Origin of the sequence: Streptomyces sp. NPDC057623 (assembly GCF_042800355.1) — a bacterium.
Taxonomy (GTDB): Bacteria; Actinomycetota; Actinomycetes; order Streptomycetales; family Streptomycetaceae; genus Streptomyces.
Window position 1 is genome coordinate 114877 of the sequence record NZ_JBHVGZ010000012.1, and the last position, 53892, is coordinate 168768.

Here is a 53892-nt window from a genome sequence, read left to right on the forward strand (position 1 = left end):
GCCGGAAAGGCGTGCACGCGGCCGAGGCCCACGATGGCGAAGGCGCCCGCGATCAAGGGGAGCGCGGTCCACGGCAGGGCGCCCGCACCCAGGCGGTCCAGGGCCAGACCACCGGTGAGGGAACCCGCCGCGATCCCCGCGTTGTGGACCGTGGTCTGCAAGGAGGTGGCCACATCGGCGTGCGCGGGGCCCGAGGCGTCCACCAGGGCGGTCTGGATCAGCGTGGGCGCCCCGCCGAAGGCGACGCCCCACAGCGCGACGGAGACGAGAAGCACCGCCGGCGTTCCGGCGCCCAGACCGAGGGCGAGCATGACCGCCGTGCACAGGGCGAGCGCGCCCAGCAGGGTCGCCCGAAGACGCCGGTCCACCAGGACCCCGGTCACCCAGATCCCGGCAACCGTGGCCGCCCCGAACACCAGCAGCACCAGCCCCGTGCGACCGAACCCGGCATGCGCCGTGAACGGGGCTACATACGTGTACATCACCTGGTGGCCCAGCAACAGGAACAGCGTGACGGACAGCACGGTCGAGACGCCCGGCAGCGCGGCCACCCGGTGGAGCGGCAGCCCCGCGCCCGGCGGCTCGCCCGGGAACCCCGGCACCCGCCACCACACCCAGCCCACCAGCGACACCGCCGGCCCGGCCAGCGCGCCGAACGCCGAGCGCCTGAGCGAGCGCGGTCCCGGCGGGCACGCCCGGCGACAGGGCGAGCGTGATCCCGGCGAGCACGATCGCGATCGCCCGGCCACGCCGCGCGGCCGGCACCATCCGGGCCGCGTAGCCGACGAGCATCGCCCACAGCGTGCCGCCCATCAGCCCGGCCACGACCCGCGCGGCGAAGGTCAGGCTGTACGACCCCTGCCTCGGAAGGTGTGCGCGGAGATCGCCCTTGCCTTCACACTGATGTGAGGGTTCGAGCATGGTCGCATGTCCCAGGCCGTCCAGCAGATCCGGGGACTGCTCGACTCGGGCCTGACCACGGAGATGATCCGCGCGATCCTGCCGTACCTGTCCGGCCCCGACCAGATCCTGCTGCCTGCCGAGCACCTCACCCCGGACACGACAGCCCTGCTCCAGGACCACATCGACCGCATCCAGGCCCGCATCGAGTGTCTGACCCGCAACCGCGACCGGCTGCGCGGGTACCTGGCGGCCGTGCGACCGGAGGCCGGGGAGGGCGCGGTGCGGTCGTAAACGACTTGTCGTGCGGGTGGGCCGGTGATGGGGTGCTCCCATGGATCATGCCGCGGTGCTCGCCCTCTTCGACCGGGAGATGCGTGAAGGCGCGCGGCCGGACAGCCCCGGCGCCCTGGTCGAGCGGGTCGGCCCGGTCGTGCGCCAGGTGTCGTCCGCACACGGCTGGAACGGCGTCGTCTGGTCCGGCCTGGACGAGACGGGCGCCGACGAGGCGATCGCCGGACAGATCGCCCACTTCTCCCGGCTGGAGCGCGCGTTCGAGTGGAAGCTCTACGGCCATGACCTCCCGGTGGACCTCGGACGGCGGCTCAGGGACGCCGGTTTCACGGCCGAGCCCGAGGAGACGCTGATGGTCGGCGAGGTCGCCGGCCTGACCCTGGACGCCGGGCCGCCGGACGGCATCCGCGTCCTTCCCGTGACCGACCGGGCGGGAGTCGATCTCGTCGCGGAGGTGCACGAGAAGGCCTTCGGCGCGGACGGCACGCGGTGGCGGCACCAGTTGCTCGCCCAGCTCGCGGCTGCCCCGGACACGGTCGTCGCGGTCGTCGCGCTGGCCGGGGACACCCCGGTGAGCTCCGCCCGGATGGAACTCGTGCCGGGGACGCGGTTCGCCGGGCTGTGGGGCGGCGGGACCGTCGAGGGCTGGCGGGGCCGCGGCATCTACCGTGCCCTGGTCGCATACCGCGCCCGTGCCGCAGCGGACCGCGGCTACCGGTACCTCCAGGTCGACGCCATGCACACGAGCCGGCCGATCCTGGAGCGGCTGGGCTTCGAGCCCCTGACCACGACGACGCCCTACGGGTACACGCCGTAGAAGGCCCACCCCGTCGGTATGTCACATCCGCGCCCTCCCGACTCGTCGCAGTGGTATGACGACGAACGAGAGCCATGGAAGCGGCCCCAGCCGCAGCATCCTCCTCGCGGGGGCCGGCGGTGTCCTCGGCCGGCACATCACCCGTGCCCTGACCGAGGCGGGCCACCGGGTCACCGGCCTCGGCCGTGGGCCGCGCAACGACGTCCAGGCCGACCTGATGAACAGGGACGCCCTGCTGCGTGCTGTCGACGGCCACCACTTCGACACGGTGATCCACGCCGCGACCGCGCTGCGCAAGCCGCCCATGCGGCACCGCGACATGCACGCCACCAACGCGCTGCGCACCGACGGCACCCCGCATCTGATCGAGGCCGCGCAGGCCACCGGCGCCCGGCGCTTCGTGGCCGAGTCGATGGTCTTCGGCTACGGCTACGGCGACCACGGCGGCCAGATGATCACCGAGGACGCCCCCTTCGGCCCGCGCGGCCGCACCCCGGAGCTGGAGCGGCACCTCGCGGGGATGCGGGTCAAGGAGCAACTCACCTTCGATTCCGAAGGGCTGGAAGGCATCGCCCTGCGTTTCGGCCTGTTCTACGGCCCCGGTGGCACGGACGCGTTGCTGCCGATGCTGCGCAAGCGGCAACTGCCCGTCACCCCCGACCACGGCCGGGTCCTGCCCTGGATCGAGCTCACCGACGCCGCCCGCGCGGTCGTCGCCGCCGTCGAGCGCGGGCGTCCAGGGCAGGCGTACAACATCGCCGACCGCACCCCGATGGGCTTCGGAAGCCATGTCCGCTGTGTGGCCGAGGAGTTCGGGCTGCCGAAGCCGATGACCGTACCGCTGTGGCTGATGCGGCCCATGTCGTACGCGCACGCCGCGATGGCGTCGACGCTGCGGGTCTCCACGGTGAAGGCGGAGCGGGAACTCGGCTGGACGCCCGTCCACCCGGCGGCCCGCGACGGCCTCGCCGCGATGCGGGCCGCCGCGGGACTCATCTGAACGTCACGCCGTCCTCTCGGTTCTCTCGTGTCCTCGGTTCGTGTCAGCGGTCAAGGCGTCAGCGGCGTGCCTTCGCCCGGTCCAGTGCGACGACGCCCAAGGCGGCGAGGCCGATCTGGATGAGCCACTCGACCCAGTCGACGCCGTCGGTGTCGGCCACGTCGAGCCCGGCGGCGATCGCCGAACCGATGAGCGCGGCCACGATGCCGACGAGAATGGTCCACAGGACCCCGATGCGCTGACGTCCCGGCACCACGAGACGTCCGAGCACACCGATGACGACGCCGATCACAATGGCACTGATGATGCCGGAGATCTCCATTTCGCCCCTCTTCCTCCTGTCCCCGCACGGGTTCGAGTTCCCCCTGGAGGGAGGGACAGTCCGTTCCGCCTCAACCGGTGGTTTCACACCGGCCGGTGGCCCACCCGGTGGCGGCCACCACCTCGGTGGCGATGTCGATCACCGCGCGGCCGTCGGTGACCACGCGCACCACGTCCGCGGGCGCCCGCTCCTCCAGGAGCCGGGCCTTGCGCGCGCTGCCGCGCACCTCGTGCGCCAACTCGGAACCCAGCTCGCGCCCGGTCAGGCGCTGCTCGGCCGTCTCGTCGGTGGCGGTGAGCAGCACGCGTACGAGACGTACGCCGTCTCCCATGGCCCGGCGGAACATGGGCGCGGCGTCGTCGAGCACCGCCACGGTGTTCGTGTAGACGAGGCGCCGGTATCCGAGCTCGGCGTAGTTCCCCCACGCGGCAGCCAGGTTCCGGGCCGTGATGTCCGCTCGGTGCGGGTCGCCGGGAGGTGGCGGATGGACGGCTCCCATGAAGTCGCCGTCGATCACCGCGTGCGCGACGCGCGCGGCCCGCAGCCGGGCCGAGACCTCCCAGCCGACGGTGGTTTTGCCGACCCCGGCTCTTCCCCCGATGAGCAGTACCTCCGCATGATCCATGCGGGAAGCGTGCTCGGGCGAGGGCATGCTTGGCGAGTGGTTTCGGACCGGTGCGAGCGCGGAGGTGCGGATGGCGGAGCGGCTGCTCGGGGGCGGAGCGGTGAACAAGGTCGTGCGGGTCGGGTCGACCGTACGGCGTCCGCCGCATGAACGGTCGGGCTATGTGCGGGAGTTGCTCACGCACTTCGAGCGCCGGGGGTGGGAAGGCGCCCCGCGGTACATCGGGACCGACGAGCGGGGCCGGGAGGTGTTCGGCTACCTGGAGGGGCGTACGGCCGTCACTCCTCGGGAGCGGGCCGCGGCGGGTACGGACGCGGGGCTCGTGCGGGTCGCTCAACTCGTCCGCGCTTTCCACGACATGACACACGGAACGCCGCTGGCCGGTGACCAGGACGTCGTGTGCCACAACGATCTCGCCCCGAGGAACACCGTCTACGCGATGGACGGCGCCGACTGGTGGGCGAGCGCCCTCATCGACTGGGACCTGGCCGCGCCGGGTGAGCGTGTCCATGACCTCGCCCATGTCTGCTGGCAGTACCTCGACCTGGGACCGGGCGTCACCGACGTCTTCGAGACGGCCCGGCGGATCGCGCTCGTCTGCGACGCGTACGGGCCGGGAAGCGGCAGCGAGGGGCTCGTCGACGTGATCCTGTGGTGGCAGGACCGCTGCTGGAGGGGCATCGTGGCCGGCGCCGTGCGGGGAGAGCCGGCCATGGTGGGGTTGCGGGAACGCGGTGTGGTGGACGAGGTGCGCAACGCCTACGCCTGGGTGGCTGAACACCGGCGCGAGCTGGGGTTCTTTCTGCCCTGAGGCCCGCCTGCGGCGCCCCTGATGCCTGACGTCCCCGAGGCCGCGCACGCGCGTGCGCGGGGCCGGTCAGGCTGTCGGGGCCGCGTCGAACCAGGAGGTCAGCCGGCCGTCCGGCCGCAGGACGACGTGCAGTCCGTTGTTCTCGCCGCGGGCGGCGCGGTGGCCGTCGGTGACGAGTGTGTCGAGGTGTACGCCGTCCGCGAGGATGTCGGCCTCGTAGCGGTCGGGGGCCACACGGTAGAGCTTCGCCTTCGTCGCCCCGTCCGCCAGCGTCACCGTGTCGACCAGGACACGCTTGACGACCGACTCGGGGCGGGGCTTGGCCCGCTCGATCCAGGACGTGACCTCGCCGTCCGGGTGCAGGGTGATGTGCAGCGCGTTGTGCTGGGCGTACGCGGCCCTGCCCTGGGTGTAAAGGGCTCCGTACCTCTGGCCCTCGGCCCAGATCTCCGCCTCGTAGCGGTCCTTGCCGGTCTTGTAGACCTTCAACCGGCTGACGTGGTCCGCGAGCTGCACCGTCTTCACGTGGACGCGCTTGGCCTCGGTGTGGCCGGCCGGGGTCGCGCCGGACGTGGTGGCGGGCGCGACGACGGCGAAGGCGCCGGCTGCCGAGATGCCCAGCGCGGTGGTGACACCGGCGGCGACGAGGGCGGTGCGCAGGGGGCGGGGAGCACGCATCAGTGAGTCGTTCCTTCGATGGGGTTCGTTCCGACGCGTTCGACGCTACGGACCGTCCGTCAAGGGTTCCCATACGTCATGTAACAGTCGTTCGGCATATATGGGTCAAAAGGGAAAAACTGCACGGATTGACATGCAGGCAATTGCCTGCATAACGTTGAGTGTGCGATCAGACAGTGGCTCCGGGATGGACAAGGTCTTCAAGGCGCTGGCCGACGAGACGCGCCGACGTCTCCTGGACCGGCTGCACGAGGACAACGGCCAGACGCTGGGTGAGCTGTGCGCCGGTAGCGGCATGGCCCGCCAGTCGGTGACCCAGCATCTGGCCGTCCTGGAGGCCGCCAACCTGGTCGGCACGGTGCGGCGGGGGCGGGAGAAGCTGCACTACCTCAATCCGGTCCCGCTGCACGAGATCCAGGAGCGGTGGATCGACAAGTTCGAGAGCCCGCGCCTGCGTGTGCTCGGGGCCGTGAAACGACGAGCTGAGGAAGCCATGACCGACAAGCCCACCTTCGTGTACGTCACCTACATCGAGAGCACGCCCGAGAAGGTCTGGGACGCGCTCACCGACGCCGACCTGACGGCCGCCTACTGGGGCCACAGCAACGTCTCGGACTGGCGGGCCGGTTCCCGCTGGGAGCACGTCCGCACCGACGGTTCGGGCATCGCCGACGTGGTCGGCACCGTCGTGGAGAGCGAGCGGCCGGGCCGTCTGGTCACCACCTGGGTGGCGCCGGACGAGGAGGGGCAGGAGGACAAGTACTCCAGGGTCACCTTCGACATCCAGCGGCACGCCGAGATCGTCCGGCTCACGGTCACCCACGAGGACCTGCCGGACGAGAGCGCCCGCGCCGACGTGTCGTCCGGCTGGCCGGCCGTGCTGTCCAACCTCAAGTCGCTGCTGGAGACCGGCCATGTCCTGCCGCAGGAGCCGTGGCTGATGCCGACCCGCTGAACCCGGGTGCCGAAGGGGAGACGGAGGGGGAGGGACAGAGGGAAGGCCGGCCCGCGGGTGCGGACCGGCCGGCGAGTCTCCTCTCCCGGGTGGCGCTACGGCCTCGGGGTGCTCTTCGCCGCCGTACCGGCGCACAGCAGGCCCAGGCACACGGCCAGCGCGCCGATGATGATGTTGTTCACGACGACGCCGGCGTCCGGGCTGTCCCCGACGATCCACGGCGCGATGATCATCCAGACTCCCATCGCGCAGAAGGCCCAGCTCAGGCCGTACATGCGTTCCGGAGCCCGGGTGAATCCGAGGGCCAGCAGGCCGATCGCGATGCCCATGATCAGGTTGTGGGTCACGAGTGCGGGCTGGCTCGTCGTGTAGTGGAGTATCCAGGGGGATACGGCGCAGTACAGACCGAGCAGGAACACCGGTCCGTCCACGAGCGCCACATCACGACCGCCGAGCATGCGGGCGTAGCGATCCCGCATTTCGGATACATCAGGGTGAGCTGTGATGTCACCTCTGGTGGGCGAGACGTTGGCCATGACTCGTCTCCTTTGACTCGCAGGCCTGACCGCGTCTGGTGCGGTGTGCGGTTGGCGCCGCCTAGGCCCATTCTGCGCTTATTTCTTCTTTATGTGTAGAGCTCATCGGGTTCATGACGATGTGAGCGGACTCCCTCTCCCGGGCCCGTGCGGCGGCCGCGGACCGTCCGTACCTGACGCCCAGCTTGCGGGCATAGTGGCGAAACCGCCTCGAAGCCCAGGGAAAGAGCAGGTCAGCGGTCAGGTGAAGGGGACTCAGGTGGCGCAATGATTCAGCAACACCATTGAGTGGGAACCGTCGGTATGGTCACCGCATGCCAGCCGAACGAACCCGCGAGCACACCGCGCCGCTCGCCGCAGCCCGCCGTCGGCGACTGCGTGCCGACCGGGCGCGCCAGCTCGCGGACCTGCTGCGGCACCTCGTCCTGACCGGGGGGTTTCCCGGTGGCGCCCTGCCTCACGAGGACGTCCTCGCGGCCGAGTACCAGGTGTCCCGCAACACCGTCCGGCACGCACTGGACCTGCTGCGGGCCGAGCAGCTCGTCGAACGGCTGCCCGGCGTCGGCACCGTCGTCGTCGCCGAGAAGTACGCGCACGGTCTCGACCGGCTGATGGGACTCGCGGAGACCCTGCGGGAACACGGCCGGGTCAGCAACGAGGTACGGACCATGGGGCCCGTCGCCGCGCCCGCACCCGTGGCCGAGCGACTGCGGCTGCCCACCGGCACCGACGTCCTCTACATCGAGCGGCTCCGCAAGCTGAACGGGCTGCCGCTCTCCCTCGATCTCACCTATCTGCCGCTGGACATCGGCAGCGAACTCGTCGGCGCCGACCTGGAGAACACCGACGTCTTCCGGTTGCTGGAGCAGATCACCGGACAACCGCTCGGGCACGCCGAGATCACCCTGGAAGCCGTCAACGCCGACGCGCACTCCGCCACCGTGCTCCAGGCACCGCGCGGCACCGCCGTGCTGATGCTGGAGCGCCTCACCCATCTGTGCGACGGCCGGCCCGTGGACCTGGAGTTCATCCGGTTCCGCGGGGACCGGATCACGATGAACGGGCTCCTGCGCCGTTCCGTTTGAGCGCGATGCCGCGCCGTTCCCCCTGACACGCCCGCGATCCGCGCAGCGTTTTCCCTCACCCCAGCAGTACCTCACTGGAGACAGCCATGCCCTTGGTGCCCCAGCGGGCCGACGTGCCCGTGACCGTCGACGAGTCGAAGTGCATCGACGGCTGCACGCTCTGTGTCGACATGTGTCCGCTGGACTCCCTGGCGATCAACCCCGACAGCGGCAAGGCGTACATGCACGTCGACGAGTGCTGGTACTGCGGCCCCTGTGCCGCCCGCTGCCCCACCGGGGCCGTCACGGTCAACATGCCCTACCTGCTGCGGTGAAAGGCACACTCGCGATGGAAGCGATGAAACACACGAGCACGATGAAGCGCGCCGTCCGGATGAAACGCACGACTCCCGCCGCCCTCCTCGCGGCCACCCTGATCGGCACCCTCGTCACCGGCTGCGGCGGCGACGCGTCCGCCGGCGACGCCACCCACGTCACCGTCACCGTCGGCTACCAGTCCAAGACCATCAACACCGTCACCGCCGGCACCCTGCTGCGCTCCCTCGGCTACTTCGAGCGCGAACTCGCCGCCCAGGGCAAGCGGGACGGCATCTCGTACAAGGTCGAGTGGCAGGACTACGCCACGGGCGCGCCCATCACCGCGCAGATGACCGCGGGGAAGATCGACATCGGGTCGATGGGCGACTTCCCGCTGCTCATCAACGCCGCCCGCGGCAAGCAGCTGAACCGCCCCACCCGGCTCGTGTCGGTCACCGGCTACAACCTGCGAGGCGCCCTCAACACCGTGGTGACGGCCCCGCAGTCCAAGCTGGGCTCACTGAAGGACCTGAAGGGCAAGAACGTGTCCACCAGCGTCGGTTCGGCCGCCGACGGGACCCTCGTACGGGCGTTGCAGCGCGCCGGGCTCGACCCGGAGAAGGACATCCGCAAGCTCAACCAGCAGCCGGCCGTGGGCGCTTCGGCCCTCCAGGCGGGCAGCGTCGACGCCCTCTCGCAGTTCGTGGCCTGGCCCGGGCTGCTCGCCTTCCAGGGCAAGGCGAAGGCCCTGTACGACGGTGCGGAACTCAACCTGCCCACCTTCCACGGAGTGACGGTCCGCGAGGACTTCGCCAAGCAGCGCCCGAAGGTGCTGGACGCCTTCCTCGCCGCGCAGATCGAGGCGACGCGGTACCTGAACGAACACCCCGTGCAGGCTGCCCAGAAGGTCGGCGAGGCCACCGGACTGCCCCCCGAGGTCGTCTACCTCTACAACGGCAGCGGCGGCATCGCCACCTTCGACCCGGCCGTCAAGCCGCAGCTTGTCGCCGCGCTGAAGAAGGACGTACCGGTGCTGCGCTCGGCGAAGCTCGTCGGCGACGTGGACGTCGACTCCTTCGTCGACGACGGCCCGATCAAGAGGGTCTACGGCAAGGAGTACGCCCAGCGGCTCGCCGCCGCCCCGGAGCCCTCACGCAGCGAGGTGTGGGTCAAGGGCGAGGAGAGCACCCGTCCGTTCGGCTCACCCACCGCACTGCTGAAGTTCGTCGCCGGGCACAAGGACGAGGTGCGCGCAGCGTACGTGCCGGACGCCACCAACGGCACCCGCTGGTACGCGGACAGGGCCGTCTGGGTCCAGGACGGCAAGGAGCTCCGGCCCTTCGTCACCGCCTCCGCCGCCCGCGCCTACACCCAGGCGCACCCCGGCACCCGCGCCGTCTCCTACACCACCGCACTGGAGCAGGCGTCATGACCGCGGTCACCGCCCCGCCGAAGAAGGCGTCCGCGGGGCCGCCACCCACCGCCGGCCGGCGCACGGCCCGGTTCCGGCCCGTCGTACGCGCCCTGTCGCTGATCGCGGCGCTCGCCCTGTGGCAGCTGCTCACCACGCTCGACGTGCAACTGTGGCTGCGCTTCGACCAGTTCCCGTCCGTCACCGACGTGGCCCGGGAGTTCGGGCAGCGGCTCGGCGACGGCGCGTACTGGCAGGACGTGATCGACAGTCTGCGCAGGATCGTGACCGGCTTCCTGCTCGCGGCGGTGCTCGGCGTCGCCGCGGGCGTGGCCGTCGGCCGCTCCCGCTGGGCGGCTGACCTGGTCGGGCCGGTACTGGAGGTGCTGCGGCCCGTCCCCGCCATCGCACTGGTACCCGTGGCGATCCTGCTCTTCCCCAGCAACGAGCAGGGGATCGTCTTCATCACCTTCACCGCCGCCTTCTTCCCGGTGCTCGTCGCCACCCGGCACGCGGTGCGCGCACTGGCCCCCGTGTGGGAGGAGGCGGTGCTCACCATGGGCGGCGGACGGTGGCGGGTGCTCGCCTCCGTGGTGCTGCCCGGCGCACTGCCGGGGATCTTCGGCGGACTGTCGGTCGGTATCGGCGTCTCGTGGATCTGTGTGATCTCGGCGGAGATGATCTCCGGCGAATACGGCATCGGCTACCGCACCTGGCAGGACTACACCGTCATCGACTACCCGGGCGTGTTCACCGGCATCGTCAGCATCGGCCTGCTCGGCTGGCTGACCTCCACCGTGGTGGAGCTCCTGGGACGCAGGCTGACGCACTGGCTGCCACGGCGCGAGGGGAGTGCCACGTCATGACCACCGAAACGGACATCGCCACCGCCGTCGCGCGGACCGACCTGCCCGCCCCGGGGGCGCGTATCGGCGTCACCGGCGCGGAACTCGGAAGGCCGGGCGCCGTCGTGCTGCACGGGGTGGATCTCGAAGCCGCCCCGGGCGAGATCCTGACCGTCGTCGGCCCGTCCGGGTGCGGAAAGTCCACCCTGCTGCGGACCCTGGCGGGGCTGCTGCCCGCGCTCGCCGGACAGGTCACCCAGGACGGGCAGCCCGTCACGGGCCCCGGAGCCGACCGGGCCCTGGTCTTCCAGGAGGACGCGCTGCTGCCGTGGCGCACGGCACGCGCGAACGTCGAACTGCCGCTGGCCATCAGAGGGCTGGGCCGCGCCGAACGCAGGGCCCGGGCGCAGGAGTGGCTGGACCGGGTCCAACTGACCGGCCTGGAGCGCCAGTTGCCGCACCGCCTCTCCGGAGGCCAGCGGCAGCGGGTCCAGCTCGCCCGTGCCCTCGCCGGGCAGCCACGCGCCGTCCTCATGGACGAGCCGTTCGGCGCCCTGGACGCCCAGACCCGGGCCGGCATGCAGCAGTTGCTGGTGGAGGTCCTCCAGGGGACGGGCGCCACCGTGGTCTTCGTCACCCACGACGTGGACGAGGCTCTGTTCCTCGGCGACCGGGTCGCGCTGCTCGGCGCGGGCGGCGTCACCGGGGTCCGGACGGTGCCGCGGCCCCGCGACCGCGGCGCCCGCGACGACCCCGCGACCGTGGCGCTGCGCCACGACATCCTCGAATCGCTCGGCCCCCGCACCTTCTGAGAGCCCCGGCCGTCCGCCCGGCGGGGTTCCTCGGCCACCTCGGCCGGAGGGCGCCGCGGGTCCGGACGGCCGGAGATCGCCTCAAGCCCGGACGGCCGAGGGGCGCTGATCGCCCCCGTATGCCCGGAGCCCTCCGGCTCCCGTCGCCCTGAGAGCCGCTCGGCCCCGGCACAGCCCGAGTTCCTCCGGCCGGTTCCCTACGCCCGAACCGATGGCCCGCCGGCCCGCCCGCACGTCCCAGCCTCCCCGGCCGCCCCCGTACGTCCTGAAAGGCATTCCTGCCATGACTCCCGCGCTCCTGACGGAGATCCCCGCCCTCGACGCTGCCGAGGAGCTGACCTGCGACGTCCTGGTGATCGGCGGCGGGACCGCCGGCACCATGGCCGCGCTGACCGCAGCAGGGCGCGGTGCGTCCGTGCTGCTGCTGGAGAAGGCCCACGTACGGCACTCCGGAGCGCTCGCCATGGGCATGGACGGCGTCAACAACGCCGTCATCCCCGGCCGCGCCGAGCCGGACGACTACGTCGCCGAGATCACCCGCGCCAACGACGGCATCGTCGACCAGTCGACGGTCCGTCAGACAGCGACGCGGGGCTTCGAGATGGTGCAGCGCCTGGAGTCGTACGGGGTGAAGTTCGAGAAGGACGAACACGGCGAGTACGCCGTCCGCCAGGTGCACCGCTCGGGCTCGTACGTGCTGCCCATGCCCGAGGGCAAGGACGTCAAGAAGGTCCTCTACCGGCAGCTGCGCCGGCGGGAGAACCGCGAGCGGATCCGCATCGAGAACCGGCTGATGCCGGTGCGGGTCCTGACCGCCGACGGCCAGGCGGTCGGCGCCGCCGCCTTCAACACACGCACCGGTGCCTTCGTGACCGTGCGGGCCGGTGCCGTCATCCTCGCCACCGGTGCCTGCGGTCGCCTGGGCCTGCCCGCGAGCGGCTATCTGTACGGCACCTACGAGAACCCGACCAACGCGGGCGACGGTTACGCGATGGCCTACCACGCGGGCGCCGAGCTCACCGGCATCGAGTGCTTCCAGATCAACCCGCTCATCAAGGACTACAACGGCCCGGCCTGCGCCTACGTAGCCAACCCGTTCGGCGGCTACCAGGTCAACCGGCACGGGCAGCGCTTCGTCGACTCCGACTACTGGTCCGGGCAGATGATGGCGGAGTTCGCCGCCGAGGTCGCCTCCGACCGCGGTCCCGTCTACCTCAAGCTCAGCCATCTGCCCGAGGAGTCCATCTCGGCCCTGGAGTCCATCCTGCACTCCACCGAGCGCCCCACCCGCGGCACCTTCCACTCCGGACGCGGCCACGACTACCGCACCCACGACATCGAGATGCACATCTCCGAGATCGGCCTGTGCGGCGGTCACTCCGCCTCGGGCGTGCGGGTCGACGACCACGCCCGCACCACCGTCCCCCGCCTGTACGCGGCGGGTGACCTGGCCTGCGTCCCGCACAACTACATGATCGGGGCGTTCGTCTACGGCGACCTGGCGGGCGAGGACGCCGCCCAGTACACGGCGTACCAGGGCGAGCTGCCGCGCGACCAGCTCGCCGAGGCCCACGAGCTGGTCTACCGGCCGCTGCGCAACCCCGACGGCCCGGCTCAGCCCCAGGTCGAGTACAAGCTGCGCCGCTTCGTCAACGACTACGTCTCCCCGCCCAAGAGCGGCGCCCGGCTCTCCCTGGCGCTGGAGCACTTCGAGCGGATGCGCGACGAGATCGCCGAGATGGGGGCACGGACGCCGCACGAGCTGATGCGCTGCGCGGAGGTCTCGTTCATCCGCGACTGCGCGGAGATGGCGGCCCGGTCCTCCCTCGCCCGCACCGAGTCCCGCTGGGGCCTCTACCACGAGCGCCTCGACCACCCGCAGCGGGACGACACGGACTGGCTGCACCACCTCGACCTGCGCAAGGGCCCGGCCGGGGCGATGGAGTTCACGGCGCGTCCCGTCGCCCCCTACCTCGTTCCCGTCACGGAGTTCACCCCCGTCGGCGGCGACTCGCGGCACCTGGGCGAGGTGCATCCGCTGCCGACGGCCATCGCGGGCCATCGAGAGGCACCGCCGGCCGCGGCCGACGCGGAGCAGGGCGGCGCCGCGCCTGCGACCGGTACGACGCACGGCGCCTCTGAATCCAGCCGGGAACGGCTCCTCGAACTCGTCGCCCTCACCGAGGAGGAGCCCGAACTCCAGGCACTGGAGCCCTACTTGAAGGACCCGGACGCCGCCGTACGCCTGGAGGCCGTGCGGGTGCTGACCGAGACGGCTCCGCCAGGAGCGGGGCCCGCCCTGGCCTCCGCCCTGGCGGACAGCGACGGACACGTACGGGCCGCGGCCGCGTCGTCGCTGCGCGAGCTGGCCGAAGTCCTGCTGGCGGAACCGGAGCTGCGTGCCACGCTGGTCGCCGCCCTGACGGTGGCGGATCCGACGGCCCGCAGCGCGGCCCTGGACGTACTGCGCGCCCTGCGGCTCGGCGATGCCGCCCTGTTCGCCGGGCTCCTGACCGCCCCGGAGGCCGAGGTGCGCCTGGCCGCCGTACGCGCCCTGGTCTCGGTCGACGCGGTCGACGCCCTGGCCGGGGCGGCCGGCGACGCCGCGCGTGAGGTTCGGGTCGGTGTGGCGCGCGGTCTCGCCGCCCTCGCCCAGCACATCGACCTGGACCGGACCGTGGAAGCGGGCGAAGGCGCGTCGGCCGCCCTGAGCCGTCTGATCCACGACCCGGACGTCCTGGTACGAGCCGCGGCCCTGGAGGCCCTGGGAGTCCTCGGCGTCCCCGGCGGACTCCTCGCCGGCGTCACGGCCGCGCTCACCGACCCGGCCTGGCAGGTCCGCGCGGGTGCCGCGACCGCCCTCGGCGGCGCCGCGCCGGACCACGGGATGTCCGCGCTCGCCGAACTGCTGGGCGACGCCAACGCCGACGTGCGCAAGGCCGCCGTACTCGGTCTGCTGCGCCACGCCGCGCACGACGACGCCCGGACGGCGCTGGCAGCCGCGGTCGACGACGCCGACGCCGACGTCCGTGCGTACGCGGGTCGAGCGGCGCGGTGAGAACACCCTCGCCCGGGCGAGTTCGGGTCGGAGGCGGCCTGAGCGCGGACGGGCCCTCGGACGAGCGCCCGTCCGGCCGTGCTGGGCCGGCCGCGACGGGCGACAGTGCCATCGGGGCCGGCTAGACGGCCATGCCGTAGACGATGGTGAACACGGTGCCGAGTGAGCCGATGATGAAGACGCCGGTCAGCCCGGCGATGATCAGGCCCTTGCCCTGCTCGGCGCTGAACGTGTCGCGCAGGGCGGTGGCGCCGATCCGCTGCTTCGCCGCGCCCCAGATGGCGATCGCGAGACAGATCAGGATGGCGAGCGCCATGACCACCTGGATCATCGTCTTGGCCTCGGTACCGAGAGCCCCGAAGGGACCCCAGTCGGGGGCGATGCCCCCGATGATCGTATTGATGTCGCCCTCGTCAGCGGCCAACCGCATGGCGCGCCCCTCCTGTTGGTGTCCCGGTCCTCGTCAGCCCAGTTCGGGCATGGTCCACCGTAGCGACCAGTCGAGGTCACCTCGACCCGGCCGACGAGCAACGGCGGGGGCGGCCCGGACGCGCCTCACCCGGCAGGTTCGATACGGAGGACAGCGGCGCTCTCGCGGATCTCGACGACCTTCAGGCTCATGGCGTCGTTGATGGTCGCGGCGGGCCCCTCGCCGCAGCTCAGCCCGACGCCGCCGCTGCCCTCGGACGACACGCCACCGCCACCCGAACAGCCCGAAACGCTGTAGCCCGACCCCGTCAGCGGCGCGACCATCTCGACCTCCTCGCCGGTGATCGCCGTCACCTTGATCGGGCCGAGGCCGTACCTCTGCGGCACTGTCACGATGTCCCCCACGGCGACCTCGATCTCGCACGTCCCGTCGGCGCACGGCCCGGTCGGCGAGGGCGTCTCAGGGGGGTCGGAGGCCGGTGCGCCGGAGGCGCTGGGCCGGTCCTCGGCGGGGGGCCCGCCCGAGGAATCCGAGGAACACGCCGTGAGGGCGGCGAACACGACGGCGACGACAACGGCGACGGCGGCGGATGACGTTCTGGGCATCATGGTCGTCATGAAACACCGGCCCGACCGGGACCCCTCCCCGGACTCGCTCGGCCCGGTGATCCGCGGTCGCCGGCGCCAACTTCCGCAGCCGATATCGAGGTTGGTTGGTCTGCACCATTGACTGGTACAGACCAAAGCGGTTGAGTGTGTCTCCACACCCCCCACCACGGCCGCCCCCACGCCGTGGCCGACCTCGTCGGCACGTGCGCTCAAGGCTCTGCTTCGCCCTGCCCTTGTCCGGGTGCGGCCGTGCTCCGCAAAGGAGTTGATCCTGTGTCGAGGCGCCGCACAGCCGCTCTGCTGTCCTCACTCGCCCTGGCAAGCGCCGCGCTGCTCTTCCAGCCGGCCCCGAGCGCGTCCGCCGCCGGCTTCGTCGTCAGCGAGTCGCAGTTCAACCAGATGTTCCCGAACCGGAACCCCTTCTACACGTACAGCGGCCTCACCGCCGCACTCGGCGCCTACCCCGGCTTCGCCAACACCGGCAGCGACACGGTGAAGAAGCAGGAGGCGGCAGCGTTCCTCGCCAACGTCAACCACGAGACCGGCGGCCTGGTCCACATCGTCGAGCAGAACACCGCCAACTACCCCCACTACTGCGACCGCGGACAGCCGTACGGCTGTCCCGCGGGCCAGGACGCCTACTACGGGCGCGGACCCATCCAGCTCAGCTGGAACTTCAACTACAAGGCCGCGGGCGACGCCCTCGGCATCGACCTGCTGGGCAACCCCTGGCGGGTGCAGAACGAGGCGGCCGTCGCCTGGAAGACCGGCCTCTGGTACTGGAACACCCAGAACGGCCCCGGCACCATGACCCCCCACAACGCCATGGTCAACCAAGCCGGCTTCGGCCAGACCATCCGCAGCATCAACGGCTCCCTGGAGTGCGACGGCAAGAACCCGGCCCAGGTACAGAGCCGGGTGAACGCCTACCAGCGCTTCACGCAGATCCTCGGCGTCTCCCCGGGCGGCAACCTGTACTGCTGAGACCTGCCGCCGCCCCCGTGCCCGAGGCGTGTGCGAGACTCCGCCGATGACCTCCGAAACGATCACCGCGAAGGCCTCGGGCACCTGCGCACTCGGCGACCTGTCCGTGAGCCGCGTCGGCTTCGGCGCGATGCGGCTGACGGGCAGCGCCGCCTTCCACCACGGGACGCCGAGCGACCGGGACCGTTCGATCGCCGTCCTGCGCGAGGCGGTCGAGCTGGGCGTCGACCACATCGACACGGCCGCCTTCTACTTCTCCGCGCTCCGTTCCGCCAACGAACTCATCAACACCGCGCTGGCGCCATACCCCGACGACCTGGTCATCGCCACCAAGGTCGGCCCCCACCGCGACTACGACGGTGACTGGGCCACATCGGCCCGGCCCGACCAACTGCGCGGCCACGTCGAGGAGAACCTGCGCCAGCTCGGCCGCGACCACCTGGACCTCGTGTACCTGCGCCGCATGGGGCAGGACTCCATCGCCGAGCACTTCGGCGCGCTGGCCGAACTGCGCGAGGCGGGCCTCGTCCGGCACCTCGGCATCTCCTCCGTTCAGCCACGGCACCTCGCCGAGGCGCAGGCCATCGCGCCCGTGGTGAGCGTGCAGAACCGGTACGCGCTCGACCGGCCCGACCCCGAGGCCGACGAACTCCTGCGCCGTTGCGGCGAGCAGGGCATCGCCTTCGTGCCGTTCTACGCCGTGGCGGGCGAGACGGGGGAGCGGGGCGCGACCGCCTCCCACGACGAAGCGGTCCTCGCCGTCGCCCGGACGCACGGCGTCAGCGCCGCCCAGGTGCGCATCGCCTGGACCCTGCACCAGGGCCCGAACGTCGTCGCCATCCCCGGCACCGGCAACCCCGACCACCTGGCGGAGAACGTGGCCGCGGGCGTTCTCCGCCTGGCAGCCGACGAACTGGCCCGGCTCAACGCGGCACGGCAGAACGCCGGCTGAACCGGAGCCATCGGGTCACGGCCCGCCCGCTCAGCCCGCGTACCCGGTCACCGGATAGTGGTCGGAGAGGTTCGTGTACGTGTAGTCCGTCCCCCAACTCGTCACCGTCCAGGGCGCGCTGCGCTCCTCGACGACCTCGTTCTTCCAGACCGCGGGACGCGCGTGCCCCGCGCGGTGCAGGACGTGGTCCAGGTCCTCGCGCGGGTCGTCGGGGTAGCGGTCGTGGGCGATGGAGTTGTCCCGCGTGTCGAAGGAGTACGCGTGCCCGGTGCGCGCGTCGGCCCCCACCAGCCCGCCGTCGGCGAGCATCGTGGCGTACTCGGGCGTGCGCGAGTCGACGTTCAGGTCACCGGCGACCACGACCTGCTCGCCCGCCGGGATGTTCTTGGCGTCGAGGAACGCGTCGATCGCCCTGAACTGCCGGCTGCGCATCGCGGCCGCCTCACCGGCGTCGCAGCCCGGGTCGGTCGACTGGGCGTGCGTGCCGACGACGTGCACGCTGCTGCCGTTCACGTTCAACACCACATACGCGAAGCCCTTGTTGGACCACCAGTCGGCCCCGCACGCGTCCTTGAACACGTACTGCTCCTTGCGTACCACCGGCCACTTGCTCAGGATCGTGACCCCGCCGTCCTCGGGCGTCGTCGCCGAGTACGCGCCGCCGGTGGCGTCCCACCCGCTCCTGCTCCGTCCCACCACCGGCGTCTGGTGGGGGTACTCGCCCGCCGCCGCGGCCTTTAGCACGTCCGACGACGCGTTGTCGAACGCCTCCTGCACCACCACGACATCGTTCCCGCGGAAGAAGGAGGCCCTCGCGATCTCCGCGGCCCGGTGGTCCTGGCCCCAGTTCGGGTACAGCGACTTGCTGAAGAGGAAGACGTTGTACGACAGCACCCGCAGTGGCGGCGCCTGTTCGGCGGCCGTGGCGGTGGGGGCCGCGCCCGCGAGCCCGGTGGTGGCCAGCGCGAGGGCGAGCAGGGCTGCGCCCTGGGTGCGGCACGGTGGGAAGAGCGTCACTGGATCTCCCTGAGGGTGAGGGGGCTGAGTGGCGCCGCACATCAAACCACCGGCGATTACTCCCAGGTAACTCCCGTGCGTGAAAAGAATGTCGGCCGGCGGTACACCCGGATCAGACCACCCACGCCCCGTCCCGCACGAGATACCGGCCGCGCATCTCGTGCTCGCCGTTGCGCGCCTGCACCACGCGCGGACGCACCCGGAAGTAGACGTACGGCGCCTCGTCCGCCCGGGGGTCCCAGCCCGTCTTCGCGAGGAACGCCTCGGCCGCGGCTGCCGGTACCTCGTCGGCGGTGTACATCTCCGCCTCGCCGTCGACGAGGACGACGTCCAGGGTGTCTCCGAGCGCCAGCCGGGTCCGCCCGACGTCCCGCAGGTTGCGGCCGGTCGGGGTGGTCAGCCGGGTCGCCAGCCACAGGAACTCGTCGTGCCATACGAACCAGAGCGGGACCAGGCACGGCAGCCCGTCGGGTCCCGCCGTGGCCACCCAGACGTCCATCTCCTTCTCCAGGCGGGCCAGGAGATCGCGCTTGCGCTGCGCGGGGGCACGGGGCGGCTTTGTGATCTTCATGGGCGGGACGGTACCGGGGGCGCGGGCGGTGCGGATCGGGCCCGGGACCCGCCTCGGCTCGGGCCTGAGTCCTAGGCCCGCGGGCGCGACCGGGGGCTCGTCCCGTGAGCGACTGGCGTACCCGAAGTTTTACGTATAACCTCTCCCGTCAATCGCACCTCTCGGAAGGTCCCGATGAGACACATCGCCCTGGTCACCCTCGTTGTCGACGACTACGACGAGGCGATCCGCTTCTACACCGGAGCCCTCGGCTTCCGGCTGGTCGAGGACGCCCCGCGGCCGGACGGCTCGCGCTGGGTCGTCGTGGCGGCCGGCGATCAGGGCACCGGACTGCTGCTGGCCCGGGCCAAGGGTGACGAGCAGCGCGCCCGGGTCGGCGACCAGACCGGCGGGCGGGTCGGGTTCTTCCTGCACACCGACGACTTCGCCGGTGAGCGCGCCCGGATGCTCGCCGCGGGCGTGACCTTCCTGGAGGAGCCCCGGCACGAGCCGTACGGCTCGGTCGCCGTCTTCCAGGACCTGTACGGCAACCGCTGGGACCTGCTCCAGCCCGCCGGCTGAACCCCCCTCCCCTCCGACCTCCGAACCGCCCCGCTCAAGGCTCAAGGAAAGACCTCGCCATGACTGCTACGCGCGTAGACGCCGAACTGATCCGCCGCCTCCCCAAGGCCGTCCTGCACGACCACCTCGACGGCGGCCTGCGCCCCGCCACCGTGGTGGAGCTCGCGGCCGAGGTCGGCCACACCCTGCCCACGACCGACCCGGACGAGCTCGCCGCCTGGTACTTCGAGGCCGCGAACTCCGGCGACCTGGTGCGCTACATAGCCACCTTCGAGCACACCCTCGCCGTGATGCAGTCCCGCGAGGGCCTGCTGCGGACCGCCGAGGAGTACGTCCTCGACCTGGCCGCCGACGGTGTCGTGTACGGCGAGGTGCGCTACGCCCCCGAGCTGAACACCAACGGGGGGCTGACCCTCGCCGAGGTCGTCGAGACCGTGCAGGAGGGGCTCGCCGCCGGTATGGCGAAGGCCGCGGCCGCCGGTACGCCGGTGCGCGTCGGCACGCTGCTGTGCGGGATGCGGATGTTCGGCCGGGTGCGCGAGGCCGCCGACCTCGCCGTGGCCTTCCGGGACGCCGGCGTCGTCGGCTTCGACATCGCCGGTGCCGAGGCCGGCTTCCCCGCCGCCGACCACCTGGACGCCTTCGAGCACCTGCGCCGCGAGAGCGTGCCGTTCACCATCCACGCCGGTGAGGCCGACGGCCTGTCCAGCATCCACCAGGCCCTCCAGGTCTGCGGCGCCCAGCGCCTCGGTCACGGCGTGCGCATCACCGACGACATCGTGGACGGCAAGCTCGGCCGCCTCGCCGGCTGGGTGCGCGATCGTCGTGTCGCGCTGGAGATGTGCCCGACGTCCAACCTCCAGACCGGTGCCGCCACCTCCATCGCCGAGCACCCGATCACCGCGCTGAAGGACCTCGGCTTCCGCGTCACCCTCAACACCGACAACCGGCTGGTGTCGGGCACGACGATGACCCGGGAGATGTCGCTGCTGGTCGAGGAGGCCGGCTGGACGGTCGAGGACCTGCGCACCGTCACGGTGAACGCCTTGAAGAGCGCGTTCATCCCGTTCGACGAGCGCGAGGCCCTCATCGAGGACGTCGTCCTGCCGGGCTACGCGCTCTGAAGCAGCCCGCGCACATAGGCGGCCTGTCCGACGTGCTGCAGATCGTCGGACAGGACGCTGACCAGCCGTACGCCCAGGGTGACCGGCGGATCCCAGCGCTCGTCCACGACGCGCTCCAGATCCTTGGCGGCCACCTCGCGCAGTGCCGCCAGGGTCTGGGCGTGCACGGCGTCGTAGTAGCCGGTCAGCAGGTCGCCGGAGTCGACCCGCACCTTGGCGACCTGCGCGGCGCTGTGGCCGTAGCCGGTGTCGCGGCGTGGCAGGTCGAGAGCGAACGTCTTCTGGAAGTCCTGGGTCAGCCAGACCTGGTCGAGACCGAAGGCGTCGGCGATGTGGTCGTCCTGGACGCGGCTGAGATGCCAGACGAGCCAGGCGACGGAATTGGCGTCGGGGGAGGGGCGGGCGACGAGGTCGTCCGGGCCGAGGCCCTCGACGGCGGCGTGGACTTCTTCCTGGATGCGGTTGTACCCGTCGATGAGGATGTCCTTCGCATGCATGGCTCCACCATCGCGCAAAGCCGTCCCTCACGCGCCCCTTGGGCCGCCGTCGGGCGGCCTGCGGGGCGGTCCGTCACGCGCTGTCCTCCGGCTCCAGCAGCGCCATGAGCGCCCGCGCCGCCGGGCTCGTGGCCTGTGGGGGCGGCAGCAGGGCGACCGTCTCGTAGACGGTCTCGCCGGTGCCCTTCACGGGCAGGGCGGTCAGTGAGCTCCGCTTGTGCCGGAAGTGGCGCGGTACGACGGCGACGCCGAGGTCCTCGTCCACCAGGTCCAGGAGGCTGTGCACGTCGTTGACCTCCAGGGCGACGGTCCGTCGTACGCCCGCCGCCGCGAAGACGGCGTCGGTGGTGCGGCGCGGCCCCCAGTCCGGGTGGAAGTCGACGAAGACCTCGCCGCCCAGTTCCTCCGGAGTGACGGCGGCGCCGGCCGCCGCGAGCCGGTGGCTGGGGTGACACAGGACGGTCATCGGCTCGCCCGTGAGCGGTACGACCCGCAGCTGGTCGGTGTCCTCCTGCGCGGCCCGCACGGCGAAGGCCAGATCCAGGCGCCCGGCCGCGACCTCCTCCGCGAGCGCGCCCGAGCCCGCCTGGCGCAGGCAGATCTCCACGTCCGGATGCTGCCGCCGGAAGGACGCGAGCAGCCCCGCCACATGCACCCCGGCGATGCATTGCTCGGACCCCAGCGCCAGCATGCCGCGCAGCACGCCCTGCACGGCGGCCACCGCCTCGTGGGCGGCCCGCACCTGCGCGAGGATCCGTTCCGCCTCGCACAGCAGCGCCCGCCCGGCCGGGGTGAGCGTCACCCGGCGGGTCGTCCGCACGAACAGCGGGGTCTGCAACTCCCGCTCCAGTGACCGGATCGAGGCCGACAGGCCCGACTGGGACACCATGAGGCGTTCGGCCGCCCTGGTGAAGTGCTGGTCCTCGGCGACCGCCACGAAGTGCTGGAGATGGCGCAGTTCCATGATTGAGCAGCGTAGCCGCTGAATCCCATCTGATTTACCTGTTGGACCACTGCCCGCAGGTCGCGACAGAGTGGAGGACGACTGAACACCGGCTCTTCGGAGCCGGCCTTCGTGTGCCAACCCCTCTGGAGTCGCGTTGTACACCGCACACACCGACCGCTACGCGGACATGCCCTACCGGCGCACCGGACGCAGCGGCCTCAAGCTCCCGGCACTGTCCCTCGGCCTGTGGCACAACTTCGGCCCGGCGGACCGCTCGGTCGAGCACCAGCGGGCCATCCTGCGCCGTGCCTTCGACCTCGGCGTCACCCACTTCGACCTGGCCAACAACTACGGCCCGCCGCCCGGGGCCGCGGAGTCGGCGTTCGGTGAGGCGCTGAAGGCGGACTTCGCGCCGTACCGCGACGAACTGATCATCTCGACCAAGGCCGGCTATCTGATGTGGCCCGGCCCGTACGGCGAGTGGGGCTCGCGCAAGTACCTGCTCTCCTCGCTGGACCAGAGCCTGCAGCGGATGGGCCTGGACTACGTCGACATCTTCTACTCGCACCGTCCCGATCCGGACACTCCGCTGGAGGAGACGATGGGGGCCCTGCACTCCGCGGTGCAGCAGGGCAAGGCGCTGTACGTCGGCATCTCCAACTACTCGGCCGAGCAGACCCGCGAGGCCGCCCGCATCCTGGGCGAGCTGGGCACCCCGCTGCTGATCCACCAGCCGGCCTACTCGATGCTGAACCGCCGCCCCGAGGACGAGGGGCTCCTCGACGCCCTGGACGAGCTGGAGGTCGGCTCGATCGTCTTCTCCCCGCTGGCGCAGGGCCAGCTGACCTCCCGCTACCTCGACGGCATTCCGAAGGACTCCCGGGCCGCGAGCGGCAGCCCCTTCCTGAACGCCGACTCGATCACCGAGGACCTGCTGGGCAAGCTGCGCGCGCTGAACGGCATCGCCGAGTCCCGTGGCCAGACCCTGGCCCAGCTGGCCCTGGCCTGGGTCCTGCGCGGTGGCCGGGTGACCTCGGCGCTCGTCGGTGCGAGCAGCGCGCAGCAGATCGAGGACAGCGTCGCCGCCGCCCGCAACCTGGACTTCGACGCGGAGGAGCTGGACCGGATCGACGCGATCCTCAAGGGCTGAGCCGCTCCGTCAGGCGCACGGTCACACAGTCGCCCTCCTGCTTCCCGATGGCCTTGCGCACCTCGGCCTTGACGGGAAGCTTGTGGGTGCCGTCTCCGAGGGCCATGAAGGAACTCTGGAACGGATGTCCGTCGACCGTCCCCCGGATCTTGACCAGTCCCCGGGTGCCGAAGAAGTCGACGGACTCCGGCCAGACGACATAGGTCCAGCCGCCCTCGCTGGGGCTCTTGAGCAGGACGGCGGTGAATTCCGCGTCCACTTTCGCGCTCGTGGTCATGGTGTTCTCCGTTCGCGGCGGTCTCCTGTGGCCTTCACGGGTCAGACCGCCGCGAGGCACGGAACTCATCGCTCACGTCCCGGCGGGCACCCGGTCCAGGAATCCCAGGACGGACATGATCCGTCCCTCGGCCTCCAGCGTGATCACGTCGGACCCCGCCACCGGTGCCGCCCCGTCGGCCTCCCGCACCAGCTCCCAGGAGAAGCGCGCCGTGTCGTGGTGGCCGTCCACGGAGCCGGTCTGCCGGAAGACGAACCCGGGGAACCGCGCCTGCGCCGCCGCGACGACGGCCACGATCCCCTCGTGGCCGCGGACGTCCGCGAGGGGGTCGGTGTAGCCGCCCTGCGGGGCCCACGCGATGGCGACCGCCCGGGCCAGCGCCGCGGGCTCGCGGGTGTTCCAGGCCTCGAAGTAGCGGGCGACGGCGATGTCGTAGCGGTCGGTGGATGCGGGCATGGGGAATCAGCCTCCAACGAGGTCGTCACTGCTGGTCGGAACCGGGATCCCGCTCGCGGCGACCCGGTACCGCAACGATGCCCGCCCGCCGCGGAAAGCTCGATTACTCCCGAGGTAATGCCCCGGTCAGACCCCCGCTTGACGTGTACCCGCCGTGTTTCGGCCAACACGGGCTGTGAATATGCCAGGAGACTGGCCGGAAAGTCGTGGTGACAGTGTTTCAGTAGTGAACATACTCGACTACGAGGGTGCCTCACATGGGGCGACGGCTCCCTCACGCACCGCTCACGAGCCGCAGCGAAAGCGAGGACCGCCGGCAGGCGAACACGGCACCACGGGGGAGGCTACGTGCACGACGAGTTCCTGTGTCATGTCACCGCATACGGAGTCTGCGGCGGCCGGCGCATAGGCGTACCTCTGGGCACCTACCGGGCACCCACCCTGGCCCTGGCGCTGTGGTGGTTACGGGACCGGGCTTCCTGGATGGCCGAGCGATTAGACCCGCGACCGGACGCCGAGCACTTCCCGCCGAGTGCGCTCGTCCCGGTCGCCGACAATGTGCCCGACGTGCCGGCCGTGCTGCGCGCCTGGTGCGGTGACGTGAGTCGGCAGGAACTGGTCGCCGACGAGCTGGCGGCGGGGCGAATGGTGCGGATCGCCGTGAGCGACGAGACCACCGAGTACGAACTGCTCGCCGAGTCGGTGGACGCCCTGCGGATGCAGCGGACCCTCCCGATCCTGGTGGTGCCCGTGGCCTGACCCCTCCGTTCGCCGACAGGCATCCCACCCCGAGCGCGGGCGGGTGCGTCCGGCGCAGGCAGGCGCATACAGGGGCAGATCGATAGAATCAGCGCATGGCGGAGCGACCGGCCGCACCGACCGCGCCCGTACTCGTTCTGGAGACCGAGTCGGGATCCACCGTGATGACCCCGGGCCGTGACTACCGCGTCGGACGCGATCCCCTCAGCGACATCGTCATCGACGACGCCCGTGTCTCCTGGCACCACGCGGTGCTGCGGCCCGACGCCGACCACTGGACCCTCGCGGACGAGAACAGCACCAACGGCACCTACACCGACGGCCGGCGCATCCAGGAGTGGGACGTCGGCCCCGGAACCGTCATCCGCTTCGGCAACCCGTCCGACGGCCCCCGCGCGGTGCTGCTGGACCGTACTCCTCCGGGCGGAGCGCCGAAACGCCCCTCGGCGGTCTCCATGCCCAGCCTGACCGGCACCTTCCGCCGGCCCACCACCGTCCGGCCGCTGCCCGCCCGCGCCGTACGCATCGGCCGCGCTGCCGACAACGACCTGGTCATCGAGGACCTGATCGTCTCCCGCCACCACGCCGAGCTGCGCGCCCTGCCCGACGGGACCTACGAGATCACCGACCTGGGCAGCCACAACGGCACCTATCTCAACGGCAGTTCCGTCACCAGCGCCCCGATCGGCCCCGGAGACATCGTCGGCATCGGCCACTCCGCGTTCTGCCTGGTCGGGGACCAGATGCAGGAGTACGTCGACACCGGCGAGATCTCCCTGGAGGTCCAGGACCTCGCGGTCGCCGTCGACCACGGCCGCAAGCTCCTCCTCGACAACGTCTCCTTCCCGGTGGGAGAGAAGTGCCTGCTCGCCGTCGTCGGCCCGAGCGGCGCCGGGAAGTCCACGCTGCTCAACGCCCTCACCGGCCAGCGCCCCGCCGACCACGGCACCGTGCTCTACGACGGCCGCGACCTCTACCACGACTACGCCGAACTGCGGCAGCGCATCGGCCTGGTCCCGCAGGACGACATCCTGCACGCCCAGCTCACCGTCCGCAGCGCCCTGTCCTACGCCGCCGAACTGCGCTTCCCCCAGGACACCGCCAAGGCCGAGCGCCTGGCCCGCGTCGACGAGGTCATCCGCGAACTGGGCCTGGAACAGCGCGCCGACCAGCCCGTGCACAGTCTGTCGGGCGGCCAGCGCAAGCGCGTCAGCGTCGCCCTGGAACTGCTGACCAAGCCCTCGCTGCTGTTCCTCGACGAACCGACCTCCGGTCTCGACCCCGGCATGGACCGCTCGGTGATGCAGATGCTGCGCGGCCTCGCCGACGACGGCCGCACCGTCATCGTCGTCACCCACAGCGTGCTCAGCCTGGACATCTGCGACCGGCTCCTCGTCCTCGCCCCGGGCGGACGGATCGCGTACTACGGCCCGCCCGAGGAGACCCTGCTCTTCTTCGGCTTCGAGCACTGGCCGGAGGCCTTCGAGGCCTTCGAGCGCGACCAGGAGCGGGACTGGGCGGGGGACTACCGCGCCTCGCTCTTCCACCGGCAGTACATCGCCGACGCCACCGGACAGCCCCGGCAGCCCCGCACCGGCCCGGTCCTCATCACGCGGCCGCCCCGGCCACGCAGCCGCCGCGCCCAGCTCGGCACCCTGATCCGCCGCTACGCCACGGCGCTCGGCGCCGACCGCACCTTCCTCGCCATCATGATCGCCCTGCCGTTCGTGATGGGGGCGATGACCCGCGCCCTGGCCGGGGGCAGGCTGACCCAGGACAAGGCGACCAGCGCGCTGCTGATCCTGTGCGTCGGCGGCGTCCTCACGGGCGCGGCGAACGCCGTGCGCGAACTCGTCAAGGAGCGCGTCATCTACCAGCGTGAACGGGCCGTCGGCCTGTCCAGATCGGCGTACGTGCTGTCCAAGGTGGTGGTCCTGGGGACGATCACCGTGCTCCAGGCGGTCGTCCTGACCCTGGTCGCGCTGCTCGGCGTCGATCTCAACGCTCCCGGCGGCGAAGGCGTGCTGATGCCGCCCCTGGTCGAGATCATCGTCGCCGTCGCGTTGCTGGCCTTCACGGCGATGATGCTCGGCCTGGTCGTCTCCGCGCTGGTGCGCAAGGAGGAGGTGACCATGCCGCTGCTGGTGCTGCTCGCCATCGTCCAGGTGGTCTTCTGCGGCGCCCTGCTGAAGCTCGACGGCGTCCCCGGTCTGGAGCAGCTGTCCTGGGTGGTGCCCTCGCGGTGGGCGTTCGGCGCGATGGCCGGCACGGTCGACCTGGCCCGGATCGCGCCCGGTGACCTGACCGGCGATCCGCTGTTCGAGCACTCGGCGGGCGTGTGGCTGTTCAACGTGGCCATGCTGGTGGTGCTCTCCGCGGTCTTCGGCTACCTGGTCTCCCGGCTGCTGCGCCGGCGCGAACCCGTCGTGATGCGGAAGTAGGCGCGGGCGATGACTTCCCTCGGCTTCCGGCCCACCCACGTCGTCCCCCAGCGCGGCATGCCCGCCTGGGAGGAGCCCGACCCCGCCCGGCCCACCGTGCCCCTCGACGGGTTCCTGCCGGTCCAGCTCCTCGAACGGCGGGGCGACTGGGGGCATGTCCTGTGCGCCAACGGCTGGTCGGCCTGGGTCGACGGCCGCTTCCTGGTCGCCGTACCGCAGGACCCGCCCGCCGCCGACGGCGACCCGGCCACCCACCCGGCCGACCCGCGGCCGCTGCTCACCCAGGTCGAACGGGTGCTGGCCGACTACCGGTCCGTGGTGGAGGAGCTGGCGTCCGGCGGCCTGGACGGCGAGTCCTTCCGCGCCCGCACCGCGGGGCTGCGGATCGGGGTGGTCGTCGACGGGGAGTCCATGTGGCTGTACGACGCCGAGCACGGGCGGTGGGAGTACGTGGACGGAACGCAGCTGAGCACCTACGCCACGGACGACGGCCCCCGCGCCGCCGCGGACGACCCCGGCCATGCCCCGACCAGGGTCGTGACCCCCGATGGCCCGTGACACGAGCCTCTTCTCCGGTCGGCCCTCCGAGCTGATCGGCCGCCAGGTCGCGGGCTACCGCATCGAGCGCGAGATCGGCCGCGGCGGCATGGCCGTGGTCTACCGGGCCAAGGACCTGCGCCTGGACCGCACGGTCGCGCTGAAGCTCCTCGCCCCCGAACTCGCCCGCAACGACACCTTCCGCCGCCGCTTCACCCACGAGTCCCGGGCGGCCGCGGCCATCGACCATCCGCACATCGTGCCGGTCTTCGAGGCGGGCGAGACGGACGGCGTCCTGTACATCGCGATGCGCTACGTCGCCGGCAGCGATCTGCGTCATCTCCTGGACCGCGAGGGCCCGCTGACACCCGCGACGGCCCTGCGCGTCGCCTCACAGGTCGCCTCCGCCCTCGACGCGGCACACGAGAACGGCCTGGTCCACCGGGATGTGAAACCCGGCAACATCCTCGTCGCCCGCGGCACCGACAGCGACCACCCCGAGCACGCCTATCTCACCGACTTCGGCCTGACGAAGAAGTCACTCTCCCTGACCGGCTTCACGACCGTCGGCCAGTTCGTCGGCACGCTCGACTACGTGGCCCCCGAGCAGATCTCGGGAAAGCCGGTCGACGCGCGCTGTGACGTCTACGGCTTCGCCTGCGTGATCTACGAGTGCCTGACGGGCCACCCGCCGTTCCGCCGCGACGAGGACATGGCCCTGCTGTGGGCCCACCAGTACGACGAGCCGCCGCCCCTGACCGAGGAGCGCCCGGACCTCGCCCCGTCCGTCGACACCGTGTTCGCGGGCGCGCTGGCCAAGAGCCCGGACGACCGCCAGGACTCCTGCCTCGGTTTCGTCGCCGACCTGCGCGCCGCCATGACCGGTGGTCCGGCGGCCGGGCGCCCGGCGACGCAGGTGGACCACCAGGTCGTGGAACCCCGGGAGGAGCCCGCGCAGGACCGGCCGAAACCCCCGCCCCGCTGGGCCCAGCCGGTCTTCCGGTGAACGCCGCGTTCATCCTTCCGCGCGGGCGGTGACCTCGCCCCGGTGTCGCAGCGGGCGCGCCAGCAGGCCGCCGAGGAAGCCGGTGACCAGCCCCCACAGCAGTGCGAAGCCGACGGCGGTCCACACCTGCGGCCGCAGGAACAGTTCACCACCCAGGTCCCCGCCCAGGTCCCCGATGCCCAGGACCGACAGGCCGTAGTGGGCGGAGGTGCGGGCCAGGAGGCAGATCGTCAGCACCGTGAGGGCCAGCGCGACCGCCATGTGCACGCCGTGCTGCCAGGCGCGTATCCGGGCGGGTGAACGCCTCGCCATCACGAACGCGGCCGCCAGCAGCAGGACCGCGTCGACGGCGACCAGCCACCACACCCGGCCGTCGTGCTCGGCGAGGGTGCCCAGATTCAGTTCGGCGACATCCTGGCCGCGCAGCACCTGGTCGAGCAGCTGCGGCATGGGCAGCGCGAACGCCCCGTCCACCCGGCCGTCCCAGGTGGCGCCGAGCCCGATCGTGAGGGCCAGCCACACCAGGTTGGGCAGACCGAGCAGGACGACCGCCAGCGTCTCGGCCGGGTGCCCGCGGGTCGCCGCCACCACCAGAGCGATGACCGCACCGAGCACGACATACGCGAGGAGCAGCGCCACCATGGCGTAGGCGGCCGGCCGCACCGACTCCTGGAAGCGCAGCAGCCGGCCCGGCAGCGCAGCCCCGCGCGAGACCAGCAGGGCCAGCACCAGCACGCCCGCCAGCCACAGCAGGCCGACGAACACGGTCGCCGCAACGTCCGTGGTGAAACCCACCTCGGGCGAGAGGCCGAACAGGTCACCGAGCTCGCCGAGCGCGTCCTCCCCGAGGTCACCCAGGGAGAGGGAGAAGGTCTGGCGGGCGGAGAGGGCCAGCGCGAGGACCGCGGCCAGCCACAGTACGGCGATCCTGGCGGCCCATCCGGCCAGCTCCCCGGCACCGGCGACCGCCCGGTGCCGCAGCGGCCGCAGGAATCCGGCGGCCAGTACGAGAGCGCCGACGAGCGTGACGGACAGCGGGATCACGGTCAGTCCGGCGTCCGACTCGGCCAGCCCTCCGGCGTCCCCCGACAGCTCGACCGTGCCGCCGACCGCCGTGACCACGGTCGCCGCGACGACCCGGGGGAAGGCGTTGTCGGGGAGGTCGGCGGCCCCGGCCGCCCACAGCCCCAGCGCGGCCACCACCCCCATGGCCACCATCCCGGCCAGCACCGTGACAAGGGCCTGCACCCAGCCATGGGCGGCCACGGCCGGACGGGAGAGGGTCTGCGCACTCACTCTGCCCACGCTAAGCAGCGCCCCAGCGGCTCGCCCGCCGGGAGGTCCGTCCGCGTCGGCTTGCGGGCGGCATGGCACCGGAGCACAGAATGGAATAACTGCGCAAACAAGGCATAAGCGTCGCAGACATTCCGTGCAGGGAATCCCGCAGGAATCCTGCGTCGGGAAGAAGGCTTCGTGAGCGTCGAACCTCCGTCGTCCGGCCGTCCCACAGGACCGCCCTCGGGCCCCCTGTTGGGCCCCTCCCAGCCGGTACCCCGCATCGCGGTGCTCTCCACCGTGGTCGTGGCCGCGGTGATCCTCGCCGTGGTCCTCTCCCGCGGTGGCGGCGGCACCGGCGACAGCGCGGGAGGAGAGGTCTTCCTCCAGTCCGCGAGCAGCACGGGCCCCGATCCCTTCACCGAGTCCACGGCCACGGACAGCTCCGCCGCGCCCGTCACCCCGACCCCGGCCACCGAGTCGGCGCCGTCGAACGCCGTACGAGGTGTCGACGGCGGCGCGGCCGGCCTCTACGGCGGCAGCCGCGATGTCGCCAGCTGTGACGTGGAGAAGCAGGTCCAGTACCTCCAGGCGGCCCCGGAGAAGAACAGGGCGTTCGCGTCGGTCGCCCGCGTCGAGCCCTCCGGCGTTCCCGCCTACCTGCGCTCCCTCACCCCCGTTCAGCTGCGCATGGACACCCGCGTCACCAACCACGGCTACCGGGACGGCGGCGCCGACAGCTACCAGGCCGTCCTCCAGGCAGGCACGGCGGTCCTCGTCGACGACCACGGGGTGCCCCGGGTGCGCTGTGCCTGCGGCAACCCGCTGACCCCGCCGGTCGCCCGGCAGGGCACGCTCAAGCAGACCGGTGACTCCTGGCCGTCGTACCGCTCCTCGAACGTCGTGGTGGTCACGCCCGCGGCGAAGGTCGTCAAGGAGTTCGTCATCTACGACCACGACCACGACGAGTGGATCGCCCGCCACCGAGGAGACGAGGTCCACAAGGACAAGAAGACCAAGCGGCCGGTCAAGCCCTCCCCGTCGGTGACCGTGTCGACGCCGACGTCACCGAGCTCCCCGACGTCGACCACCCCGTCCACGCCGTCGACGAAGGACGAGCCGACGAAGGACGAGTCCACGAAGGACGAGCCGACCAAGGACGAGCCGACGAAGGACGACGCGACGAAGGACGAGTCCACGAAGGACGAGCCCACGACCGACGACGCGACGACCAAGTCCGAGGCTCCCGAGACCACGACGTCGTCCTACTCGCCGCCGGACGAGGAGCAGACCACCGAGTCGCAGTCGGAGCCCGTGGAAGCGGAATCATCGTCTCCGCCGCTGTGACGTACGGCGCCACCTGCACGGTGACTGCGCGGCTCAGCTCTGGGTACGAGGACTGGTGCAGCAGCGTCCGGCCAGTCCGGCTTTCCGAGAGAGAACGCATGATCGAGCACGTGGACGGGGCAGTGATTCCGACTGGTTTCGACGTGCCCGTGGAACCGCTACGGCGGGCGGCGCACTACAGCGGCGAACCGGGATGCATCGCCGAGGCACGGTCCTTCGCCGCGCTCTTCCTCGGCCGGCTCAGGACCGAGTGGTGCGCCACCATCGGGCAGCCCGCCGAGGACAAGGTGCTGCTCGTGGTCAGCGAGCTGGTCACCAACGCCGACCGGCACAGCAACGGCCCGTACATCCTGGACCTGGAGGGCACGGACGACGCGGTGACCGTCTGCGTGTTCGACAGCAGCTCCGCCCTGCCCCGCCGCTACCCCAGGGATCCGGAACGGGTCGGCCGGCACGGTCTGGAGATAGTGCACGCCCTTGCCGCGGAGGTCGCCGTGGAAAGGGTGCCGGTCGGCAAGCTGGTGCGCGCGATACTGCCGCTGACCGACGCGTGAGGGCCGTGGCCGCGATTTCCCCCGCGATTTCCCCCAGGGCGGAACGCTGATCCCTTCCCCTCGCGTCCCGCGCTCATAGGCTGGGAAAGTGAGCAATCAAGCGCCGAACGAAGCCCGCGTCATTCCCTTGCGCCCGCCGGCCGCCCGCCCACCGGCCGTCCCCGTGGCCACACCCCCCGCCCACGCCCCAGCGGCTCCGCCCGGCCCCAAGGCCAGGGAGCCCCTGTTCCGTGACCTGGTCGGCGACGTCCTGCGCCGCGAGCGGCTCGCCCAGGAGCGCACGCTCAAGGACGTGGCCGACGCGGCCCGGATCTCCATGCCGTACCTCTCGGAGGTCGAGCGCGGCCGCAAGGAGGCCTCCTCGGAGGTCCTCGCGGCCGCCGCCCACGCCCTCGGACTCGGTCTCGGCGACCTGCTGTCGCTGGCGCAGGGCGAGTTGGTCCGGCTCACCAGCCGCCGTACGCCCGGTGGCAGCCGCACCGGGGCCGGCTCGCGGTACGACGGGATGTGCCTGGCGGCGTGAGGAAGCGCCGGCGCCTCAGACCCGCGCGAGGCGCCGGCTCACCACCTCGTCGGCCAGCCCGTACGCCACCGCTTCCTGCGCGGTGAACACCTTGTCGCGGTCCATGTCCGCGCGCAGCGTCGCGATGTCGTGGTGCGTGTGCCGGGCCAGCACCTCCTCGACCTGCGAGCGGATCCGGACCATCTCCGCGGCCTGGAGGGCGAGATCGGACACCATGCCCCGGCTGCCCCCGCTGGCCGGCTGACCGAGCAGCACCCGCGCGTGCTCCAGCACGAACCGTCGCCCGGGATCCCCTCCGGCCAGCAGTACGGCCGCCGTGGACGCCGCCTGGCCCACGCAGAACGTGGAGATCGGCGCCTGCACGTACGTCATCGTGTCGTAGATCGCCATCAGCGAAGTGAACGAGCCGCCGGGGGAGTTGATGTAGATCGCGACCTCGCTCTCCGGCGCCGCCGACTCCAGATGGAGCAGTTGCGCGATGACGACGTTGGCGACGCCGTCGTCGATCTCCGTGCCGAGGAAGATGATCCGCTCCGACAGCAGCCGGCTGAACACGTCGTAGGACCGCTCGCCCTGCGGGGTGCGCTCGACGACGTTCGGAATCGTGTAGGTCCCCATGTCACAGCCCCATCCGTCGTCGGGAGGAAGCCGGGCGGACATCCGTGAGGGACTCCACCACCCGGTCCACCATGCCGTACTCCCTGGCCTCCTCGGCCGTGAACCAGCGGTCGCGGTCACCGTCCCGGGAGATGGTCTCCGGGCTCTGGCCGGTGTGCTCCGCGGTGATCCGCTCGATGGTCTTCTTGGTGAACTCCAGGTTCTCCGCCTGGATCTCGATGTCCGCGGTGGTGCCGCCGATGCCCGCCGACGGCTGGTGCATCATGATCCGCGCGTTCGGCAGCGCGTACCGCTTGCCCTCGGCGCCGACGCTCAGCAGGAACTGGCCCATGCTGGCCGCGAAGCCCATGGCCAGCGTCGAGACGTCGTTCGGGATCAGCCGCATCGTGTCGTAGATGGCGAGCCCCGCGTGCACCGAGCCGCCGGGGCTGTTGATGTACAGGGCGATGTCGGTGCGCGGGTCCTCCGCGGACAGGATCAGCAGCTGGGCGCAGACCCGGTTCGCGGAGACCTCGTCGACCTGGGTGCCCAGCAGGACGATGCGCTGCGCCAGCAGTTGGGAGGCGAGCTGGTCGTCGAAGCGGGTGGGAGGGGTGTCGCCCTCCTCCGCCCGCGGAGCCGGCGTGCTCAGTGGTGTCATCGGTTCTCCTCGTCCTGGCGTGGATGCCGTCGACTCCACTCTTGACCGCGGACGAGGCCTGAACGACGTTTCTCTGCCCGTGGCAGATTCGCCACGGGCAGAGCGCCGGGTCAGCCCTTCTCGCGCAACTGCCGGAAGAACGCCCGTACGTCGTCCACCAGCAGGTCCGGCTCCTCCATCGCCGCGAAGTGCCCGCCCCGGTCGAGTTCCGTCCAGCGCACGATGTTCTCCGTGCGGTCCGCCTTGTGGCGCAGCGGGATCTGCGGATCGCCGGGGAACGAGGCCACCGCGGTCGGGGCGGTGGAGGGCTCGTGCGGCGCGGCGATCCGGTCGCCCCTGGCGTGGGCGCGCTCGTAGTAGACCCGGGCGGACGAACCGGCCGTGCCCGTCAGCCAGTACAGCATCACGTTCGTGAGCATCAGGTCCCGGTCGACGGCCTCCTCGGGCAGCTGCTCGGAGTCCGTCCACTCCTGGAACTTCTCGACGATCCAGGCGAGTTGCCCGACCGGCGAGTCCGTGAGCGCGTACGACACGGTCTGCGGCCGGGTGGACTGCACATGGAAGTAGCCCGTCCCGTCGCGGAACCAGGCGGCCCACCGGCGCCACGAGGCGAGCGTGCGCTCCCGCTCGCGCGGGCTCAGCGCCTCCAGCTCCTCGGGGGTCGGCTCGGTGGCCGCCTGCGCGCCGGGCAGCAGATTGAGGTGGATGCCGATGGCCCGGTCGGGATGGGCGCGGCCCAGCTCGCGGGAGATGCCCGCGCCCCAGTCGCCGCCCTGGGCACCGAACCGGTCGTAGCCGAGGCGCGTCATCAGCTCGACCCAGGCGTCGGCGATCCGGCGCGCCTCCCAGCCGGTCTCCCGGGTGGGCCCGGAGAACCCGAAGCCGGGGATGCTCGGCAGGACGACGTGGAAGGCGTCGGCGGGGTCACCGCCGTGTGCCGCGGGATCCGTCAACGGTCCGACGACGTCGAGGAACTCGACCACCGAGCCCGGCCAGCCGTGCGTGACGATCAACGGGGTGGCGTCGGGCTCGGGGGAGCGCACATGGGCGAAGTGCACCTGCGCGCCGTCGATCTCGGTGGTGAACTGCGGCCACTCGTTCAGCCGCGCCTCGGCCGCCCGCCAGTCGTACTCGTGCCGCCAGTACCGCACCAGCTCGCGCAGGTACTCCGACGGAACGCCGTACGCCCACCCCACCCCGGGCAGCTGGTCGGGCCACCGCGTGCCGTCGAGGCGTCGGTGCAGATCGTCCAGGTCGCTCTGCGGGATGTCGATACGGAAGGGCCGGATGCCGCTGTCGGCGGGCGAAGACGTCATGCCCGCGATGCTAGTTCCGAACCGTGTAGCGGCCATCTGGATTAACCGGCCACGCGACCGATGAGTTCCGTGGCGAGGATCGGTCGACACAGGTGACAGCGTTCACACGCCCAGGAGGTACTCATGGCAACCGACGGTTTCACCACGTGTCTCTGGTTCGACGGCCAGGCGGAGGAGGCCGCCCACTTCTATGTCTCGGTCTTCAAGAACTCCAGCGTCGGCAAGGTCGCGCGCTATCCCGAGGGCGCGATGCAGCCCGCGGGCAGCGTGATGACCGTCGAGTTCACGGCCAACGGCCACAGGTTCCTCGGGCTCAACGGCGGCCCCCAGTTCAAGTTCACCGAGGCGACCTCCTTCATGATCTTCTGCGAGAACCAGGAGGAGATCGACTACTACTGGGCCAGGCTCACCGAGAACGGCGGCGAGCCCGGCCCGTGCGGCTGGCTCAAGGACAGGTTCGGCATGTCCTGGCAGGTCGTCCCGGACCGGCTCGACGAGATGGTCACCGACCCGGACCCGGCGAAGGCGGCCCGCGTGACGAAGGCGTTCATGGCGATGCGCAAGTTCGACATCGCCGCGCTGGAGAAGGCCTACGCGGGCGAGTGAGCCCGGCCTACGGGTTCTCGCGGATCACCCGGGTGATCGCCTGGGCGATCCGCAGGATCCCGGGGGAGCGGACCGGGCACGGCTTCGGCGTCGAGGTCGTGGGCGCCAGACAGAAGTGCAGGTAGTCGTCGTCGCGGTGCAGCGCCGTCCGGTCGCGGCCCGCCTGGGTGCAGTACCCGGCGTGTGCGCGCTCGTACGCGGTGCACGGCAGGTACCGCACCCAGGAGTAGCGCGCCCCGGCCGCGCTCACCGCCTCCCCGGCGGCGGCGACCAGGTCGCCCGAGGCGCCGGCCTGCTTCTCGTAGAGCGCGTTGACCCGACGGACCCGGTCGGGAGTGATCGGGTCCGGGCCTTGCGACACCCAGACGATCCGGGCGTCCCCGGCAGCGGCGATCTGGTCGGCGAGCCGCTCCATGTCGGCCGCGTACCGCTTGAAGTACCTCTCGGGCGAGGCGTCGTGGGTGATCCCGTCCATGCACGGTGTGTAGCCCCACGCGTTGCCCCAGAACTGAAGCACCACGAAGTCCGGCCGCACCCGGCGCACCAGGGCGGCCGCCTTGTCCGCCACCGGCACGAGGGACCGCTCGCCGGTGCCCTCCAGGTAGTCGCACAGGGTGGTTCCCGAGTACGGGGCGCTCGTGTACGTCACCCGTGAGCCGCGGCGCAGCTCCTGCCCGAGCACCTTCTGCGCCTCCATCGCGAGCGAGTCGCCCAGGTACAGCACGGTGGGCGCCTTCACGGCGGCGCTCGCGTCCGTGCTCGCGCTCGGTGCAGCGGGCGCCCGCTGGTGCGTGGTGACCGACGCCCGCGGTACGTCCGGGGGCGGCGCGGCCTCGGGCCCGGACGCCGGGTCCCCGCACGCACCGAGCAGCACGACTGCTGCCAGCACTCCCACGATCCACGGCTTCCGCATAGGGAACTCCCGCCCCGGGCACCGAAAACGGTTCCCCAGGCAAGCACAGCCGGGACCGAGGCGGAAGACCCGGGTTGGCCATGGAACACCACAGCCGACACGAGACCTTCCGTCGCGCTGACGGCCGTCGGTCCGACACGGTCCCCCTCGATTCAACGGTACCGGAAGTCGCTGTTTCGGGGCGCGTTCAGGAACGTCTCCTCGATCCCCGTCACCAGGTGCTCGGCCTCGCTGCGCAACTCCCAGTAGGGGATGGTCGCCTCGGTGAGGTCCTCCACATGGACCGGGACGAGCCGGTTGCGGGCCATCGCGCGGAAGTACTCCGAGCGCGGGTGGATGTCGCAGATGTAGTGGGCGTTGATGAGGGACACCTCTCGGGAGGCCTGCCCGTAGGTGTCGTTGTAGCAGCCGGTGATGGTCACATAGCGGCCGCCGCGGCGCAGCAGCCGCGCGTGCTCGGCGAACAGCAGGTCGAGCTCGACGTACATGGTGGACTCGTTGTTCCAGGAGGCGGCGTACGCCCCGGACTTGAGCCCGGTGTCCAGCATGTTGCGGTGGTGGTAGCGCACCCGGCCGTCGATGCCCCGCTTACGGGCCTGGGCGTTCGCGAACTCGGCCTGCTTCTCCGAGATGGTGACGCCGTCGGCGTGGCAGCCGTAGCGCAGATGCGCCGTGACACTGCCGCCGCCGCGCCCGCAGCCGGCGTCGAAGACGCGGTCGGCGGGGGACAGGGGGCCGAGACGGTCGGCGAGAAGTTCGGCCTGGGCGTGCTCCAGCCGGTGCAGTTCGGTGGTGATGCGCTCCCGCCGCAGCTCGGGGTCGGGTTCATCGAGCACCGAGCGGTCGGCGGCCCCGATGCCGTAGTGATGGTGGTAGAGGTCGTCGACTTTTCCGAGTTCGAGGTTGACCGGGTTCTCCTCGGCGTTCCAGTAGTCCGCGACACGGGTCTGGTACGTCGACTGGGTCGGCACCTGGGCTGCCTTGGTGCCGGCTTCGGGGGCGATGGTCAACGGTGACTCCTTGTGCTGGTGCTTATGACGCTCTGTCATTCGGTCGCGCTTTACCAGTAGTTGGGCAGGTGGTAGCGGTGGCTGTTGGTGGCGTGCCATTCGTGGTTGCCGGCCACCCAGTCGGACAGGCTGCGGACGTAGCGCTCGACGAGCGGCGAGGTGGCGGCCAGCAGGGCCGACTCCTCCTCGAACGCCTCCATGATCCGGTTGTGGATCTCGACGGCCTTCAGATAGGCCGCCTTGAGCCCGCAGTGCTCGTTCGCGGCGATGACCTGCGGCAGATTCAGATGGTCGGGGTCGCTCGCCAGCTCCTTGGTGAAGGAGTACAGGTCGTTGACGATCGTGGTGGCATTGCAGGCCAGCGCCGTGATCCGCTGGATCTCGGGGCGGGCGTACACCGCCTCGGGCAGCTCGTAGCCGTCCACGGCGTCCACGATCGACAGACAGGGGCGGAAGTTGTTGAACTGCCGCATCACCAGGTACTCCCAGACCCGCGGGACGTACCGGGTCTCCATCCAGGCGGCCTCCGCGAGATAGCCCAGGTGCAGTCGGGCGATGTCGTGGACGAAACGGTCGGTCTGGCTCGGGGTGGCGAAGGCGGCGTAGTCCTGGAGGGCGAAGTGGTACGAACGCAGCGGCCCGTCGGCCCGCACGCCCTCCCGCCACTCCTCCTCCAGCTCGGGAATCCCGTGGTAGGGGTCGAGCGCCGACTGGGCCATGATCAGCGGGCCCCCGAGGCCCCGGCGCGAACCGCCCCGGCCCTCGTCCTCCTCGCAGTAGCAGGAGTCGACGACGTTCTCGGCGAGCAGCAACTCGCCGGCGGCCGTCAGCCGTTCCAGATCGAGAGCCTCCGGATGCTGGAGCACCACGGCCCGCCCGAACTGGAACCCCGAGAAGTCGCCCTGCCACGCCTCGGGGAACAGATCGAGACGCCGGGCCCAGTCCTCCAGCCTGCGGTCGACCTCCGCGGCCTTCTCGGGGTCGGCAGGGGCGACCTGCCGGTACTGGAGCCCGGGGATCGCCCCGCCGCGCCGCCGGGTGCCGAAGGTGCTCGCGATGTTCGGCGGGCCCGGCAGTGCGAAGCCGGGGGTGAGGGAGGACGCGCTCATCGGGTGCTCCACGCGGTCACTCGGCCGTCCGGCCGACCTGGGCGTTCTCCAGGATGCCGACCGCGTCGGGGACCAGGATGGCCATCGAGTAGTAGGCGGTGACGAGGTAACGGATGATCGAGTTGGCGTCGATGCCCATGAACCGCACGTTCAGGCCCGGCTGGAACTCCTCCGGGATCCCCGTCTGGTACAGCCCGATGGCGCCCTGGTCGCCCTCCCCGGTGCGCAGCGCGATGATGCTGCTGGTGTGCTGCGGGCTGATCGGGATCTTGTTGCACGGAAAGATCGGGACACCGCGCCAGGCGGGGATCTCGTGCCCGTCGACATTCGCCGTACCCGGCACCAGACCGCGCCGGTTGCACTGCCGGAAGAAGGCCGCGATCGCCTTGGGATGGGCGATGAACAACTTGGTCTTGCGGCGCATCGACAGCAGTTCGTCCATGTCGTCCGGGGTCGGCGGCCCGGAGAAGGTGGGGATGCGCTGCCCGTAGTCGGCGTTGTGCAGCAGCCCGAACTCCCGGTTGTTGACCAGCTCCCACTCCTGTCGTTCGCGGATCTCCTCGACGGTCAGGCGGAGTTGCTGTTCGGTCTGGTTCATCGGGTCGTTGAAGAGGTCGGCGACCCTGGTGTGGACGCGCAGCACGGTCTGGGTGAGCGACAACTCGTACTCGCGGGGTGCGAGGTCGTAGTCGACGAAGCCGCCACCGATCGTCGGCTCGCCGACATGGCCCGCCTGCATCGGGACGTCGGCCTCGCCCTTGCGGTTCATGGGCAGGTGCTGGCGTTCGCCGTAGGCCGCCAGGTGCGCCGCCAGGGACGGCACCCGGTCGGTGAACTCCGCGACCACGGACCACGGGAGCGCCATCACGACGGCCGCGGTCTCGGCCCGCACCGAGCTCAGCCACAGCGGGTCGGGCCGGCCGATGGCCTCGTCGCCGATCTGGTCGCCGTCGGTGACGACCCCGACGATCTCCTCCTCGCCGTACTTGCCCTCGGTGAAACGGGTGAACCGGCCGTGCACCACGAGGTAGGCGTCCGTGACCGGCTGCCCGGCCTCGACGAGGACCTGGCCGGCCCGGACCTCACGCACCCGGAAACGGGTCGCGATCTCCTTCAGGACGTCGATGTCGGAGTAGCCGCGCAGCACCGGGAGTTCGGTGAGCGTCTGGGGGATGACCTTGATGTCATAGGCGCCGTTCTGTTCGAACTGCACCCGGCCACGGCCCACGCGGAGCTGAAGACGCCGGTTGACGCGGTAGGTGCCGCCTTTGACGTCCACCCACGGCAGCATCTTGAGCAGCCATCGCGAGGAGATGGCCTGCATCTGCGGTTCGGACTTGGTGGTCGTGGCGAGCTGGCGTGCCGCATGGGTGCTGAGACTGGTGAGTTGTCCGTCGGCTGAGGGGGCGGGGTCGTCGGCTGCGGGTCCGGTGACGCTCTCGGGTACGGACACGTATCTCTCCCTGGAGGGTGATCAGGAGTGAGCAAAGTGGTCGGTGACGACGAGTGGACTGATGGGTGACGACGGCAACCTCTGGGCGCGTGACGAGATGTGCCTCCTGGCACGGGTGAGCCGTACGCGCCGCAGGGACAAGCCAAACAGCGCCGGTGGTGGGCCCGGTACGGCGTGAAGGGGGCGGTTTGATCACCCGGGTGGTGCAAACACTCCCTGGAGGCAGAGGGCACACGCGCCCGTGCTTTCCCGCCGGTCGCGCTCGCCCCGATGTGCGGGCGCGAGGGGCGCACAAGCCTCAGAGCAGGTCGTTGAGCAGTACGGCCGCCCCCTCGAAACGGCCTGCCCGCAGATCCCGCAGCGCCTCGTCCGCGCGCGACAGCGGATAGGTGTGGGTCGTGGCGTGTACGGCGTGTGCGGCGGCGAGCGCCAGGAACTCGCGGCCGTCCTCGCGGGTGTTGGAGGTGACGCTGCGCAGCTGCTTCTCGTAGAAGAGCTCGCCCTCGTAGCGCAGGGCCGGGACGTCGGTGAGGTGGATGCCCGCGATCGCCGGCGTTCCGCCCCGGTCGAGGGCCCGCAGGGCCACCGGGACGAGCTCACCGGCCGGCGCGAACAGGATCGCGCTGTCCAGTGGCTCCGGCGGCATCTCGTACGCGTCGCGCGCCGAGGCGGCACCCAGGTCGAGCGCGAGCCTGCGCGCGGCCGCCCCGCGGGTGAGGACGTGCACGGTGGCGCCCTCGGCCAGCGCCACCTGCGCGCACAGATGAGCGCTGCCCCCGAAGCCGTACAGCCCGAGCCGCCCGCCCGGCGGCAGCGCCGAACGGCGCAGGGCGCGATGCCCGATGATCCCGGCGCACAGCAGCGGCGCGCACGAGACGTCGTCCAGGGAGCCGGGCAGCCGGTAGGCGAACGCGGCCGGCACGGTCGTGTACTCGGCGTATCCACCGTCGGCGTCCCAGCCCGTGTACGACGAGGCGGGGCACAGGTTCTCCGCGCCCCGCGCGCAGTAGCCGCAGGTGCCGTCGGTCCGCCGCAGCCAGGCCACCCCGACCCGCTCACCGACGCCGAAGCCGTTCACCGCCGCCCCGAACCCCGCGACGACGCCGACGACCTCGTGCCCGGGCGTCACACCCGCCCGGTGGACCGGCAGGTCACCCTCGGTGACGTGCAGATCCGTACGGCACACTCCGCAGGCCCGCACGCGCACGAGCAGCTCGTCGTCCGCCGGCACCGGGACCGCCCTCTCGACGAGGCGCAGCGACCCCGCCTCGACCGGCCCCGGCTCGACCACCGACCACGCGCGCATCGTCCCGTCCGCCATGCCGTGTCCCGTCCGCCGGCCGAGTCGCCGTTCCCCCCAGTCTGGAACGGAACCCGGCATTCGGCGCGCGACCCGACTCCCCGGTGGCTAGCGTAAGAATCCGGACAACTCACCGATCCGGGAGAGGGCCGCAGTCATGGCCGTGAAACCTGAAGGAACCCCCGTCTGGGCCGACGCGATGTTCACCGACATCGAGGGGGCCAAGAGCTTCTACGGCGACGTCCTCGGCTGGACGTTCGGCGAGGAGTCGTCGGAGTACGGCAATTACACCCAGGCCTACGCGAACGGCAAGGCCGCCGCCGCCGTCGTCCCGCCCATGCCGGGCCAGGAGGGCCAGTCGCAGTGGTGCCTCTACTTCGCCTCCCCCGACGCCGCCGCCACCGCCGTGCGGATCCGTGAGAACGGCGGCGAGATCCTGATGGAGCCGATGGCGGTCGGCGACTTCGGCAGCATGTGCCTGGCCCGCGACCCCGGCGGCGTCGTCTTCGGGGTGTGGCAGGCCGGCACCCACGAGGGCTTCGACGCGGAGATGCGGGAGCCCGGAGCCTTCTGCTGGGCGGAGATCTTCACCCGCGAGCCGGAGAAGTCGGACACCTTCTTCCCCGCCGTCTTCGGCTACGGGCAGCAGCAGATGGAGGACGACGCGATCGACTTCCGCCTCTACTCCCTCGGCGGCGGGACCATGGCCCTGGGCCGGATGAGGATGACGGACGACTTCCCGCAGGACATCCCGCCGTGGATCAACGTGTACTTCAACGTCCCCGACTGCGACGACGCCGTCGCCAAGGCCACCAAGCTGGGCGCCGTCCTGCGCTTCGGCCCGATGAGCAGCCCGTTCGGCCGCTTCGCCGCACTGAGCGACCCCCAGGGCGCGAACTTCTCGGTGATCGACACCAACACGACCGAGGGCGAGATGCCCAAGCTCAGCGACGTCTCCTGACCCGACTCCGTGACCGGGCGCCCGGCCCGCTCATGGCATGATCGGCGCATGGGTGAACGTGTTGTGGCCGCGTGCGACGGGGCTTCGAAGGGAAACCCCGGGCCGGCGGCCTGGGCCTGGGTCATCGCCGACGAGACGGAGACCCCGGCCCGCTGGGAGGCGGGACCGCTCGGCAGGGCCACCAACAACGTCGCGGAACTGACCGCGCTGGAACGGCTGCTCACGGCGACGGACCCCGGCGTGGCGCTGGAGATCCGCATGGACTCGCAGTACGCCATGAAGGCCGTCACCACCTGGCTGCCCGGCTGGAAGCGCAACGGCTGGAAGACGTCCGCCGGCAAGCCGGTCGCCAACCAGGACCTGGTCGTGCGCATCGACGAACTGCTCGACGGACGCACGGTCGAGTTCCGCTACGTCCCTGCCCACCAGGTCGACGGCGACCCGCTCAACGACTTCGCCGACCGCGCCGCCAGCCAGGCCGCCGTCGTGCAGGAGCCCGCCGGCAGCGGCCTCGGCTCCCCGGAGCCGCCGCCCTCGCCGGACACCCCGGCCAAGGCCCCCCGTCGCAAGACGGCGGCGCCCCGCAAGAACGGCAGCTCCTCGCGCACCATCAAGGCCAAGTTCCCGGGCCGCTGCCTCTGCGGGCGCGGCTATGCGGCGGGCGAGCCCATCAGCAAGAACGCCCAGGGCTGGGGCCACCCGGAGTGCCGCACGGCGGAGGCATGACGGCGAGCCCCGCGCACCTCAGGCCGCGTCGAACGTGTAGTGCGCGGTGTGGTCCAGCAGGTCGGCGGGGCGCACGTCGTTCCACGGCTTCATCGTGTCGTTGACGTCGATCACGTTCGGTGTCCCGGCGGCCGGTACATAGCCGGAGCCGGGGTGCCGCCGCTGCCAGTCCGCCCACAGCCTGTCGATGTAGGCGTGGTGCAGCCAGAACACCGGGTCGTTCGGCGACACGCCCGTCGCCATCTGTCCGCCGACCCAGACGTGGACCCGGTTGTGCAGATTGACGCCGCGCCAGCCTTCCAGGTGGTTGCGGAAACCGTCCGACGCGCTGTTCCAGGGCGCCATGTCGTACGTCGGCATGGCGAGCACGGACTCCACCTCGGCCCGGGTCGGCAACTCCCGTACCGCGGTGCCGAGTGAGCGGCGCAGATACGTACGGCCGTCGACACGGACGTTGATCGGCCAGTTGCCGGTGGACGCGGCGAACGGTCCGTCCATGACCCGCCCGTCGAGGCTGCGTCCGGTGCCGCCGAGGAAGTCGGGCGCCCACAGCGAGGACCGTATCGAGCGGTCGGCGCTCCAGTCCCAGTACGGCAGCGCGACCGAGGCGTCCACCTCCTGCAACGCGCGCTCGAACTCGAGCAGGAATCTGCGGTGCCAGGGCAGGAAGGACGGTGAACGGTGGCCGACGCGCTCCCCGTTGTCGGTGTCACCGACGATGAAGGCGTTGTGTGTCGTGACGAACGCGTCGTAGCGGCCGCTGCGCTTCAACTCCAGGAGGGCGGCGACGAATCGGCGCTTCTCGTCGGCGGTCAGCAGGGCCTGGTTCTTGCGGACGGTCATGGTCGGGCGTGCTCCAAAGTACGGGTGGGGCGGGTCAGTTGGCGGGGAAGGGGAGAAGCGCGGCGCCCTGGAGTTCGTCGACGGCGGCGCGGGCGGCGGCCCGCGGGGTGGGCACCGGGTCGTAGTGGCTGACGACGCTGATCCAGCTGCCGTCGGCGTTGCGCATCACATGCAGCTCCACCCCGTCGACGAACACGGCGTATCCGGCGCCGTGATGGTGGTGGCCGCCGCCCGCGGCGGGCCGGCCCTCTATCCGGCGGCCCTGGTAGACCTCGTCGAAGGGCGCCGGGCCGTGGTGGTCGGGTCCGGCGGCGGACGCGGTGAGGGCGGTGACCGTGGGGACGCCGGCCGCGGTGGCGAGGACCGCCGCGGCGGTGAGGGCACGGCGACGGCTGAGTTCCGGCATGCGGACCTCCTGGGCTTGTTCGGTTGACGACTCCGCATGCCTATCGGGCCGGACGAGAGCGGGAGAAATCGGCGGGGAGCGGTTGGCTCCGATCCGGACAAGTGGCCACATGTCGTGCACGTTTGAACGAAGATGATCTTGCCATGGGGCATGCTCTGGGGGCCCGGAAGGGGGAATTCCTTCTTCTTCGCATCGCGTTCCGGACGGTCCTTCGCGGGCGAGTGGGCCGCCTGTGGTCTGTCTCACCTGTCGAAACTGGCGCGATCCGGAATGTCACGGCTGAGCACCCCGGCCTTGCTACCCTGCGAGGTGATATGACCGTTTTAGACCATTTCTAGGGGTGCGTGTGAAGGTCGCCTGCATCGGTGGTGGGCCCGCCGGCCTGTATCTCTCGATCCTGCTGAAGCTGCGGGATCCGGCCCACGACGTCACCGTCTACGAGCGCAACCCGGAGGGCTCCACCTACGGCTGGGGCGTCACGTACTGGCGCGGACTGCTCGACAGGCTGTGCGAGCACGACCCCGTCTCCGCTCGCGCCATCGAGGAGAACTCGGTCCGCTGGAGCGAGGGCGTCGCCCACGTCCGGGGCCGGACGACCCGCCGGCCCGGCGACGCGGGCTACGGCATCGGCCGCCATGAGCTGCTGGAGATCCTCGCCGAACGCGCCCGCTCGCTGGGCGTACGGCTGGAGTACGAGCAGGAGATCACGCCGGGGAACCTGCCCGCCGCCGACCTGGTCGTGGCGAGCGACGGCGTCCACAGCGCCCTGCGCACCCGGTACGCCGACCACTTCGGCTCGGAGGCCAAGGCCGGCCGCAACCGCTACATCTGGCTCGGCACCAGCAAGATCTTCGAGGCCTTCACCTTCTCCTTCGTCGAGTCGGGCCACGGCTGGATCTGGTGCTACGGCTACGGTTTCGGCGCCGACGCCGGCACCTTCGTGGTCGAATGCGCCCCCGAGACCTGGACCGGCCTCGGTTTCGACACCGCGTCCGAGGCCGACGCCCTCGCCGTGCTGGAGAAGATCTTCGCCGGCGTCCTCGACGGCCACCCCCTCATGGGCCGCTCCGGCGCCGACGGCAAGGCGCAGTGGCAGACCTTCCGCACCCTGACCAACCGCACCTGGTACCGCGGCAACCTCGTCCTGCTGGGCGACGCCGCGCACACCACCCACTACTCCATCGGCGCCGGCACCACCCTGGCCGTGGAGGACGCCGCCGCCCTCGCTGGCGCGCTGCACGAACACACCGGCCTCCCACAGGCCCTCGCCCACTACCAACAGGAGCGTCAGCAGGCCCTGCTGTCCATCCAGAGCGCGGCCCACTACAGCGCCCGGTGGTACGAGAACCTGCCCCGCTACATCCATCTGCCACCGCAGCAGATGTTCGCCCTGCTCGGCCAGCGCCACTCGCCGCTGCTGCCCTACGTGCCGCCGCAGCTGTACTACCGGCTCGACCGGGCGGCCGGGCAGTCACAGGCGTGGCGCCGCCTCAAGCACTGGGTGGGACTGAAGGTCGCGCGCACCGTGCACGCCAGGGCCCTGGCCTCCGGCAAATAGCCGCTCCTGGACCGCGTCTCACCGGAACAGCCGGTCGAGGAAGGCGTTGCCGAACACGCCGTGCGGGTCGAGCCGGTCCAGGGTCCCGGAGGCCACGCCCCACACGTCCTCCCCGAAGGTGCCGGGCACGGCCGTGCCCAGCACCTCGCCGTCGCTCCAGGCGGCGTCCCGTGTGTAGGCCCAGCCCTTCGACCACTCGACCCGCGTCTGGGCGTACTCGCCGTCGAAGGTGCGCAGCAGGAACCGCTCGATCTGGCTCAGGAACGCCTCCGCGTGAGGGGTCCCGGGCAGCGTCAGGATGTTCAGCCACACGGCCGTGTCCCACTCGGGACGGTCGGCGCGCGGCCTGAGCGCCGACAGGAGCGGCGTGCGCGCCCCGTCCACGCCGACGTCCGTCGGATCGTCGATGCCCGTCACCCGGATCTCCACCGACCCGTTGACCGGGAACTGCCCCCGCTCGGCGTACGCCGTGAGCCGCTCCCGGTAGAAGGAGGTGAACTCGGCGACCACGCGCTGCACCTGGTCCCTGCCGGTCAGCACCCCGTAGCCGTTCGTGGCGATCCGCAGCGTCGTCGGCCGCAGATACAGCAGCGTGTTCTTGGACGGCCCCCACAGGTCCGCCGACAGCGTCGCCACCAGTCCCAGCGCGGCCACGTCGTACTGCGCGTTGCCGAGCACCGGCGCCAGATACCAGGCCCCGTCCGACACCATCCGCCCGACCAGGTCCGCGACCGGGGTCGGGACGCTGTCGGAGAACGGGTAGTTGTACGGCCTGCGCACATGCCGCGAGGCCAGCGGCCGGGTGGGGGAGACGCTCCACACCTTCAGCCACGGGAGCTCGGTGAAGGCGAACCAGATCGCCTCGACGCGCCCGGCCCGGTCGAGGAAGCTCGCGAGGGTGCGTCCGTCGCCGCCGGGCGCGGCGAAGAGCTCGCCGGCCGGGATGTCCGTCCGGCTGACGCATCGCAGGTTGGTGTTCGCGCCCACGCGCAGCACGACCTCGGTGACCAGGGCGCGGCCCAGATGGGCGAGCAGGGCGGCGCAGTCCGGCTCGGCACGGTCGTACGTCCGCAGCACGTAGGCGCCACTGGCCTCGTCCCAGACCACGGCGGTCAGCGACAGCACGAGATTGCTCAGCGAGCCGTACGTGTGCCCGGGCAGCCGCTCTTCGCCCTGTGCCGGTACGGCGGTGCCGTGCGCGTCGATGGCCAGGGCGCCGCCGAGCGTGAGGTTGCCGGGCGCGGGCGCGGCGGTGACGCCCAGGCCGCGCTCCTCCAGATAGCCGAGCAGGGCCTCCAGCGTGACGCCGGCGCCGGCCCGCACGGAGGTCGGCGACTCCAGGGCCAGGCCGGTGAGACGGGAGGCGGTGTCCACGAGGAGGACCGGCGCGTCCGACCCCGTGCCCGGCGTGATCGTCAGCGGTGACCAGCCGTGCGAGGAACCCCGGGCGCGCACCCTCCAGCCGTGCCGCCAGGCCCAGTTGACGACGGCCGGCACCTGCTCCGGGCCGTCCGGCGCACAGGCCCACAGTCCGTCGGCGGTGATCTCGCCGACCCAGTTGCGGTACGCCGAGCGGTACAGCGCCACGTCCGTCGGGAAGTCCGGCAACTCCTGGGCGGCGACGGCCGGATCCGCCGGGAGAAGAGTCGGTGCGGCCGCCAGCGCGGCGGCGCGGAGGAAGCCCCTGCGGGTGAAGTCGTCGGTCACGGGCTCACGCTAGGGACCGGCTTGACAGCCATCGCGGGCCTGTCGAACTGATTCACTCGTGTGAGTGATGGATTCACAGGTAACGGGGCGGAGGGGCCTGTTCCACGCAAGAGGATCACGAATGACACACTGACGCCATGGACGAGCGTGTAATCGGTAGGTCGGGCCAGCGGACATCCGTCGTCGGACTGGGGACGTGGCAGCTGGGCGCCGACTGGGGAGACGTCGACGACAAGGAAGCCCTGGCGGTGCTGGAGGCGGCGGTCGAGTCGGGGGTGACCTTCTTCGACACGGCCGACGTGTACGGCGACGGGCGCAGCGAGCAGACCATCGCCACGTTCCTGCGCGGCAGGCCCGAGCTGGACATCTTCGTGGCGACCAAGATGGGCCGCCGCGTCGACCAGATCCCCGAGAACTACGTTCTCGACAACTTCCGTGCCTGGAACGACCGTTCGCGACGCAACCTCGGCGTCGACCGCCTCGACCTGGTCCAGCTGCACTGCCCGCCGACGCCCGTCTACTCCACGGACGAGGTGTACGACGCCCTGGACACCCTCGTCGCGGAGGAGCGCATCGCCCGGTACGGCGTCAGCGTGGAGACCTGTGCGGAGGCGCTGGCCGCCATCGCCCGCCCCGGCGTGACGAGCGTGCAGATCATCCTCAACCCGTTCCGCATGAAGCCCCTGCGCGAGGTGCTGCCCGCCGCTCAGGAGGCGGGCGTCGGCATCATCGCGCGCGTGCCGCTGGCCTCCGGCCTGCTGTCGGGCAAGTACACCAAGGACACCGTCTTCCCCGCGAACGACCACCGCACCTACAACCGGCACGGCGAGTCGTTCGACCAGGGCGAGACCTTCTCCGGCGTCGACTACGAGTCCGGTGTGGAGGCGGCCGTCGAGTTCGCCGCCCTGGCCCCCGAGGGCTTCACTCCGGCCCAGCTGGCGCTGCGCTGGCTCATCCAGCAGCCCGGTGTGACCACGGTGATCCCGGGCGCCCGCTCGCCCGAGCAGGCCCGCGCCAACGCGGCCGCCGCCGCGCTGCCGGAGCTGTCCGAGGACACCCTCACCGCGATCCGGGACCTCTACGACCGGCGGATCAAGGAGCAGGTGGAGAACCGCTGGTAGACGCGGGCGGCCCGGGAGCGGCATCGCGCTGCTCCCGGCGCCTGCTCGTTTGAGAGTTCAACGGCGGGGTTACCCGTTCCGCATGGCCGAGAAGGAGAGACGGACAGGACGCGACGAGAGCGAGGAGGAACGCGCCGACCGCATGTGGGGCGAGATCCTCCAGGAGGTCCGGGTGGCCCAGATGGGCGTCCAGATCCTGTTCGGCTTCCTGCTCACGGTCGTCTTCACGCCGAAGTACGACACGCTGAGCGACACGGACCAGACGATCTACATCGTGACGGTCGTGCTGGGTGCCACCGCCACCGGAGCGCTGATCGGCCCGGTGTCCCTGCACCGTCTGGTGGCCGGGCGACGCATCAAGCCGCAGGCCGTGCGGTGGGCCTCCCGGCTGACCTTCGTCGGCCTGATCCTGCTCCTCGCCACGACGGCGTCCTCGCTCCTGCTCATCCTGCGGGTCGCCACGCACGACGGCTTCGTCCCCTGGCTGGTCTCGGGCGTGGTCGTCTGGTACCTGCTGTGCTGGTTCGCGCTGCCGATGTGGGTACGCCGCCGCCACACGGAGTGAGCGACGGCGCCACGGACGTGCGAGCGGCTACGCCCGTTCGGGGCCCTCTTGAGCCTGAGCCCCGCGCAGTGCCGTGATGCACGTGGAGATGGCCTGCTGGAGCTCCTCCAACTGCTGCACCATGTCGTCCTCGACGAACTCCTGCACATCGTCGAAGGTCAGCTCCTCGAAGACCTTCGTCGCCCGTTGCAGGCTGTTGTAGAACTTCGTCCGCCGTTCCCGCACCCGCAGCTCGGGGTCGGCTTCCACCGTCTCGGCGACGAGGGTCTTCATGGTGTCGAAGGCCTCGTTGGCCCACTCGCCGGTGTCCTCGTCGTCCTGGAGCTCCTCGATGAGCGACAGATGCCGCTCGGCCTCCTGGCGGACGTCGACCGGGGCGTCGACGGTCTGCCCGGCCGGGGTCTTGATCTGGCCGGACTCGGCGATCTGGCGCACGTAGCCGATCCGGTCGGCCGACCGGCTCTCCGTGGCGACGGCCTTCTTCAGGTCGTCGGTGCGTACGACGTCCCGCGCCAACTCGGCCTGAAGGTCAGGGTCCTCGCGGACGCGGTCGAGGAGCGCCTGGCGGGCCGCGCGGGCGGTCGAGGGGTCGGCGAGGATCGCGGCGCGCAGCGCGGTGGGGTTCTCGGCGACCTCCAGGGCCTTCGTCGGGCGGATGCCCTCGGCCTCGGCGGCCTCGGCGATGGCGGTGCCCCGCTCGGAGGTGGCGCTGTTGCGGGAGACGTAGTAGCCGAGCCAAACGTCGGAGTCGGGCAGCTCCACCTCCTGGCCCGGGGCGAGCGCCTCGAAGTGCGGGACGAGGCCGTCGTCGGCGGCCCGGTCCCAGGCCTTGTAGTAGCGCATGACCCGCTCGGCGGAGCATCCGGCGAGCTCGGCGAACTCCTTCGCGGACACCTTCGGTGTCTCGCCCGCGCTCTGGCCGCCGGGCCGCACGCTGCGCGCCACCATCAGGCCGAAGGTCCACCCTCCGGTCCGCGCGTAGACCCCGAACTCGCGCGCGTCCCGGGCGACGAGGTCGGACAGCAGCGGGGCCTGGGGCGAAGGGGACGTCTCGGGCGGGACGAACGCCAGTGTCACGGGTGACTCTCCTGTGGGGGCTGCTTGCCTCGGGGGCTGCTCGGACGGCGGAAACGCAGACCAGCAGCCTAGGGCACCCGCGGACATCGCTCGTACGGTCACCGCCGTCACCCGTGCCGTGCACGGGCGGTCAGCCGAGGGCCTTCCGCAGCGCCGGCAGCAGCGTCTTCTCCGCCCAGTCCAGATACGACAGCTGCGTCTCGCCCCCGATCTGCACCAGGGCGATCTCGGTGAAGCCCGCCTCGGCGTACGGGCGCACGGCCTCGACGAAGGCGTCCGGGTCGTCGCCACACGGGATGGAGTCGGCGACGTCGTCCGGGGTGACGAACTGCGTCGCCGCATCGAAGGAGTCGGGGTGCGGGAGCTCCGAGTTGACCTTCCAGCCGCCGGCGAACCAGCGGAACTGCGCGTGGGCGCGCCTGATCGCGGTGTCCCGGTCGGGGTCGTGGCACACCGGCAGTTGCCCCACCCGCGGTTTGCCCTCGCCACCGTGCCGGTCGAAGGCAGACAGCAGGTCCGCCTTGGGCTCCGTGGCGATGACCAGGTCGCCGAGCCTGCCCGCGAGCTCGCAGGACTGCTCCCCGGAGACGGCGACTCCGATGGGGGGCGGCTGGTCCGGCAGGTCCCACAGGTGGGCCGACTCCACGTCGAAGTGCGGGCCGCGACGGTTCACATGGCCGCCCTCGAAGAGCGCCCGGATGATCTCCACCGCTTCCTCCAGCATCTCGTGCCGTACATCCACGGGCGGCCAACCACCGCCCACGACATGCTCGTTGAGGTTCTCGCCCGAGCCCAGCCCCAGCCGGAACCGGCCCCCGGACAGCAACTGCATCGTGGCCGCCTTCTGTGCCACCACCGCCGGGTGGTAGCGGAACGTCGGACACGTCACATAGGTCATCAGCGGAATCCGTGACGTGGCCTGGGCGGCGGCGCCCAGCACACTCCACGCGTACGGCGAGTGACCCTGCGAACGCAGCCACGGAAAGTAGTGGTCCGAGGTCACGGAGAAGTCGAAGCCCGCCTCCTCGGCGCGCACCAGGTGGTCCACCAGCTCTCACGGGGGCCCGCCTGCTCGGTCATCATCGTGTATCCGATCTGCACCATGGGTCCCGAGTCCCCGGACACGGGTGGCGAAAACGGTACGGACGGGGCGGGAATCGAAATCCGGGGTGAGACTCCCCGTGCGGAGGTGTGATCAGTTCCCGGGCACCCGGAAGGTCCGCAGAGCGACCTCCAGGGCCTCACGGTTGCCGGGGTCGTCCCAGTCGGCCTCCGGGGTCGTCCAGCGCAGCGAGTAGCCGCGGTGGTCCCCGATGAGGAAGCCACGGCCGAAGGTACGCACCCGGGTGCCGGCCTTCTCGGAGAGCCACTGCATGTCGGCGGCCTTGAATCCCTGGTAGGTGGTCGCCTCGATGTCGCCGATCCGTTCGAACCCGCCCTGCTCCGCCAGGCCGGGCTGGACGTCGTCGCGCCAGACGGCGACGGGGTCGGGGCCGACGCGCTCGCTGTAGGTGACCGCCAGTTTGCGCGGATCGTCGGCGGCGCTGAAGGTCACGCGGTACGCCAGGTCCGCGGCGCGTTTGGTGGCCAGCGCCGTCCAGCCCTCGGGCAGGGCGACGGAGAAGCCGTCCGGCGACGTGTACGTCGTGTAGCCGGCAGGCAGAGCCGTGCCCGAGGGCGAGGCGGTCGGCGTGGCCGGCTCTGTCGCTTCCCGCGTGGGTGAGGCGCTCGGCGTGGGAGCGGGGGACCGGCCGGTCGGTGCCCCGGCGGAGGCGGGCGGCGTGGGCGCGGCACCCGCCGCCGAGGACGCCGAGTCGTCCGGCCGCTGGCTGGTCACCACGAGAACCGCCGCCGCGACCGTGACGACGGCCAGGGCGGTGCCGACGACCACGGCACGTCTGCTCCAGCGCGGCGCTATGACGTACCGGCCCCGCAGTCGCGGGGACGCCTGGAGGGGTGCCTCGGGATCCTCGTTGAGGACGCGGACGAACGCGTCGCGGACCACCGGTCGGCTCAGCCGCTCCCGGGAGTCCTTGCGCAGCAGCCCCTGCACGGCCTGGGTGAGCGGCCCGGACCGCACCGGGGCGCGCAGCGGAAGCCGGTCCACGCCCTTCAACGTGGCCTCGGGCCGGTCCCGTTCACGGTACGGGGGGCGCCCCTCGACCATCGTGTACAGGATGGCGCCGAGCGCCCACAGATCGGACGCCGGCCCGATGCGCTCGTCGCGGGCCTGCTCCGGCGAGGCGTAGGACGGCGCGGCGACCCGCGGTGCGAGGGTGGCGCCGGCCAGACCGAAGCCGGTGACCACGACAGAACCCTCGTCGCGCACGAACACCTGGCCCGGGCTCAGCTCGCCGTGCGTGATGCCCGCGACGTGCGCGGCCTCCAGCACGTCGAGCAGTTCCAGGCCGATGCGGGCGGCCCGCACGTAGTTGAACGTGCCCTGCTGGGTGAGGAGTTCACCGAGCGGTGTGCCGTCGATCCATTCGGTGATGATCCACAGGCTCCCGGACTCCTCGATCGCGTCCACGACCGTGGCCACCGCACCCGGACGCAGCAGCCCTATCCGCTCGGACGTGCGCAGGATGCGCGAGGTGGCCCGGCGCCGGTCGTCCGGGCTCGGATCGTCGGGAAGCCCGATCTGGGTGAGGAGGCACGGGCTTCCGGTCTCCGTGTCCTCGCCGTAGTAGCTGACGCGATTCGTCTCGCGATGGACGACATCGACGAGTCGGTACCTTCCGGCGACCAACTCGACTGCGGAGACGCGCGCCTTGACCATGGCCATCCCTCGTTGAACCCCTGGCTCTCATTTCTCACAGGAAGTACGAGAAGCGAGACGGGAAGCGTTCAACGAAATCCTCAACCAAAGGCCGTTTCCTTTCATTTGCTACTGACGCGAGAGTAAGCTGACGAAAAGTTAAGGGAATTGATCGGGAACCTTCAGCGCAGACCGAAATCCGCCGCCCAGCGCAGCACATCCCCGGTCGTCGCGTTGCCGCCACACACGACCAGACCGAGCCGGGCGCCCTCGCCGACCCGTTCCAGGACGCGCCGCGCCGCGGGCAACAGACAGCCGGCGGCGGGCTCGGTCCACACCTTGGCGTGCTCGGCGAGATCGAGAACGCCCCGCACCGCTTCCCGGTCCGGCACCACGAGCACCTCGTCGACCAGGGCGGACACATGGTCGTACGTCAGCTGTGACACCGCCGGCGCGCTCAGCGTGGACACGATCGACGACAGCGCCACCGGCACCGGCCCGCCCGCGGCCAGCGCCTCGGACATGGCCTGGGCGCCCTCGGTCTCCACGCCCCAGACGCGTACGTCCGGACGGCGGGCCCGCAGGGCGACCGCGACGCCGGCGATCAGCCCGCCGCCCCCGACGCTGACGAGCACGTCGGTGAGCGCACCGGCGTCGTCGGCCAGCTCCAGCCCGACAGTGCCCTGCGCGGCGATCACCAAGGGGTCGTCGAAGGGGTGGACGAGCGTCAGCCCCTCGTCGCGC

57 protein-coding genes and 1 pseudogene (2 of these 58 cut by a window edge) are annotated in these 53892 nt (G+C 71.3%); 29 read left to right on the forward strand and 29 right to left on the reverse strand.

Annotation, left to right across the window (positions count from 1 at the left end):
• Positions 1-623, reverse strand: partial view of an MFS transporter gene (locus ACFU95_RS15460; RefSeq protein ID WP_383827307.1) — the 5' portion only. Its footprint begins 19 nt before the window's first position; only the first 623 of its 642 coding nucleotides appear in the window; the start codon lies at positions 621-623; the stop codon falls past the left edge of the window.
• A 304-nt stretch (positions 624-927) separates the two neighbouring features.
• Here ACFU95_RS15460 and ACFU95_RS15465 point away from each other — a divergent pair, with 304 nt between their 5' ends.
• From ACFU95_RS15465 to ACFU95_RS15475, 3 genes are read left to right on the forward strand one after another with little or no spacing between them, the layout of a single operon-like run.
• Positions 928-1194 carry a hypothetical protein gene (locus ACFU95_RS15465; protein ID WP_383827309.1) on the forward strand — a complete coding sequence of 89 codons (267 nt, stop codon included), beginning with the start codon at positions 928-930 and terminating at the stop codon, positions 1192-1194.
• 40 nt (positions 1195-1234) lie between these two features.
• On the forward strand, positions 1235-2011 hold the full coding sequence (locus ACFU95_RS15470) for a GNAT family N-acetyltransferase (protein WP_383827312.1): 777 nt from the start codon (positions 1235-1237) through the stop codon (positions 2009-2011).
• Positions 2012-2066: 55 nt separating this feature from the next.
• Positions 2067-3011 carry an NAD-dependent epimerase/dehydratase family protein gene (locus ACFU95_RS15475; RefSeq protein WP_383827314.1) on the forward strand — a complete coding sequence of 315 codons (945 nt, stop codon included), beginning with the start codon at positions 2067-2069 and terminating at the stop codon, positions 3009-3011.
• 58 nt (positions 3012-3069) lie between these two features.
• Here ACFU95_RS15475 and ACFU95_RS15480 read toward each other — a convergent pair whose 3' ends face one another.
• Both ACFU95_RS15480 and ACFU95_RS15485 read right to left on the reverse strand, forming a co-directional pair.
• Positions 3070-3333: a GlsB/YeaQ/YmgE family stress response membrane protein gene (locus ACFU95_RS15480; protein ID WP_383827317.1), complete on the reverse strand. Its 264-nt coding sequence runs from the start codon at positions 3331-3333 to the stop codon at positions 3070-3072.
• A 70-nt stretch (positions 3334-3403) separates the two neighbouring features.
• On the reverse strand, positions 3404-3958 hold the full coding sequence (locus tag ACFU95_RS15485; protein WP_383827320.1) for a hypothetical protein: 555 nt from the start codon (positions 3956-3958) through the stop codon (positions 3404-3406).
• Between the two features lie 70 nt (positions 3959-4028).
• Between ACFU95_RS15485 and ACFU95_RS15490 the strand changes: the two genes are divergently transcribed.
• Complete coding sequence (locus ACFU95_RS15490) at positions 4029-4769, forward strand: phosphotransferase (protein WP_383827322.1); 741 nt, start codon at positions 4029-4031, stop codon at positions 4767-4769.
• A 66-nt stretch (positions 4770-4835) separates the two neighbouring features.
• Here the strand turns inward: ACFU95_RS15490 and ACFU95_RS15495 are convergent, their stop codons facing one another.
• A complete protein-coding gene (locus ACFU95_RS15495; RefSeq protein ID WP_383827325.1) occupies positions 4836-5447 on the reverse strand; it encodes a hypothetical protein in 612 nt (203 codons plus the stop codon).
• Between the two features lie 187 nt (positions 5448-5634).
• Here ACFU95_RS15495 and ACFU95_RS15500 point away from each other — a divergent pair, with 187 nt between their 5' ends.
• Positions 5635-6402: an ArsR/SmtB family transcription factor gene (locus tag ACFU95_RS15500; RefSeq protein WP_383827506.1), complete on the forward strand. Its 768-nt coding sequence runs from the start codon at positions 5635-5637 to the stop codon at positions 6400-6402.
• 95 nt (positions 6403-6497) lie between these two features.
• On the opposite strand, the gene ACFU95_RS15505 is transcribed toward ACFU95_RS15500, so the two are convergent.
• A complete protein-coding gene (locus tag ACFU95_RS15505; protein WP_383827328.1) occupies positions 6498-6938 on the reverse strand; it encodes an SPW repeat protein in 441 nt (146 codons plus the stop codon).
• Between the two features lie 314 nt (positions 6939-7252).
• On the opposite strand from ACFU95_RS15505, the gene ACFU95_RS15510 reads away from it, so the two are divergent.
• The 6 genes from ACFU95_RS15510 (at position 7253) to ACFU95_RS15535 (ending at position 14446) form a co-directional block, all read left to right on the forward strand.
• The gene (locus tag ACFU95_RS15510; RefSeq protein WP_383827330.1) at positions 7253-8023 is read left to right on the forward strand and encodes a GntR family transcriptional regulator; all 771 of its coding nucleotides are present in this window, start codon (positions 7253-7255) and stop codon (positions 8021-8023) included.
• An 86-nt stretch (positions 8024-8109) separates the two neighbouring features.
• The gene (locus tag ACFU95_RS15515) at positions 8110-8337 is read left to right on the forward strand and encodes a ferredoxin family protein (protein ID WP_031480193.1); all 228 of its coding nucleotides are present in this window, start codon (positions 8110-8112) and stop codon (positions 8335-8337) included.
• 59 nt (positions 8338-8396) lie between these two features.
• The gene (locus ACFU95_RS15520) at positions 8397-9752 is read left to right on the forward strand and encodes an ABC transporter substrate-binding protein (RefSeq protein WP_383827333.1); all 1356 of its coding nucleotides are present in this window, start codon (positions 8397-8399) and stop codon (positions 9750-9752) included.
• On the forward strand, positions 9749-10597 hold the full coding sequence (locus tag ACFU95_RS15525) for an ABC transporter permease (RefSeq protein WP_383827335.1): 849 nt from the start codon (positions 9749-9751) through the stop codon (positions 10595-10597). Before ACFU95_RS15520 ends, ACFU95_RS15525 begins: the two co-directional genes overlap by 4 nt.
• Positions 10594-11388: an ABC transporter ATP-binding protein gene (locus tag ACFU95_RS15530; RefSeq protein WP_383827338.1), complete on the forward strand. Its 795-nt coding sequence runs from the start codon at positions 10594-10596 to the stop codon at positions 11386-11388. The genes ACFU95_RS15525 and ACFU95_RS15530 overlap by 4 nt, the downstream gene beginning before the upstream one ends.
• 283 nt (positions 11389-11671) lie before the next feature.
• The gene (locus tag ACFU95_RS15535) at positions 11672-14446 is read left to right on the forward strand and encodes a fumarate reductase/succinate dehydrogenase flavoprotein subunit (protein WP_383827341.1); all 2775 of its coding nucleotides are present in this window, start codon (positions 11672-11674) and stop codon (positions 14444-14446) included.
• 121 nt (positions 14447-14567) lie between these two features.
• Here the strand turns inward: ACFU95_RS15535 and ACFU95_RS15540 are convergent, their stop codons facing one another.
• Together ACFU95_RS15540 and ACFU95_RS15545 are read right to left on the reverse strand one after the other, a co-directional pair.
• Entirely contained in the window at positions 14568-14876 is a 309-nt protein-coding gene (locus tag ACFU95_RS15540; RefSeq protein ID WP_383827344.1) for a hypothetical protein, read from the reverse strand.
• Between the two features lie 125 nt (positions 14877-15001).
• On the reverse strand, positions 15002-15484 hold the full coding sequence (locus ACFU95_RS15545) for a hypothetical protein (RefSeq protein ID WP_383827347.1): 483 nt from the start codon (positions 15482-15484) through the stop codon (positions 15002-15004).
• A 273-nt stretch (positions 15485-15757) separates the two neighbouring features.
• Here ACFU95_RS15545 and ACFU95_RS15550 point away from each other — a divergent pair, with 273 nt between their 5' ends.
• Positions 15758-16468 (forward strand): chitinase, encoded by a 711-nt coding sequence (locus ACFU95_RS15550; protein ID WP_383827350.1) that lies wholly within the window; start codon positions 15758-15760, stop codon positions 16466-16468.
• A 46-nt stretch (positions 16469-16514) separates the two neighbouring features.
• Positions 16515-17420 (forward strand): aldo/keto reductase, encoded by a 906-nt coding sequence (locus ACFU95_RS15555; RefSeq protein ID WP_383827352.1) that lies wholly within the window; start codon positions 16515-16517, stop codon positions 17418-17420.
• Between the two features lie 30 nt (positions 17421-17450).
• On the opposite strand, the gene sph is transcribed toward ACFU95_RS15555, so the two are convergent.
• On the reverse strand, positions 17451-18437 hold the full coding sequence (gene sph / locus ACFU95_RS15560; RefSeq protein WP_383827354.1) for a sphingomyelin phosphodiesterase: 987 nt from the start codon (positions 18435-18437) through the stop codon (positions 17451-17453).
• Positions 18438-18549: 112 nt separating this feature from the next.
• Positions 18550-19008: a pyridoxamine 5'-phosphate oxidase family protein gene (locus ACFU95_RS15565; RefSeq protein ID WP_383827356.1), complete on the reverse strand. Its 459-nt coding sequence runs from the start codon at positions 19006-19008 to the stop codon at positions 18550-18552.
• A gap of 174 nt (positions 19009-19182) precedes the next feature.
• Between ACFU95_RS15565 and ACFU95_RS15570 the strand changes: the two genes are divergently transcribed.
• The gene (locus ACFU95_RS15570) at positions 19183-19569 is read left to right on the forward strand and encodes a VOC family protein (RefSeq protein WP_383827358.1); all 387 of its coding nucleotides are present in this window, start codon (positions 19183-19185) and stop codon (positions 19567-19569) included.
• A gap of 59 nt (positions 19570-19628) precedes the next feature.
• Positions 19629-20693, forward strand: coding sequence for an adenosine deaminase (locus ACFU95_RS15575; RefSeq protein WP_383827360.1), 1065 nt, complete (start codon positions 19629-19631; stop codon positions 20691-20693).
• On the opposite strand, the gene ACFU95_RS15580 is transcribed toward ACFU95_RS15575, so the two are convergent.
• On the reverse strand, positions 20681-21190 hold the full coding sequence (locus ACFU95_RS15580) for a DUF664 domain-containing protein (protein WP_383827362.1): 510 nt from the start codon (positions 21188-21190) through the stop codon (positions 20681-20683). The genes ACFU95_RS15575 and ACFU95_RS15580 overlap by 13 nt on opposite strands.
• Before the next feature lie 73 nt (positions 21191-21263).
• The gene (locus ACFU95_RS15585; protein ID WP_383827364.1) at positions 21264-22154 is read right to left on the reverse strand and encodes a LysR substrate-binding domain-containing protein; all 891 of its coding nucleotides are present in this window, start codon (positions 22152-22154) and stop codon (positions 21264-21266) included.
• Between the two features lie 136 nt (positions 22155-22290).
• Here ACFU95_RS15585 and mgrA point away from each other — a divergent pair, with 136 nt between their 5' ends.
• Positions 22291-23286: an L-glyceraldehyde 3-phosphate reductase gene (mgrA, locus tag ACFU95_RS15590; RefSeq protein ID WP_383827366.1), complete on the forward strand. Its 996-nt coding sequence runs from the start codon at positions 22291-22293 to the stop codon at positions 23284-23286.
• On the opposite strand, the gene ACFU95_RS15595 is transcribed toward mgrA, so the two are convergent.
• The gene (locus tag ACFU95_RS15595) at positions 23276-23563 is read right to left on the reverse strand and encodes a DUF1905 domain-containing protein (RefSeq protein WP_383827368.1); all 288 of its coding nucleotides are present in this window, start codon (positions 23561-23563) and stop codon (positions 23276-23278) included. The two genes, mgrA and ACFU95_RS15595, sit on opposite strands and share 11 nt — an antisense overlap.
• A 72-nt stretch (positions 23564-23635) precedes the next feature.
• On the reverse strand, positions 23636-24019 hold the full coding sequence (locus ACFU95_RS15600) for a nuclear transport factor 2 family protein (RefSeq protein WP_383827370.1): 384 nt from the start codon (positions 24017-24019) through the stop codon (positions 23636-23638).
• 348 nt (positions 24020-24367) lie between these two features.
• Between ACFU95_RS15600 and ACFU95_RS15605 the strand changes: the two genes are divergently transcribed.
• The 4 genes from ACFU95_RS15605 to ACFU95_RS15620 all read left to right on the forward strand — a co-directional run bounded on the left by ACFU95_RS15605 (position 24368) and on the right by ACFU95_RS15620 (position 28762).
• On the forward strand, positions 24368-24778 hold the full coding sequence (locus ACFU95_RS15605) for a hypothetical protein (RefSeq protein WP_383827372.1): 411 nt from the start codon (positions 24368-24370) through the stop codon (positions 24776-24778).
• Between the two features lie 95 nt (positions 24779-24873).
• Positions 24874-27219, forward strand: a complete 2346-nt coding sequence (locus ACFU95_RS15610; RefSeq protein WP_383827374.1) for an FHA domain-containing protein — start codon at positions 24874-24876, stop codon at positions 27217-27219.
• Positions 27220-27228: 9 nt separating this feature from the next.
• The gene (locus ACFU95_RS15615; RefSeq protein WP_383827376.1) at positions 27229-27777 is read left to right on the forward strand and encodes a hypothetical protein; all 549 of its coding nucleotides are present in this window, start codon (positions 27229-27231) and stop codon (positions 27775-27777) included.
• Positions 27767-28762 (forward strand): serine/threonine-protein kinase, encoded by a 996-nt coding sequence (locus tag ACFU95_RS15620; RefSeq protein ID WP_383827378.1) that lies wholly within the window; start codon positions 27767-27769, stop codon positions 28760-28762. The genes ACFU95_RS15615 and ACFU95_RS15620 overlap by 11 nt, the downstream gene beginning before the upstream one ends.
• A gap of 9 nt (positions 28763-28771) precedes the next feature.
• On the opposite strand, the gene ACFU95_RS15625 is transcribed toward ACFU95_RS15620, so the two are convergent.
• Complete coding sequence (locus tag ACFU95_RS15625; protein ID WP_383827380.1) at positions 28772-30058, reverse strand: streptophobe family protein; 1287 nt, start codon at positions 30056-30058, stop codon at positions 28772-28774.
• A 177-nt stretch (positions 30059-30235) separates the two neighbouring features.
• On the opposite strand from ACFU95_RS15625, the gene ACFU95_RS15630 reads away from it, so the two are divergent.
• From ACFU95_RS15630 to ACFU95_RS15640, 3 genes are all read left to right on the forward strand, one after another.
• On the forward strand, positions 30236-31384 hold the full coding sequence (locus ACFU95_RS15630) for a DUF6777 domain-containing protein (protein ID WP_383827382.1): 1149 nt from the start codon (positions 30236-30238) through the stop codon (positions 31382-31384).
• 98 nt (positions 31385-31482) lie between these two features.
• Entirely contained in the window at positions 31483-31938 is a 456-nt protein-coding gene (locus ACFU95_RS15635) for an ATP-binding protein (RefSeq protein ID WP_383827384.1), read from the forward strand.
• Between the two features lie 88 nt (positions 31939-32026).
• Positions 32027-32461, forward strand: coding sequence for a helix-turn-helix domain-containing protein (locus tag ACFU95_RS15640; RefSeq protein WP_383827386.1), 435 nt, complete (start codon positions 32027-32029; stop codon positions 32459-32461).
• 15 nt (positions 32462-32476) lie between these two features.
• Here ACFU95_RS15640 and ACFU95_RS15645 read toward each other — a convergent pair whose 3' ends face one another.
• The 3 genes from ACFU95_RS15645 to ACFU95_RS15655 all read right to left on the reverse strand — a co-directional run bounded on the left by ACFU95_RS15645 (position 32477) and on the right by ACFU95_RS15655 (position 35035).
• Complete coding sequence (locus ACFU95_RS15645; RefSeq protein ID WP_383827388.1) at positions 32477-33079, reverse strand: ClpP family protease; 603 nt, start codon at positions 33077-33079, stop codon at positions 32477-32479.
• A 1-nt stretch (position 33080) separates the two neighbouring features.
• On the reverse strand, positions 33081-33719 hold the full coding sequence (locus ACFU95_RS15650) for an ATP-dependent Clp protease proteolytic subunit (protein ID WP_383827390.1): 639 nt from the start codon (positions 33717-33719) through the stop codon (positions 33081-33083).
• A gap of 110 nt (positions 33720-33829) precedes the next feature.
• Positions 33830-35035, reverse strand: a complete 1206-nt coding sequence (locus tag ACFU95_RS15655; protein WP_383827392.1) for an epoxide hydrolase family protein — start codon at positions 35033-35035, stop codon at positions 33830-33832.
• A 123-nt stretch (positions 35036-35158) separates the two neighbouring features.
• Between ACFU95_RS15655 and ACFU95_RS15660 the strand changes: the two genes are divergently transcribed.
• Positions 35159-35641 (forward strand): VOC family protein, encoded by a 483-nt coding sequence (locus ACFU95_RS15660; protein ID WP_383827394.1) that lies wholly within the window; start codon positions 35159-35161, stop codon positions 35639-35641.
• A 7-nt stretch (positions 35642-35648) separates the two neighbouring features.
• On the opposite strand, the gene ACFU95_RS15665 is transcribed toward ACFU95_RS15660, so the two are convergent.
• The 5 genes from ACFU95_RS15665 to ACFU95_RS15685 all read right to left on the reverse strand — a co-directional run bounded on the left by ACFU95_RS15665 (position 35649) and on the right by ACFU95_RS15685 (position 41432).
• Entirely contained in the window at positions 35649-36554 is a 906-nt protein-coding gene (locus ACFU95_RS15665) for an SGNH/GDSL hydrolase family protein (protein WP_383827396.1), read from the reverse strand.
• 152 nt (positions 36555-36706) lie between these two features.
• Positions 36707-37564: a geranyl diphosphate 2-C-methyltransferase gene (locus ACFU95_RS15670; RefSeq protein WP_383827398.1), complete on the reverse strand. Its 858-nt coding sequence runs from the start codon at positions 37562-37564 to the stop codon at positions 36707-36709.
• Between the two features lie 50 nt (positions 37565-37614).
• Positions 37615-38673, reverse strand: coding sequence for a family 2 encapsulin nanocompartment cargo protein terpene cyclase (locus tag ACFU95_RS15675; protein WP_383827400.1), 1059 nt, complete (start codon positions 38671-38673; stop codon positions 37615-37617).
• A 16-nt stretch (positions 38674-38689) separates the two neighbouring features.
• Entirely contained in the window at positions 38690-40126 is a 1437-nt protein-coding gene (locus ACFU95_RS15680) for a family 2B encapsulin nanocompartment shell protein (RefSeq protein WP_383827402.1), read from the reverse strand.
• Positions 40127-40424: 298 nt separating this feature from the next.
• Positions 40425-41432 (reverse strand): zinc-binding alcohol dehydrogenase family protein, encoded by a 1008-nt coding sequence (locus tag ACFU95_RS15685; protein ID WP_383827508.1) that lies wholly within the window; start codon positions 41430-41432, stop codon positions 40425-40427.
• A gap of 151 nt (positions 41433-41583) precedes the next feature.
• On the opposite strand from ACFU95_RS15685, the gene ACFU95_RS15690 reads away from it, so the two are divergent.
• Both ACFU95_RS15690 and ACFU95_RS15695 read left to right on the forward strand, forming a co-directional pair.
• The gene (locus ACFU95_RS15690) at positions 41584-42387 is read left to right on the forward strand and encodes a VOC family protein (RefSeq protein WP_383827404.1); all 804 of its coding nucleotides are present in this window, start codon (positions 41584-41586) and stop codon (positions 42385-42387) included.
• 48 nt (positions 42388-42435) lie between these two features.
• The gene (locus ACFU95_RS15695; RefSeq protein ID WP_383827406.1) at positions 42436-43113 is read left to right on the forward strand and encodes a ribonuclease H; all 678 of its coding nucleotides are present in this window, start codon (positions 42436-42438) and stop codon (positions 43111-43113) included.
• A gap of 18 nt (positions 43114-43131) precedes the next feature.
• Here the strand turns inward: ACFU95_RS15695 and ACFU95_RS15700 are convergent, their stop codons facing one another.
• Positions 43132-43956, reverse strand: coding sequence for a tyrosinase family protein (locus ACFU95_RS15700; RefSeq protein WP_383827408.1), 825 nt, complete (start codon positions 43954-43956; stop codon positions 43132-43134).
• 34 nt (positions 43957-43990) lie between these two features.
• The gene (locus ACFU95_RS15705) at positions 43991-44362 is read right to left on the reverse strand and encodes a tyrosinase cofactor (RefSeq protein WP_383827410.1); all 372 of its coding nucleotides are present in this window, start codon (positions 44360-44362) and stop codon (positions 43991-43993) included.
• Positions 44363-44702: 340 nt separating this feature from the next.
• On the opposite strand from ACFU95_RS15705, the gene ACFU95_RS15710 reads away from it, so the two are divergent.
• Positions 44703-45920: an FAD-dependent monooxygenase gene (locus ACFU95_RS15710; RefSeq protein WP_383827412.1), complete on the forward strand. Its 1218-nt coding sequence runs from the start codon at positions 44703-44705 to the stop codon at positions 45918-45920.
• An 18-nt stretch (positions 45921-45938) separates the two neighbouring features.
• Here ACFU95_RS15710 and ACFU95_RS15715 read toward each other — a convergent pair whose 3' ends face one another.
• Entirely contained in the window at positions 45939-47627 is a 1689-nt protein-coding gene (locus ACFU95_RS15715; protein WP_383827414.1) for a cholesterol oxidase substrate-binding domain-containing protein, read from the reverse strand.
• 137 nt (positions 47628-47764) lie between these two features.
• On the opposite strand from ACFU95_RS15715, the gene ACFU95_RS15720 reads away from it, so the two are divergent.
• Together ACFU95_RS15720 and ACFU95_RS15725 are read left to right on the forward strand one after the other, a co-directional pair.
• Positions 47765-48748, forward strand: coding sequence for an aldo/keto reductase (locus ACFU95_RS15720; RefSeq protein ID WP_383827416.1), 984 nt, complete (start codon positions 47765-47767; stop codon positions 48746-48748).
• An 82-nt stretch (positions 48749-48830) separates the two neighbouring features.
• Positions 48831-49313 carry a DUF6328 family protein gene (locus ACFU95_RS15725; protein ID WP_383827419.1) on the forward strand — a complete coding sequence of 161 codons (483 nt, stop codon included), beginning with the start codon at positions 48831-48833 and terminating at the stop codon, positions 49311-49313.
• Between the two features lie 27 nt (positions 49314-49340).
• On the opposite strand, the gene ACFU95_RS15730 is transcribed toward ACFU95_RS15725, so the two are convergent.
• The 4 genes and pseudogenes from ACFU95_RS15730 to ACFU95_RS15745 form a co-directional block, all read right to left on the reverse strand.
• Complete coding sequence (locus tag ACFU95_RS15730; protein WP_383827421.1) at positions 49341-50390, reverse strand: hypothetical protein; 1050 nt, start codon at positions 50388-50390, stop codon at positions 49341-49343.
• Between the two features lie 130 nt (positions 50391-50520).
• A pseudogene (locus tag ACFU95_RS15735) lies at positions 50521-51494 on the reverse strand (LLM class F420-dependent oxidoreductase).
• 91 nt (positions 51495-51585) lie between these two features.
• Complete coding sequence (locus tag ACFU95_RS15740) at positions 51586-53175, reverse strand: serine/threonine protein kinase (protein ID WP_383827423.1); 1590 nt, start codon at positions 53173-53175, stop codon at positions 51586-51588.
• Between the two features lie 155 nt (positions 53176-53330).
• On the reverse strand, positions 53331-53892 hold the 3' portion of the coding sequence (locus tag ACFU95_RS15745) for a threonine/serine dehydratase (protein ID WP_383827425.1). It continues 398 nt past the right edge of the window; only the last 562 of its 960 coding nucleotides appear in the window; its start codon lies beyond the right edge, outside the window; the stop codon is at positions 53331-53333.

Excerpts from the sequence above, each read along its gene's own strand:
- ACFU95_RS15465 (WP_383827309.1), top strand. The coding sequence starts at position 928 with ATGTCCCAGGCCGTCCAGCAGATCCGGGGACTGCTCGACTCGGGCCTG.
- ACFU95_RS15470 (WP_383827312.1), top strand. The coding sequence starts at position 1,235 with ATGGATCATGCCGCGGTGCTCGCCCTCTTCGACCGGGAGATGCGTGAA.
- ACFU95_RS15475 (WP_383827314.1), top strand. The coding sequence starts at position 2,067 with ATGACGACGAACGAGAGCCATGGAAGCGGCCCCAGCCGCAGCATCCTC.
- ACFU95_RS15480 (WP_383827317.1), bottom strand. The coding sequence starts at position 3,333 with ATGGAGATCTCCGGCATCATCAGTGCCATTGTGATCGGCGTCGTCATC.
- ACFU95_RS15485 (WP_383827320.1), bottom strand. The coding sequence starts at position 3,958 with ATGGATCATGCGGAGGTACTGCTCATCGGGGGAAGAGCCGGGGTCGGC.
- ACFU95_RS15490 (WP_383827322.1), top strand. The coding sequence starts at position 4,029 with ATGGCGGAGCGGCTGCTCGGGGGCGGAGCGGTGAACAAGGTCGTGCGG.
- ACFU95_RS15495 (WP_383827325.1), bottom strand. The coding sequence starts at position 5,447 with ATGCGTGCTCCCCGCCCCCTGCGCACCGCCCTCGTCGCCGCCGGTGTC.
- ACFU95_RS15500 (WP_383827506.1), top strand. The coding sequence starts at position 5,635 with ATGGACAAGGTCTTCAAGGCGCTGGCCGACGAGACGCGCCGACGTCTC.
- ACFU95_RS15505 (WP_383827328.1), bottom strand. The coding sequence starts at position 6,938 with ATGGCCAACGTCTCGCCCACCAGAGGTGACATCACAGCTCACCCTGAT.
- ACFU95_RS15510 (WP_383827330.1), top strand. The coding sequence starts at position 7,253 with ATGCCAGCCGAACGAACCCGCGAGCACACCGCGCCGCTCGCCGCAGCC.
- ACFU95_RS15515 (WP_031480193.1), top strand. The coding sequence starts at position 8,110 with ATGCCCTTGGTGCCCCAGCGGGCCGACGTGCCCGTGACCGTCGACGAG.
- ACFU95_RS15520 (WP_383827333.1), top strand. The coding sequence starts at position 8,397 with ATGAAACGCACGACTCCCGCCGCCCTCCTCGCGGCCACCCTGATCGGC.
- ACFU95_RS15525 (WP_383827335.1), top strand. The coding sequence starts at position 9,749 with ATGACCGCGGTCACCGCCCCGCCGAAGAAGGCGTCCGCGGGGCCGCCA.
- ACFU95_RS15530 (WP_383827338.1), top strand. The coding sequence starts at position 10,594 with ATGACCACCGAAACGGACATCGCCACCGCCGTCGCGCGGACCGACCTG.
- ACFU95_RS15535 (WP_383827341.1), top strand. The coding sequence starts at position 11,672 with ATGACTCCCGCGCTCCTGACGGAGATCCCCGCCCTCGACGCTGCCGAG.
- ACFU95_RS15540 (WP_383827344.1), bottom strand. The coding sequence starts at position 14,876 with ATGCGGTTGGCCGCTGACGAGGGCGACATCAATACGATCATCGGGGGC.
- ACFU95_RS15545 (WP_383827347.1), bottom strand. The coding sequence starts at position 15,484 with ATGATGCCCAGAACGTCATCCGCCGCCGTCGCCGTTGTCGTCGCCGTC.
- ACFU95_RS15555 (WP_383827352.1), top strand. The coding sequence starts at position 16,515 with ATGACCTCCGAAACGATCACCGCGAAGGCCTCGGGCACCTGCGCACTC.
- ACFU95_RS15565 (WP_383827356.1), bottom strand. The coding sequence starts at position 19,008 with ATGAAGATCACAAAGCCGCCCCGTGCCCCCGCGCAGCGCAAGCGCGAT.
- ACFU95_RS15570 (WP_383827358.1), top strand. The coding sequence starts at position 19,183 with ATGAGACACATCGCCCTGGTCACCCTCGTTGTCGACGACTACGACGAG.
- ACFU95_RS15575 (WP_383827360.1), top strand. The coding sequence starts at position 19,629 with ATGACTGCTACGCGCGTAGACGCCGAACTGATCCGCCGCCTCCCCAAG.
- ACFU95_RS15580 (WP_383827362.1), bottom strand. The coding sequence starts at position 21,190 with ATGCATGCGAAGGACATCCTCATCGACGGGTACAACCGCATCCAGGAA.
- ACFU95_RS15585 (WP_383827364.1), bottom strand. The coding sequence starts at position 22,154 with ATGGAACTGCGCCATCTCCAGCACTTCGTGGCGGTCGCCGAGGACCAG.
- ACFU95_RS15595 (WP_383827368.1), bottom strand. The coding sequence starts at position 23,563 with ATGACCACGAGCGCGAAAGTGGACGCGGAATTCACCGCCGTCCTGCTC.
- ACFU95_RS15600 (WP_383827370.1), bottom strand. The coding sequence starts at position 24,019 with ATGCCCGCATCCACCGACCGCTACGACATCGCCGTCGCCCGCTACTTC.
- ACFU95_RS15610 (WP_383827374.1), top strand. The coding sequence starts at position 24,874 with ATGGCGGAGCGACCGGCCGCACCGACCGCGCCCGTACTCGTTCTGGAG.
- ACFU95_RS15615 (WP_383827376.1), top strand. The coding sequence starts at position 27,229 with ATGACTTCCCTCGGCTTCCGGCCCACCCACGTCGTCCCCCAGCGCGGC.
- ACFU95_RS15620 (WP_383827378.1), top strand. The coding sequence starts at position 27,767 with ATGGCCCGTGACACGAGCCTCTTCTCCGGTCGGCCCTCCGAGCTGATC.
- ACFU95_RS15635 (WP_383827384.1), top strand. The coding sequence starts at position 31,483 with ATGATCGAGCACGTGGACGGGGCAGTGATTCCGACTGGTTTCGACGTG.
- ACFU95_RS15645 (WP_383827388.1), bottom strand. The coding sequence starts at position 33,079 with ATGGGGACCTACACGATTCCGAACGTCGTCGAGCGCACCCCGCAGGGC.
- ACFU95_RS15650 (WP_383827390.1), bottom strand. The coding sequence starts at position 33,719 with ATGACACCACTGAGCACGCCGGCTCCGCGGGCGGAGGAGGGCGACACC.
- ACFU95_RS15655 (WP_383827392.1), bottom strand. The coding sequence starts at position 35,035 with ATGACGTCTTCGCCCGCCGACAGCGGCATCCGGCCCTTCCGTATCGAC.
- ACFU95_RS15660 (WP_383827394.1), top strand. The coding sequence starts at position 35,159 with ATGGCAACCGACGGTTTCACCACGTGTCTCTGGTTCGACGGCCAGGCG.
- ACFU95_RS15665 (WP_383827396.1), bottom strand. The coding sequence starts at position 36,554 with ATGCGGAAGCCGTGGATCGTGGGAGTGCTGGCAGCAGTCGTGCTGCTC.
- ACFU95_RS15675 (WP_383827400.1), bottom strand. The coding sequence starts at position 38,673 with ATGAGCGCGTCCTCCCTCACCCCCGGCTTCGCACTGCCGGGCCCGCCG.
- ACFU95_RS15685 (WP_383827508.1), bottom strand. The coding sequence starts at position 41,432 with ATGCGCGCGTGGTCGGTGGTCGAGCCGGGGCCGGTCGAGGCGGGGTCG.
- ACFU95_RS15690 (WP_383827404.1), top strand. The coding sequence starts at position 41,584 with ATGGCCGTGAAACCTGAAGGAACCCCCGTCTGGGCCGACGCGATGTTC.
- ACFU95_RS15695 (WP_383827406.1), top strand. The coding sequence starts at position 42,436 with ATGGGTGAACGTGTTGTGGCCGCGTGCGACGGGGCTTCGAAGGGAAAC.
- ACFU95_RS15700 (WP_383827408.1), bottom strand. The coding sequence starts at position 43,956 with ATGACCGTCCGCAAGAACCAGGCCCTGCTGACCGCCGACGAGAAGCGC.
- ACFU95_RS15705 (WP_383827410.1), bottom strand. The coding sequence starts at position 44,362 with ATGCCGGAACTCAGCCGTCGCCGTGCCCTCACCGCCGCGGCGGTCCTC.
- ACFU95_RS15720 (WP_383827416.1), top strand. The coding sequence starts at position 47,765 with ATGGACGAGCGTGTAATCGGTAGGTCGGGCCAGCGGACATCCGTCGTC.
- ACFU95_RS15725 (WP_383827419.1), top strand. The coding sequence starts at position 48,831 with ATGGCCGAGAAGGAGAGACGGACAGGACGCGACGAGAGCGAGGAGGAA.
- ACFU95_RS15740 (WP_383827423.1), bottom strand. The coding sequence starts at position 53,175 with ATGGCCATGGTCAAGGCGCGCGTCTCCGCAGTCGAGTTGGTCGCCGGA.